This is a genomic window from Thermostichus sp. OS-CIW-20, assembly GCF_054061455.1.
This window is the reverse complement of sequence record NZ_JBSSEF010000021.1, coordinates 1-45,950: the sequence shown is the minus strand read 5'-3', so window position 1 is coordinate 45,950 and position 45,950 is coordinate 1. Positions and strand designations below refer to the sequence as shown.

General features: G+C 61.1%; 43 protein-coding genes and 3 pseudogenes. 27 read left to right on the top strand and 19 right to left on the bottom strand.

Annotated features, from left to right (window positions below; translation table 11 throughout):
• From ACVWXC_RS08740 to ACVWXC_RS08730, 3 genes are all read left to right on the top strand, one after another.
• On the top strand, positions 1-179 hold a 179-nt coding region (locus tag ACVWXC_RS08740; RefSeq protein ID WP_206336879.1), incomplete at its 5' end, for a transposase.
• A gap of 321 nt (positions 180-500) precedes the next feature.
• On the top strand, positions 501-1,142 hold the full coding sequence (locus tag ACVWXC_RS08735) for a DUF3038 domain-containing protein (protein WP_011428992.1): 642 nt from the start codon (positions 501-503) through the stop codon (positions 1,140-1,142).
• A gap of 39 nt (positions 1,143-1,181) precedes the next feature.
• On the top strand, positions 1,182-2,072 hold the full coding sequence (locus ACVWXC_RS08730; protein ID WP_011428993.1) for a DUF4335 domain-containing protein: 891 nt from the start codon (positions 1,182-1,184) through the stop codon (positions 2,070-2,072).
• Positions 2,073-2,092: 20 nt separating this feature from the next.
• On the opposite strand, the gene ACVWXC_RS08725 is transcribed toward ACVWXC_RS08730, so the two are convergent.
• Positions 2,093-2,233: a hypothetical protein gene (locus ACVWXC_RS08725; protein WP_168173324.1), complete on the bottom strand. Its 141-nt coding sequence runs from the start codon at positions 2,231-2,233 to the stop codon at positions 2,093-2,095.
• Between the two features lie 184 nt (positions 2,234-2,417).
• Positions 2,418-2,779 (bottom strand): annotated as a pseudogene (locus ACVWXC_RS08720) (YccF domain-containing protein).
• Between the two features lie 228 nt (positions 2,780-3,007).
• Between ACVWXC_RS08720 and chlP the strand changes: the two are divergent.
• Positions 3,008-4,228, top strand: coding sequence for a geranylgeranyl reductase (chlP, locus tag ACVWXC_RS08715; protein ID WP_099884389.1), 1,221 nt, complete (start codon positions 3,008-3,010; stop codon positions 4,226-4,228).
• Between the two features lie 6 nt (positions 4,229-4,234).
• On the opposite strand, the gene ACVWXC_RS08710 is transcribed toward chlP, so the two are convergent.
• The gene (locus tag ACVWXC_RS08710; RefSeq protein WP_457392166.1) at positions 4,235-5,080 is read right to left on the bottom strand and encodes a hypothetical protein; all 846 of its coding nucleotides are present in this window, start codon (positions 5,078-5,080) and stop codon (positions 4,235-4,237) included.
• 360 nt (positions 5,081-5,440) lie between these two features.
• Here ACVWXC_RS08710 and secD point away from each other — a divergent pair, with 360 nt between their 5' ends.
• Positions 5,441-6,787 (top strand): protein translocase subunit SecD, encoded by a 1,347-nt coding sequence (gene secD / locus ACVWXC_RS08705; RefSeq protein WP_457392163.1) that lies wholly within the window; start codon positions 5,441-5,443, stop codon positions 6,785-6,787.
• Positions 6,784-7,779 (top strand): protein translocase subunit SecF, encoded by a 996-nt coding sequence (gene secF / locus ACVWXC_RS08700; RefSeq protein WP_011428997.1) that lies wholly within the window; start codon positions 6,784-6,786, stop codon positions 7,777-7,779. The genes secD and secF overlap by 4 nt, the downstream gene beginning before the upstream one ends.
• A 38-nt stretch (positions 7,780-7,817) precedes the next feature.
• On the opposite strand, the gene ACVWXC_RS08695 is transcribed toward secF, so the two are convergent.
• A complete protein-coding gene (locus ACVWXC_RS08695) occupies positions 7,818-9,650 on the bottom strand; it encodes an FAD-dependent oxidoreductase (protein WP_457392176.1) in 1,833 nt (610 codons plus the stop codon).
• Between the two features lie 672 nt (positions 9,651-10,322).
• Between ACVWXC_RS08695 and ACVWXC_RS08690 the strand changes: the two genes are divergently transcribed.
• The 3 genes and pseudogenes from ACVWXC_RS08690 (at position 10,323) to ACVWXC_RS08680 (ending at position 12,805) form a co-directional block, all read left to right on the top strand.
• The gene (locus ACVWXC_RS08690) at positions 10,323-11,660 is read left to right on the top strand and encodes a UDP-N-acetylmuramoyl-tripeptide--D-alanyl-D-alanine ligase (RefSeq protein WP_457392160.1); all 1,338 of its coding nucleotides are present in this window, start codon (positions 10,323-10,325) and stop codon (positions 11,658-11,660) included.
• Between the two features lie 97 nt (positions 11,661-11,757).
• Entirely contained in the window at positions 11,758-11,979 is a 222-nt protein-coding gene (locus ACVWXC_RS08685) for a DUF3134 family protein (protein WP_011429000.1), read from the top strand.
• 353 nt (positions 11,980-12,332) lie between these two features.
• A pseudogene (locus ACVWXC_RS08680) lies at positions 12,333-12,805 on the top strand (fasciclin domain-containing protein).
• Positions 12,806-12,912: 107 nt separating this feature from the next.
• Here ACVWXC_RS08680 and ACVWXC_RS08675 read toward each other — a convergent pair.
• Positions 12,913-13,155: a hypothetical protein gene (locus tag ACVWXC_RS08675; RefSeq protein ID WP_041438020.1), complete on the bottom strand. Its 243-nt coding sequence runs from the start codon at positions 13,153-13,155 to the stop codon at positions 12,913-12,915.
• Positions 13,156-13,467: 312 nt separating this feature from the next.
• Here ACVWXC_RS08675 and menD point away from each other — a divergent pair, with 312 nt between their 5' ends.
• Positions 13,468-15,261 carry a 2-succinyl-5-enolpyruvyl-6-hydroxy-3-cyclohexene-1-carboxylic-acid synthase gene (menD, locus tag ACVWXC_RS08670; protein WP_457392157.1) on the top strand — a complete coding sequence of 598 codons (1,794 nt, stop codon included), beginning with the start codon at positions 13,468-13,470 and terminating at the stop codon, positions 15,259-15,261.
• On the opposite strand, the gene miaA is transcribed toward menD, so the two are convergent.
• A complete protein-coding gene (gene miaA / locus ACVWXC_RS08665) occupies positions 15,185-16,207 on the bottom strand; it encodes a tRNA (adenosine(37)-N6)-dimethylallyltransferase MiaA (protein WP_011429004.1) in 1,023 nt (340 codons plus the stop codon). The genes menD and miaA overlap by 77 nt on opposite strands.
• Before the next feature lie 118 nt (positions 16,208-16,325).
• Between miaA and ACVWXC_RS08660 the strand changes: the two genes are divergently transcribed.
• Positions 16,326-17,180 carry a hypothetical protein gene (locus ACVWXC_RS08660; protein ID WP_457392153.1) on the top strand — a complete coding sequence of 285 codons (855 nt, stop codon included), beginning with the start codon at positions 16,326-16,328 and terminating at the stop codon, positions 17,178-17,180.
• A gap of 157 nt (positions 17,181-17,337) precedes the next feature.
• On the opposite strand, the gene rpe is transcribed toward ACVWXC_RS08660, so the two are convergent.
• Both rpe and ACVWXC_RS08650 read right to left on the bottom strand, forming a co-directional pair.
• Positions 17,338-18,048 carry a ribulose-phosphate 3-epimerase gene (gene rpe / locus ACVWXC_RS08655; protein ID WP_011429006.1) on the bottom strand — a complete coding sequence of 237 codons (711 nt, stop codon included), beginning with the start codon at positions 18,046-18,048 and terminating at the stop codon, positions 17,338-17,340.
• A gap of 159 nt (positions 18,049-18,207) precedes the next feature.
• The gene (locus ACVWXC_RS08650; RefSeq protein WP_011429007.1) at positions 18,208-18,393 is read right to left on the bottom strand and encodes a hypothetical protein; all 186 of its coding nucleotides are present in this window, start codon (positions 18,391-18,393) and stop codon (positions 18,208-18,210) included.
• Between the two features lie 147 nt (positions 18,394-18,540).
• Here ACVWXC_RS08650 and ACVWXC_RS08645 point away from each other — a divergent pair, with 147 nt between their 5' ends.
• The gene (locus ACVWXC_RS08645) at positions 18,541-18,951 is read left to right on the top strand and encodes a VOC family protein (RefSeq protein WP_011429008.1); all 411 of its coding nucleotides are present in this window, start codon (positions 18,541-18,543) and stop codon (positions 18,949-18,951) included.
• The gene (locus tag ACVWXC_RS08640; RefSeq protein WP_099812615.1) at positions 18,948-20,534 is read left to right on the top strand and encodes an NAD(P)H-hydrate dehydratase; all 1,587 of its coding nucleotides are present in this window, start codon (positions 18,948-18,950) and stop codon (positions 20,532-20,534) included. Before ACVWXC_RS08645 ends, ACVWXC_RS08640 begins: the two co-directional genes overlap by 4 nt.
• Here ACVWXC_RS08640 and ACVWXC_RS08635 read toward each other — a convergent pair.
• From ACVWXC_RS08635 to ACVWXC_RS08610, 6 genes and pseudogenes are all read right to left on the bottom strand, one after another.
• Positions 20,531-21,361, bottom strand: coding sequence for an undecaprenyl-diphosphate phosphatase (locus ACVWXC_RS08635; RefSeq protein WP_457392173.1), 831 nt, complete (start codon positions 21,359-21,361; stop codon positions 20,531-20,533). The genes ACVWXC_RS08640 and ACVWXC_RS08635 overlap by 4 nt on opposite strands.
• 203 nt (positions 21,362-21,564) lie before the next feature.
• On the bottom strand, positions 21,565-22,107 hold the full coding sequence (locus ACVWXC_RS08630) for a DUF2808 domain-containing protein (protein ID WP_414390185.1): 543 nt from the start codon (positions 22,105-22,107) through the stop codon (positions 21,565-21,567).
• Positions 22,108-22,357: 250 nt separating this feature from the next.
• Complete coding sequence (gene psbZ / locus ACVWXC_RS08625) at positions 22,358-22,543, bottom strand: photosystem II reaction center protein PsbZ (protein WP_011429012.1); 186 nt, start codon at positions 22,541-22,543, stop codon at positions 22,358-22,360.
• A gap of 118 nt (positions 22,544-22,661) precedes the next feature.
• A pseudogene (locus ACVWXC_RS08620) lies at positions 22,662-23,928 on the bottom strand (RNA-guided endonuclease InsQ/TnpB family protein).
• Positions 23,929-24,115: 187 nt separating this feature from the next.
• Positions 24,116-24,808: a queuosine precursor transporter gene (locus tag ACVWXC_RS08615; protein ID WP_011429014.1), complete on the bottom strand. Its 693-nt coding sequence runs from the start codon at positions 24,806-24,808 to the stop codon at positions 24,116-24,118.
• The gene (locus ACVWXC_RS08610; protein WP_011429015.1) at positions 24,808-25,464 is read right to left on the bottom strand and encodes a response regulator; all 657 of its coding nucleotides are present in this window, start codon (positions 25,462-25,464) and stop codon (positions 24,808-24,810) included. Before ACVWXC_RS08610 ends, ACVWXC_RS08615 begins: the two co-directional genes overlap by 1 nt.
• A gap of 238 nt (positions 25,465-25,702) precedes the next feature.
• On the opposite strand from ACVWXC_RS08610, the gene ACVWXC_RS08605 reads away from it, so the two are divergent.
• From ACVWXC_RS08605 to ACVWXC_RS08545, 13 genes are all read left to right on the top strand, one after another.
• Complete coding sequence (locus tag ACVWXC_RS08605; protein ID WP_011429016.1) at positions 25,703-26,821, top strand: class I SAM-dependent methyltransferase; 1,119 nt, start codon at positions 25,703-25,705, stop codon at positions 26,819-26,821.
• A gap of 152 nt (positions 26,822-26,973) precedes the next feature.
• Positions 26,974-27,432 (top strand): hypothetical protein, encoded by a 459-nt coding sequence (locus tag ACVWXC_RS08600; RefSeq protein WP_049749696.1) that lies wholly within the window; start codon positions 26,974-26,976, stop codon positions 27,430-27,432.
• A gap of 113 nt (positions 27,433-27,545) precedes the next feature.
• Complete coding sequence (locus tag ACVWXC_RS08595) at positions 27,546-27,890, top strand: MgPME-cyclase complex family protein (RefSeq protein WP_011429018.1); 345 nt, start codon at positions 27,546-27,548, stop codon at positions 27,888-27,890.
• A 376-nt stretch (positions 27,891-28,266) separates the two neighbouring features.
• Positions 28,267-29,640 carry an MFS transporter gene (locus ACVWXC_RS08590; RefSeq protein WP_240527765.1) on the top strand — a complete coding sequence of 458 codons (1,374 nt, stop codon included), beginning with the start codon at positions 28,267-28,269 and terminating at the stop codon, positions 29,638-29,640.
• A gap of 182 nt (positions 29,641-29,822) precedes the next feature.
• Positions 29,823-31,013, top strand: coding sequence for a glycosyltransferase family 4 protein (locus tag ACVWXC_RS08585; protein WP_011429021.1), 1,191 nt, complete (start codon positions 29,823-29,825; stop codon positions 31,011-31,013).
• A 101-nt stretch (positions 31,014-31,114) separates the two neighbouring features.
• Positions 31,115-32,854: a PP2C family protein-serine/threonine phosphatase gene (locus ACVWXC_RS08580; protein WP_228375389.1), complete on the top strand. Its 1,740-nt coding sequence runs from the start codon at positions 31,115-31,117 to the stop codon at positions 32,852-32,854.
• A gap of 93 nt (positions 32,855-32,947) precedes the next feature.
• Positions 32,948-33,166, top strand: a complete 219-nt coding sequence (locus ACVWXC_RS08575) for a hypothetical protein (RefSeq protein ID WP_099812611.1) — start codon at positions 32,948-32,950, stop codon at positions 33,164-33,166.
• A gap of 131 nt (positions 33,167-33,297) precedes the next feature.
• Positions 33,298-34,767 carry an argininosuccinate lyase gene (argH, locus tag ACVWXC_RS08570; RefSeq protein WP_011429025.1) on the top strand — a complete coding sequence of 490 codons (1,470 nt, stop codon included), beginning with the start codon at positions 33,298-33,300 and terminating at the stop codon, positions 34,765-34,767.
• Positions 34,768-34,858: 91 nt separating this feature from the next.
• Entirely contained in the window at positions 34,859-35,479 is a 621-nt protein-coding gene (locus ACVWXC_RS08565; RefSeq protein ID WP_011429026.1) for a hypothetical protein, read from the top strand.
• Positions 35,480-36,362: 883 nt separating this feature from the next.
• Positions 36,363-37,490 (top strand): non-hydrolyzing UDP-N-acetylglucosamine 2-epimerase, encoded by a 1,128-nt coding sequence (gene wecB / locus ACVWXC_RS08560; RefSeq protein ID WP_011429028.1) that lies wholly within the window; start codon positions 36,363-36,365, stop codon positions 37,488-37,490.
• Between the two features lie 206 nt (positions 37,491-37,696).
• Positions 37,697-37,921, top strand: a complete 225-nt coding sequence (locus ACVWXC_RS08555; protein WP_206336818.1) for an ureidoglycolate lyase — start codon at positions 37,697-37,699, stop codon at positions 37,919-37,921.
• A 738-nt stretch (positions 37,922-38,659) separates the two neighbouring features.
• On the top strand, positions 38,660-39,781 hold the full coding sequence (gene ftsZ / locus ACVWXC_RS08550) for a cell division protein FtsZ (RefSeq protein WP_011429031.1): 1,122 nt from the start codon (positions 38,660-38,662) through the stop codon (positions 39,779-39,781).
• A gap of 69 nt (positions 39,782-39,850) precedes the next feature.
• Positions 39,851-40,822, top strand: a complete 972-nt coding sequence (locus ACVWXC_RS08545; protein WP_011429032.1) for a D-alanine--D-alanine ligase — start codon at positions 39,851-39,853, stop codon at positions 40,820-40,822.
• Between the two features lie 19 nt (positions 40,823-40,841).
• Here the strand turns inward: ACVWXC_RS08545 and ACVWXC_RS08540 are convergent, their stop codons facing one another.
• A complete protein-coding gene (locus ACVWXC_RS08540) occupies positions 40,842-41,339 on the bottom strand; it encodes a hypothetical protein (protein WP_041438022.1) in 498 nt (165 codons plus the stop codon).
• A 140-nt stretch (positions 41,340-41,479) separates the two neighbouring features.
• Here ACVWXC_RS08540 and bchM point away from each other — a divergent pair, with 140 nt between their 5' ends.
• Positions 41,480-42,145, top strand: a complete 666-nt coding sequence (gene bchM / locus ACVWXC_RS08535) for a magnesium protoporphyrin IX methyltransferase (RefSeq protein ID WP_011429034.1) — start codon at positions 41,480-41,482, stop codon at positions 42,143-42,145.
• Between the two features lie 51 nt (positions 42,146-42,196).
• On the opposite strand, the gene ACVWXC_RS08530 is transcribed toward bchM, so the two are convergent.
• The 4 genes from ACVWXC_RS08530 to ACVWXC_RS08515 form a co-directional block, all read right to left on the bottom strand.
• Positions 42,197-42,916 carry a HEAT repeat domain-containing protein gene (locus ACVWXC_RS08530; protein WP_011429035.1) on the bottom strand — a complete coding sequence of 240 codons (720 nt, stop codon included), beginning with the start codon at positions 42,914-42,916 and terminating at the stop codon, positions 42,197-42,199.
• A gap of 147 nt (positions 42,917-43,063) precedes the next feature.
• The gene (locus ACVWXC_RS08525) at positions 43,064-43,810 is read right to left on the bottom strand and encodes a peptidylprolyl isomerase (RefSeq protein ID WP_457392135.1); all 747 of its coding nucleotides are present in this window, start codon (positions 43,808-43,810) and stop codon (positions 43,064-43,066) included.
• A gap of 72 nt (positions 43,811-43,882) precedes the next feature.
• Complete coding sequence (locus tag ACVWXC_RS08520; protein ID WP_011429037.1) at positions 43,883-44,677, bottom strand: hypothetical protein; 795 nt, start codon at positions 44,675-44,677, stop codon at positions 43,883-43,885.
• A gap of 61 nt (positions 44,678-44,738) precedes the next feature.
• Complete coding sequence (locus ACVWXC_RS08515; protein WP_041438024.1) at positions 44,739-45,656, bottom strand: DUF1517 domain-containing protein; 918 nt, start codon at positions 45,654-45,656, stop codon at positions 44,739-44,741.
• Between the last annotated feature and the right edge of the window lie 294 nt (positions 45,657-45,950).

Below are 45,950 nucleotides of genomic sequence, written 5' to 3'. Positions count from 1 at the left end.
TGAACAACCTGAAAACAGTCTCCAGCCGGTTGATTCGCAAAGAGTTCGCCACAGAGGTGGCACGGTTCTACAGCAAGCCTGTATTTTGGACAGGGGCCTATTTTGTTGCCTCTTGTGGTGGGGTCACCGTTGAGGAGTTGAAGAAGTATGTCGAGCAGCAGGCAACGCCCAGATTGTGAGACTCAGGGGCATTGAACCCCTTCGTCTCACCGCCTATCCCCCATCCCGCCAAGCTGCGCTGTGGCGGGAGTACCCCGGAGGTTCTGATGGGTTCGTTGCAAAAACAACAACTGACCCAGAACAACTCGGTCTGACTTCTAATCTGGTTGGGGAACTCTCAAGAAGCGAGAAAGAGCGGGACAATGCCCAGCGCCTGCCGGATGTCGTCATCCAAGCCCTTGGCAAGGGTCAGAATCAAGCGCAGGAGGGATCCGGTTGCAGGTTTGCCCCAGACAGGAGATCATAGAGTCCTATCAAAGCAAAAAGCTCCCATTGACAGCGTGACGGTGGAACCTAAGCAGACTCAGCTAGACCCTCGGCCCGCCGGCCTCACCACAGCTACCGGAACCATCAAAGCCCAGTTGGATTTGCTGTTGCTGGGGCTGGAGTCCCTGAGCGGAGAAATTTCCGAGGCGGTTCTGGCTGCAGCCAAAGCCCTGAACTTGGAAAAGCAGATCGGCGATCGGGTGGCTCTCTGGCGGCTGCGCAACGCCAACCCTCTGCGCCGCAGCAGCGGTGGGCGAAAAGAAGTCGATATCGAAGAGGCGCGCGCCCTGGTGCTGGTGATTGCTCATCTGGCTGCTCAGCAGCAGGCCCGTATCCGCAGCACCTTGGAGCAACTGGAAGCTGCTGTTGAACAGGAGCTCAGCCCTTTCCGTCAGCCACTGGTGGGCGACTATCTAGATGAGTTTATCTCCCACTACCGCAGCCGCATGGTGGATGGGGATGTGCGTGACGAGAACAGCCTCGCCGAGCTGGCTCTGCGCATCTTGATCGAGCTGATGTTTTACAGCAGCCCAAGAGGGGCCCAGCGTCTATGGAAAGCCCTGCTCAACCGCCCTGAGATGGATCTGCCCGCCGGCAGCGACGAAGAAGGGGAGGTAGCCCATAGCTCCGGATCGGATGCTTTGCCCTCTTCCTGAAATAGGCTCCTTGCTTGTGTTGTTTGCCCGCCAGTTGCCATGCCCAGTCTCACCCTTATCAGTCATACCTATCAACAGCCCACCTCGACCCTCACGGTGCGGGGAGAGGCACCTGGCCTGCCCGAAGCTGCCGAGGGTTCCTCAACGCCGCCCCTGCGAGCCATCCAGCAGAACTTCGAGTGTCAGTTGGAAATTCGCCAGGGGGAGACCACCAAAACTCTGCAGGGGGACAGTGTTTGGCTCAGCGATTTGATCGCGGTGATCGACCGCTACGTCGGATCCCAGCTCAGCGGCGCGCCCAAGGGAACCTTCAGCGGTACTGTGGCCATCCGTCCGCTGGATTTTATTTTTCATCGCCTCACGGTGCGCCAAGGGGAGAATCAGATTGCCCAAGTGGATCTGTCGATGACCCAGTTGTACGACCTGTTGGAGAACCTCTCTCAGGTGGCCGATGACATTCCCCAACTGGCCAGCCTGGGAACGCCGGTAACGCGGGCTTGGTATCGACAGCCTGCCGGGATCGCTGCCCTGCTGGTGGGAGGGATCGCCCTGGTGGCCGGGGTCGGGATCTGGGCCAGCCGCACCCCGGAGAAGAGGGCTCCCACTGCTTTCAACTCGGCCCAGGAGCAGCTCACCGCGCCGGAAGCCTCTGGAGATCCTCTGCTGCGGCTGCAAAACACCCTGGCCCAGCAATGGCAGTCTCCTCCCGATTTGCAGGAGAGCTTGATCTATCGAGTAACGGTGGATGCGGCGGGATCCCTGCTGGCTGCCGAGCCGGAGAATGAGCTGGCCCGGGAACGCCGCGCCGAAACTCCTCTTGCCGACCTGCCGGAGTTGCCGCCGGATCCCTTGCCGACGGGTGCCAAACAGTTCCGCATCAGCCTAGGGCCAGAGAGCCGGGTAGAAGTGACCCAGATAGAGCCCCTCTGAAATCCGGGCTGAGGAGAACGTCACTCCAGACAGATGACCGGCCCCTCTGTGCCACACTGCTCGCCGTGCAGCCACTCTTCCTGGGGATCCGATTGAGCCAAAGACATAGCCGCCAGGAGAGCCAAAGCAGCGACTACCCCCGCGAGCCAGATGCTGCGCATGGTTTTCTCCCCATCTGCGATGAGTTCAATCTCTCGCTTTTCCGCCCGTGTCTTGGTGACCGGATGAGAGGTTCGAAGGCGATCCAAATCACAGTCAACGGCTGGCCGCTCGCCCTCTCCCCTTGCCGTCGCGGTAGAGTTTGGCAGTGATCTTAATCTGCAGGGATCCCCACTTTGCCCTCTTTCAGCGCAGATCCCGGCCAAAAGGCAACAAAGACGGGATGACCAGCTTCAGGTGCTGTTTGGCAAAGGGGATCCCAACGACGGTGACGGCCAGGATCACAGCCCAGAAGAGGTGGTTGAGCACCAGGGGCCAGCCGAAGAGCAACAGCCAGATCACGTTGAAGATCAGCAGCAGCGGGCTGTTGGCAACTCCACCACTTCTTTGCCGAAGGGGGCAAGCACTGCAAACCCCAGTTTGATGCTCTGCCAGCCAAAAGGAATGCCGATGATGGTCAGGCAAAGGCTTAGCCCCCCCAAGATATAGCCCAGACTGGTCAGCAACCCCCCGAAGATCAGCCAAATGATGTTGCCAATTAAGCTCATGATTCAGAACCTCTAGCGCTGAGCCCGGACTGCAGGGCAGGTTTCCGCTCCCCGCCCCCTGGACAAGCAGACGGGGCGGACCCCTTTTTATTGTTCCCATCGCCAAAGCACGTTCCCTTGAGCCTCGCCCAACTGCAATACTTCGTCAAGGTTTGCAACGCTTTTGGGGAGCTGTGGTAGGATGCCTGCTGTCTGACGAGCCGATCTACTTGCAGCGAGGAGAGCGCCTTGAGCCTGAGAGTTGCTGTTGTTGGGGGTGGCCCAGCCGGAGCCTCTGCCGCCGAAGTTCTAGCCCAAGCCGGAATCGAGACCTTTTTGTTTGAGCGGAAGCTAGACAACGCCAAGCCCTGCGGGGGCGCTATTCCCCTCTGTATGGTCTCAGAGTTCGACCTCCCTGAGGAGATTATCGACCGCAAAGTGCGCAAGATGAAGATGATCTCCCCTTCCAACTACGAGGTGGATATCGCCCTCGAAAAGGAAAATGAGTATATCGGCATGTGCCGCCGCGAGATCCTGGATGCCTTCTTGCGCAACCGCGCTCGCCAAAAAGGGGCGGAGCTGATCCACGGCAAGGTGATGCATCTGGAAATCCCCCAAAATGGCCGGGATCCCTACATCCTGCACTACAGCGATTTTTCCGACGGCTCAAATCGGGGAGTACCCCGTTCGCTGGCGGTGGATCTGGTGATCGGGGCAGATGGCTTTCACTCCAAGGTGGCAGAAGCCATCGGTGCCGGCGACTACAACTATGCTCTGGCCTTTCAGGAGCGGATTCGGCTCCCGGACGACAAAATGGCCTACTACGAGGAGCGGGCAGAGATGTACGTGGGGGACGATGTTTCTCCGGACTTCTATGCCTGGGTGTTCCCCAAGTGCGACCACGTGGCGGTGGGCACCGGCACCATGAAGGCCAACCAAGCCCAGATCCAAAAGTTGCAGGCCGGGATCCGCGCCCGCGCTGCCGAGCGGATTCGGGGCGGCCAGGTGATCAAGGTGGAAGCCCATCCGATCCCAGAGCATCCGCGTCCGCGCCGTGTGGTGGGTCGGGCAGCCCTGGTGGGAGATGCGGCAGGCTATGTAACCAAGTCCAGCGGCGAGGGGATCTATTTTGCCGCCAAGTCGGGCCGCATGTGCGCCGAGACCATCGTCGAGACCTCCGAGGGCGGGAAGCGCATCCCCAGCGAAGAAGATCTCAAGCTGTACCTCAAGCGCTGGGATCGCCAATACGGCCTAACCTACAAGGTTTTGGACATTTTGCAACGGGTGTTCTACCGTTCCAACGCCACCCGCGAGGCCTTTGTGGAGATGTGCGCTGACCGGGATGTGCAGCGGATGACCTTTGACAGCTACCTCTACAAGACGGTGGTGCCCATGAACCCTTGGGTGCAGTTCAAGATCACGGTTAAGACTCTAGGCAGCCTGCTGCGAGGGAACGCCCTGGCACCTTAGGGATCCCTACTGCCACTGGAAGGTGACGGTGACCCGATCCCAATTGGCATCGGTTTTCAGAACCCTAGCAGAGGCGCGTTGTCCCGGCGGCACGTCGCTGGGTTCAAACGCGACCACCCGCGTCTCCACCACCTCCTCTCCCCGGTAGAACGTGAAGCGAGCACGAGCGTTGAGGACGGTGCGGGTGCTGCGGTTGATCGCCTCTACGCTCAGGCGGCTGCCAGCCCCCACCCGTTCTTCCTGAATCGAGCCCACGATCACGAAATCTCCCGGGTTGGGTGCAGATTCGGCGGCAGCAGTCGGCGTTGGGCTGGCCGTCGGTGGGGCCGTCTCGGCCTGGCCGGGATCGGGCTGCTTCAAGAGCGCCAAGACGCGGGCCAGCTCCTGCTGAAAGAAGACAAAGGCTTCCCGCGATTGGTTGGCCACCTGGGCCAAGATCAGCCGATCCGAGTCTTCCAGGGGGATCTCCAGGAGGGGGGCCGGCCCTTTGAGGGCGACCCGAATGCTGGCGACTTCTTGGTTGATGAATTTATCCAAGTAGGGAAAGATGTTGAGAATGCAGTCTTGAAAGGATCCCATTGGCATAACGCGATTGTTCGTCAGCACTAAGTCGGCTCGCTCACAGCTAGTTCGATCCTCCATATCGATTTCCAGCGGCACCCGAAAAGATCCCAGGCTGGTGTTGGTGATGGTGACGTTAATGCCGTCCACTTCCTGCCGCCAGCCGTGGATGATCTCCAGGCTAGGGCTGGTCACTTCCTCGGTGAAATACTCTCCGGCCCAGGCGGGGGATCCCCATAAAGCTAGGGCCGAGAGCAATCCAGGGAGATAGTAAGTCCGTCTCCAATTCACCTCAACTTTCCCTCCTTGAACTCGCAGATGTCGGGGTAGAGCCAAACCGCACCCAGATGTTGCCTGCTGCCCCGAGATGGCAATAGCCTAGCCCCAGGGCTAGCACAAACCAAGAGGAGACAGCGTTGGTTTAACGGCTTTCAACCTTCTCCTTACTCGGCTCGGCAGCCGAGCGCCCATCTTCTGAGAAACTCGCGGTTGTCTCTGCAGCAGCTCCCCAGAGACCCTACTTGGACGCTCCTGCCGCTGCCGTTTTCCGACTTGTCAGGTGAGGGATCCCGTGTGCGATAGGATCAAAAGGTGCCAAAATCCTGAAAGCCTCGGATCGAGTGCGCCCGTGTTCCTCACCCTTTCAGCAGTATGGCCAGATCTCCAGCTTTGTGGCTCAGTCGCCTCGCTGTTCTGCGAGGGCTGATCTTTATCTTGGCGGTGGTGGTTGCTCTCGTCTACTTGGGCTTCAGCCGCGAAGTTCGTCTTGGCCTTGACCTCAAAGGGGGGACGCAGCTCACCCTGCAGGCTTTGCCCACGGAAGAGGTGCCTGAGATTACCTCTGAGGTGATGCAGGGGGTAGAGGCGGTGATCCAGCAGCGGATCAACGGCCTGGGGGTGGCCGAGCCTCTGGTGCAGATCAGCGGCCAAGATCGCCTGTTCGTGCAGCTGCCGGGGGTGGCAGATCCCGATCGGGCCATTGCTCTTTTGGGCGATACGGCCCGGTTGGAGTTTCGCAAGGGCCTGGTGCCGGTCAGTGCCCTGCCCCGCAACGAGCGGGGAGAGATAACGGCGGGGGAGGATCCCGACGCCCTGTTTGAACGGGTCGGCCTCACCGGCGATCTGCTGCGCAACGCCTATCCCCAAGCCCCCCGCCGCGGATCCCAGACTTGGGAAGTGTTGCTGGAGTTTAAGCCGGCAGGGGCAGAGAAGTTTACTCAGCTCACCCGCGAGTTGGCCGGAACAGGGCGCCCGATTGGCATTTTTCTGGACGACGTGCTGATCAGCGCGCCAATTGTGGGGCCGGAGTTTGCCCGCACCGGCATTACCGGCGGGACGGCGGTGATCACGGGCAATTTCACAGTGGAAACCGCCACCGATCTGGCGGTGAAGCTCAAGGCGGGGGCGCTTCCCGTTCCCATTCGCGTCATTGAAAACCGCACCGTCGGGGCCACGTTGGGGGAAGAGAGCGTGCGCCGCAGCCTCTATGCTGGCATTGCCGGCCTGGTGCTGGTTTTCGTCTTCATGGTGGTCTACTACCGCCTGCCGGGGCTTGTTGCCGATATCGCCCTCCTCATCTACGCCCTCTGTACGTTTGCTCTGTTCCAACTGCTGGGGGTGACCATGACCCTGCCCGGGATCGCCGGCTTCATCCTCAGCATCGGCATGGCGGTGGATGCCAATGTGCTGATTTTCGAGCGCATCAAAGAGGAGCTGCGGGCCGGCAAGTCCATCTACAAGTCCATCTCGGAAGGGTTTAACCGCGCCTTCAGCAGCATCCTCGACAGCAATGTCACCACCCTTTTGGTCTGTGGCGTACTTTTCTGGCTGGGGATGGGGCTGGTGAAAGGCTTTGCGGTAACCCTGGCCATTGGCATTTTGGTGAGCTTTTTCACGGCCATCACCTGCACCCGCACGCTGCTTTTGGCGGCAATGGGGATCCCCGCCCTGCGCAAACCTGAGTTTTACGGCGTTCGCATGGAGGCGGCTCAATCATGACAGCTCAAGAGCTATCCCCCACCGATCCGGCGGTGGGATCCCGGCGGTCGCTTGACTACCGCTTCGACATCGTGGGTCGCAGCAGGCTGTGGTTTAGCTTGTCTCTGGCAGTGTTGCTGGTGGGGCTGGTCAGCATGGCTTTTTCCCTGGCCTCTCTGGGAACCCCCCTGCGGCTGGGGCTGGATTTTGCCGGCGGCACCTTGTTGGATCTGCGTTTTGAGCAGCCTGTCACCACCGACGAGCTGCGGCGGGCTCTGCAGGAACATGACCTGGGAACCAGCATCATCCAACTGGACACCCAGACGGGCCAAGAAGCCCTGATCCGCATGCCCCCTTTGACGGAGCAGGAGCGCCTGGCGGTAGAAGCCACGCTGCGGCAACAGATAGGCCCTTTTGAGCGCAAGCTGGTGGAGACGGTAGGCCCGACGGTGGGGCGTCTGCTCTTGCGCTCCGGCCTTGTGGCGGTGCTCATCTCCTTTGGGCTCATTGTGGTGTATCTGGCCCTGCGCTTCCAGTGGGATTACGCAGTGTTTGCCATTGTGGCCTTGCTGCACGATGTGGTGCTGACAACAGGTCTGTTTGCCCTTTTGGGCCTGACGGTGGGCATGGAGGTGGACAGCCTGTTTTTGGTGGCGCTGCTAACCATCATTGGCTTTTCCGTCAACGACACAGTGGTTATCTACGACCGCATCCGGGAAAATCTGCGTCTGGTCAGCCGCAAGGTCAGCTTTGCCGAGGTGGTGAACCTGTCGTTGAACCAGACTTTTGCCCGCTCTTTGAACACCACCCTGACGACGATGCTGCCCCTGGTGGCCATTGCCATTTTTGGGGGAGCCACCCTGAAGGGGTTTGCCATTGCTTTGCTCATCGGCTTCAGCTTGGGGGTTTATTCCAGCATCTTCATCGCCAGCCCCCTGCTGGTGTGGTGGCGGCAGCGGCGCTATGGCGCCAACAGGGATCCCAATCCCCTGCCTTCCGGCGCAGAGGGGTAGGATCTTCCCTAGCCCAGGGGTAAAGCGGCGGCAACGGCCTACCAGTGCAGTCGCTGGCCGTAGGCAACCAGGTAGCGCTGCAAATCGGCCATTTTGCCCTGGGGCACGATCTGGGCTGGGGTCAAGCCGGGATCCTGGCTGCGGAGCCAAGCCACGGTCAGCCCCGCTGCCGAGCCAATGGTCCACTCGCCGTAATGGGTGCGGGTGGCGGCGTTGACAATGTGGCTGGCGGCGATCCCCTTGCCGCCGATGAGCAGGTTATCCACCTTCTGGGGGATCAGGGCCTCTAGGGGGATGACGATGGGGCGGACGGAAAACTCGTTGACCGGCGCCGAGCTGGCCGACAGGGAAGGCTCCCAGTTGCGGTAGCGACAGCCGTGCATGTCGATGGCGTAGTGGGTGATCCCAACTGCTGTGGGGCTAAAGTCCCGTCCCCCGCTGGCGCCGACGCGAATATCCTGCTCCAGCATCAGGAATTCCGCCTGGCCGTAGGCGGCCCGCCCCAGGATACGCCGCCCCTCCCGGATGTAGGGGTAGAGGCTGAGGCCGGAGCGGGTGCCCAGCAAAGACTCTTCGCCAAACAGCAAGGAGAGGGGATAGCCGGCGCGGGACTGGGTTTCCATCAGCCATTCGGCAAACAGCAGGGCGTGGTTCTCCCCATCTTTGATGGCCGAGACATCCAGCCCCCCCAGCCAGTTGTGGCGCTGCCCTGAGGCCAGCAGCCGCTCTTCCGTTAGGATTAGGGGTGGGTTCATGATCCCCCAGTCGTTGCCGCGGTTCCAGTTCACCAGGGTGAGATCGCCGGGAAGCGGGGTGCCGTAAAAGGGATCCGTGCGGCCTTTGCTGACGATGCGGCGGTAGTTGAAAAAGCTCTGGCCGCTGAAGGTGGGAAACCCCTCCAGGTCGAACTGGCGGCGGTGCTCGGCGCGGGAGTAGCCCGGCTGCAACTGGGCCAGCTCGGCGCGGGAGCGCCCGCCGTCGTCGTGGATGGCCAGCACGAAGGGAAAAGTGAAAGCCTGGGTGCACTCCGGGTTGCTGGCCGGGGCGGCGTTGGGCTCCCCGGTTAGATCTCGCCCTTCTGAGCCCAGCCGGTAGGGGATCCCGGCCCAGCCCACCAGCTCGCCGGTGTCGGTGGCGTCGATCACGAACAAGGGGCGGCCCGGCGGCGCCTGCAGCCGCAGCACCCGCTTGGCAAAGACTTCCGTCTCCTGCCAGCTATACCAGCTCACCAATTCCCGCCACAGCCGCCCCGGCGGCACAAAATCGGGATCCCGCGGCTGCCGCTGCACCGCGTAGATGCTCTCGAGGCGGGAGCCGTCGGCGCTGAAGGTGGCCCCCTTAAAAGCGGTCTGGGTGGCCCAGCGACTGTGGGAGGCGCTGCGGGCGGCCTGTTGCAGCCAGGTTTCCACCGCCTGCAAACCAGCCTGGGGCGGAAAACACAGCCCCCCTACCCAGCAACTGTTGATTTCGGAGACACGGGTTCCCGGCGGGATCCCTGTCCAGGCGGGCAGATGCACCGGCTGGCTTTCGATGAGGGCCTTAAACTCCAGCCAGTGGCGGGAAAAATTGCCCCGCTGCCGCATGGGGAGCGACTCGTCGATGGCTGATACCCCCTGGGAGGTGATCTGGCCCCCCAGCCAAGGGGTGAGCTCGATGAGACAGGTTTGCACGCCCCCCCGCATGGCCTGGCCTGCCGCCGCCACGCCCCCCAGGGATCCGCCCACCACCACCAGCTCGCACTCCCAGATCTCGTCCGGCTGGGGCAGGGGATCCAGCAGCGGCCAGCCGTGGGCCGTAAAACGGGGCACCTCCGGCTCTGGAGCGGCGACGGGCGATCCCCCTTCCGGCTGGGAGAGGGCGGCAAACCCCATCCCCGCCACAAAGCCCAGCAGCGACAGGATCCCCAGCCCCAGAGCTTGTTTGCGCCTGAGTTGCTGCCGCGCCGCTGGGATCCCCTTACCGGCCGTCTTCACCTTAGTTTTGCCTCACACCCCAAGCTTTCTTCCGCAATGCTAGCGGGAGAACCCCTCTTGAGAATAGCTGATGAATAAGGCCCCCTTGAATGGCTGCGGGTGGCTCCGGATCCCCCAGATGGAAGTGCCGGACAAGGGGATCCAAGCAGGTGAAATCGGGCATAGGCAACCGTTGAGCCCTGGATGGCAAGGGCTGGGTCGTTGCCTGGCGTTGGATTGGGCTTTTGTTGGTATCCTACGCGATAGCCGGTCTGATACATTTACGCTGAACACTGCTGAACATCACTGTTCAACTATGCAGCGATAGCATTCTGCTTGTTTCCATTCGCGTTAGCGGGACGGAGTCCAAACAGAATGGCGGTATCCCGCAAAGCTTTGAGTAGAATACCCAAAGCGCAGTTTCCGTGTCGTCTTACTACCAATTTTCTGCTTTGCTTTGGCTACCATGTTGGCAGACTCGAAAGTAAACAGAAAGATCAACTGGTAGTAATCCGTACTGAACATATTATACATCATTTTCAGTATAGTTGAGCTTATTATTGACTAGAGTCATGCTCCGACTGCTGCTCCATGCTGACCTTGCAAACTGTGGCCGACCTGCTGCAAGCCCCTTTGCAGGGAGATCCCCACCTCTTGGGGTTGCCGGTTCAGGCCCTCTGCACCGACAGCCGCCGGTTGCAGCCAGGATCCGTTTTTGTGGCGCTGCGGGGAGAACGCTTCGACGGGCACGATTTTATTCCGCAAGCCCTGAGCAAGGGGGCCGTTGCTGTCATCAGCCAGCGGCCGGTGGAGAGTCCCCACTTCCAGGTTCCCGATACCTTGACTGCCTATCAGCGCATTGCCAGAGCCTGGCGGGAGCAATTTTCCATCCCGGTAGTGGCCATCACCGGCTCAGCAGGCAAAACCACCACCAAGGAAATGCTGGCGGCTGCTCTTTCGCGCTACGGCAGCGTTCTCAAAAGCGAGGCCAACCACAACAACGACATTGGGGTGGCGCAAACGCTGCTGCGGCTACAACCAGAACACCAGTTTGCCGTTCTGGAGATGGCCATGCGCGGCCCTGGTGAGATTCGCCGCCTTGCACAGATGGCTCGCCCCACCCATGCCTTGATTACCCACATCGGCACCGCCCACATCGGCAGGCTGGGATCCCGCGAGGCCATTGCTGCTGCCAAGTGTGAGCTGCTGCAGGAGTTGGGGCAGGGGATAGCTGTGCTCAATGGTGAGGATCCCTTGCTGTTGGCCACTGCCGCCAGCCTGTGGTCGGGAAAAACCCTCACCTATGGCCTCGCCCAAGGGGACTTGCGAGGAGAATGGGATCCCCAAGCCCAAACCGTAACCGTGGAGGGCTTGACCTTGCCGGTGCCCCTGCCAGGAAGGCATCACGCCCTTAACTGGATGGGGGTGCTGGCGGCTGTGCGCAGCTTGGGTCTGAATTGGGAGCGCCTGCAAGAGCCCCTTGACCTACCGCTGCCTCTGGAGGGGCGCAATCGCCATCTCAAGCTGGCTGGGGACGTGGAGATTTGGGATGAGACCTACAACGCCTCGCCGGAAGCGATGATCGCGGCTTTGCACCTGCTGGCTCAGACTGCGGGAAAACGGCGCTGGGCCATCCTCGGCCCAATGCGGGAACTGGGAGAGCATGCCCCACAGCTCTACGCAGAGGTGGGTCGGGCGGCTGCCTCCTTGAGACTGGAGCGGGTCTGGCTTTTGGATCCCGACGGGGAGATGCAGCCACTGGTTGACGAAAAGCCAGCCGCCGAGGTTGAACGCTTTGAGGAAGCTTCTGCCTTAGTGGAGGGTTTGCAGCAGCAGGTGCGGGCAGGGGATCGACTGCTGTTTAAGGCGGCGCGAGCCGTCGAGCTGGAGCGGGTGCTGCACCGCTTTTTGCAGGCTTGGCAGGGATAAGCTAAGCTAAAGGACAGTCGATAAGTGGCGCCCTATCGAGGCCATCGACCCGAAGCTTGCCCACACCTTCTTCACAGCTGCACTTCTTCTGGACAGCATGTACCACAACCCTTCTCTGCGGGAAGAACCTCGCGATCAGCCTCCAGTAGTGCTGCCCCTGCCCGGTAGCATTTCTATCCTCGACTGGTTGCGCCAGGAAGGCCGGCTGATCGAGCAGCCTCTTGAAGTCCCTGAAGCTGTTTTGGAAGAAGACATCGACGACATCGACGATTTGATCGGGGACGACTACGACGAAGACTTCGAGGCGGAAGAAGAGTAGGCATGCCTGCTGAGATCGCCAACTCGTTTACCCCTCTGCCCAGCACCGCAGAGGTGCCCACTTTGGCGATGCCAATGGAACGCTAACTTGAACAAACAATGTAAACAAACGTAACGATCCCTCAGCCTCAAGGGATCCTCATCGGGCGTGTTTTGGATGGTTCACCGCCATCCCGCGATGATTGTTGCAAATCTAACCTCAGCGGAGAGTAGCCTTGTAAGCCTTGTCAAAAAGGTATTTTGGGGTAGTAGAAATATCTTTTTCGGGGACTTTTTGCGATTTTGAGGAACCCGAGCTCTATCCCGTCCGTCACATAGAAATGTGAACCTACTCTTCACGGAGGGTTACATTGCATGATTCGCAATCTCTTCGCTCTCTCCTTGGCTGTTGCCTCGGCCACCACGTTGGTTGCAGCCCCTGCGGTCATTGCCGGCAGCCACGGCGCGACTTCTGAAAGCGTGAAAACCGCTGCCCCTGCCAGCAAAACCATAGTAGATGTTGCTGCCGAGGCCGGCTCTTTCACCACCTTGATCCAAGCCTTGGAAGCTGCCGACTTGGTGAAGGTGCTCTCCGGGGAAGGCCCCTTCACCGTTTTCGCTCCCACCGATGAAGCTTTTGCGGCGCTGCCGCAAGGCACTCTAGAGGAGCTGCTGCAGCCGGAAAACCGCGAGAAATTGACCCGGATTCTCACCTACCATGTGGTGCCCGGCAAAGTCCTCTCCACGGAGTCAAGGTCAACGATGCCAAAGTGACGCAAGCAGACATTGAGGCCTCTAACGGCGTCATCCACGTCATCGACAAGGTGATCCTGCCCCCGCAAAGCTAACTTGTCGGTGCTAAGGCTCTAGATCCCAGGGGGGTCTAGTCCGGCCCCTGCCCTCAGGGGTGGGGGCTTTGCGTTGCAACCCAGCCCGGCGACCCTGGCCTTGAGCTCTACAGGTCGATGCCGACGCTGGAAGTGTAGATCGCCTCCACCGACACGCCGGACACCCGCTGCGGACGCACGATCATGTACTCGTTGTCCATTTGCTTGGGCAATGTGATGAACTCGTCCCCACCCACCATCAGTTGGTTGATCAGCTCTGTGTATTCTCTAGCTTCCTTGACCCGTACCTGCATGGTTTGTCCACCTTCGAGCATGATGTGGACAAGGTATCCATCGGGTTTTCTGGCCATGGGTGCTCCTATTGGGTGCAGCGAAGGTCGATAAGGGGCGTTCTCATGAACATTATTCCCCCATCGGAGAGGCCTGGCCAACCCTTGCCCCCGCCAGGAAATCTGGAGTTGCGGCGCGACCAACCGACTTGAGGCAGTTTCCCGGGCGCCTCCCCGGCCCACAGCTCCCCTCCCAAAAAGAGAGGAAAGGCGAAGGAAGGCCAAAGCAAGTGGTTCCCCTGCGATTGGGGATGGCTATAGATTACTAGGATGTGCCTATTTTGGGCTTCCTACCCAACTTGCTCGATCTCCCCGCTGGCTGGGATAGCTGGAGTGACTGGCGCAAACTCCCTTCAACGGCTGGACTGGCGCAACCTCAACACCCTCTGGGGATCCGTTTTGGCCGAGACCTTGAGCCGGCTGGGTTGTCGGGTGGCCGTGGTCTGTCCAGGATCCCGTTCTGCCCCCCTCACCTATGCCTTAGCCCAGCACCCTGAGATCGAGGCCATTCCGGTGCTGGATGAGCGGTCGGCGGCCTTTTTTGCCCTCGGCTTGGCCCAGCAAACTCGGCAGCCCATCCCTCTGGTGTGTACTTCCGGCAGCGCCGGCGCCCATTTTTTCCCTGCTCTCATCGAGGCGGCAGAAAGTGGTTGGCCCCTTTTGGTGTTGACGGCGGATCGGCCGCCGGAGCTGCGCCACTGCCGCGCCGGGCAGACCATTGACCAGGTGAAGCTCTACGGCCACTACCCCAACTGGCAGGCGGAGCTGGCCCTGCCCAGCGCCGACCTGGAAGCTCTGGCCTACCTGCGCCAAATGATCATCCACGCCTGGGAGCGTGCTCTCTACCCTTTCCCGGGTCCGGTGCATCTCAACGTGCCTTTGCGGGATCCCCTAGCTCCCGTTGCCGATGGCAGCACGGCGCCGCTGGTTCATTTGCAGGAAGATCCGGAGTTTGAGAAGACCTTTTTCCGCGGGGTTATCTCCCCATCTGGCCTGGTCACCCCGGCTGGCGGTTCTGCATTCGCGTCAACAGCTTCCTTTTGGCGGGAGTGGTGCAGCTGTGAGCGGGGGGTGATCTTGGCAGGGCCGGCCCAACCGGCAGACCCCCAGCGTTATGCAGAGGCGGTGGCCCGCTTGGCGCTGGCCCTGGGCTGGCCGGTGTTGGCGGAGGGACTCTCCCCTTTGCGCAACTACGCTTCCCTCAACCCCTACCTCATCACCACCTACGATTTTCTCCTCCAGGGAGAGCAGCCCCATCTTTGGCCAGAGCAGGTGATCCAACTGGGACCCTTGCCCACCAGCAAGGCCCTGCGGCAAGCCCTGGCCCAAGCCCGACCCCGCACCTGGCTGCTCGATCCCCGGGCCCAGAACGCCGATCCCCTCCACAACCCCACCACCCACTTGCCCTTTGTCGTGGAGGAGGTGGCGGCAGGGATCCCGGCAGGCAAGGCCAAAGCAACCGCTTTTCTACAAACCTGGCTGCGGGCGGAAGCCAAAGCTCGGGCTGAGCTGGATCGGCTGCTGGCTGACCTGCCGGAGTGGTTTGAGGGCAAGCTTGCCTGGTGGCTGGCCCACCACCTGCCGCCGGAGACGCCGCTATTTATTGCCAACAGCACGCCGGTGCGGGATGTGGAGTGGTTTTGGCCACCCAACGACCGCCATATCCGGCCTTATTTTAACCGCGGCACCAACGGCATCGACGGCATCCTCTCGACCGCCTTTGGGGTGGCCCATCGCCAGCGCCCGACGGTGGTGCTGACCGGGGATCTGGCCTTTTTGCACGACTGCGGTGGCCTGCGTCTTGCCCAATGCCTTCAGGGATCCCTGACGATTCTTCTCATCAACAACCAGGGGGGCGGCATCTTCGAGCTGCTGCCCATTGCCGAGGCGGGCCCACCCTTTGAGCCCTACTTTGCGACTCCCCAGGCGGTGGATTTTGCCCTCCTCTGCCAGGCCCATGGCATCCCCCACCGGCGGATAGAGACCTGGGAAGAGCTGGCCCAGGCTTTGGATCCCTTGCCCGCCCAAGGGGTGCGGGTGTTGGAGATCCTTACGGATCGGCGGGCGGACGCGCGGCGACGGCAGGAGTGGTTCCGGCGCTGGTCTGAGCTGCCATCCACGCCGTAACCCGCTTCCAGATCTGTTCGGGCAGATCCTCGGCCTCGCAGTCCAGCCACTGGATCCCTGGCATGGCCCGAAACCAGGTCATCTGCCGCTTGGCAAACTGGCGGGTGCGCCGCACAATCAGAGGCTGCAGCTCGGCTGCCGGGATCCGCCCTTCCAGGTAAGCGCCGATCTCCGCATAGCCCAAGGTCTGCAAGAGGGGCAGGTCTGGGCCGTAGCGCTGCCGCAGCGTTTTTACCTCCTCAATCCAGCCTGCCGCCAGCATTTCTGCTGTGCGCCGGGCAATGCGTTGTTCCAGACGGGGCATTGGGCAGTGCAACCCCAAGAGCAAAATGGGGTAGTCAGGAGGATGGGCCTGCCGCAGGTAGGAAGCCGGCTTCCCAGTGGTGTAGATGATCTCCAAAGCCCGCAGGGTGCGCACTTCATCATGAGGGTGAATCTGCCCCGCTGCCACAGGATCCAACTGCTGCAGCCAGGCGTAGCGGATCTCGGGCGGCCACGTCTCCAGTTGAGCGCGCAACTGAGGCTGGGGGGGAACTGCCGGGATCCCTAAGCCTGCCGTGATCGACTGAATGTAGAGCCCTGTGCCCCCCACCAGAATAGGAGTCTGTCCCTGCCGATGGGCTGCGGCAATGCGCGCCTGGGCCGCCTGCTGAAACTCGGCCACTGTATAGGTGTGGCGGGGATCCACAAAGTCAATCAACTCGTGGGGCCAGAGGGCCCGCTCGGCGGGAGTGGGCTTGGCAGTGCCGATGTCGAACTCCCGGTACACCTGACGAGAGTCGGCGTTCAACAGGGGGGATCCCAGCCGCTGGGCCAACAGCAGCGCCTGGCGCGACTTGCCGGTGGCCGTGGGGCCAGCGATGACGACAAGCCCCGGCCTTGCAGTCGAGGAGGGGGAGGGAGGTTCTCGACAGTCGCGCCCATTTGGAGACCGGTTTTGATCCATCCGCCGGCAAGAAAGTTCACCCAGGGCAGCAGATTAAAATTTTCAAAGAACCTTAGCGCTGTGGCTAGAATAGAACATCCATAGTCTCTATCGTCTTCCCAGCTCTTCGAATTTCCCCGTGATCTCATCTTATGTCCCTGCTTCCGTTGCCATGTGGGGCGGGGCACGGCCTCGGTTTAAACTGCCCCTTGTCAAACTGCTTTTCCTGTTGCTGCGGGCCTCGGCACGGCTAGGTCTGGCCGGCCTTGGCAGAGCCCTCGGAGCAGGAATCCTGGCGGCGTTGCTGGCGTGGGAACCGCGCCCTGCCTTGGCAGAGGTTTTGGTGCTCAAGCAGGGAGAAGTGCGAACTTTGCCCCTATTGCAAACAAGTGCCCGGCTGCCCCTGCAGATGGAAATGCTCTATTTGGGCATGGTGGAGGAGCGCTTCTTGAGCTACGCCCGCGCCAACAATTGGGAGACTATTTCCAGCGACCGGGAGGATCCCCGCTGGAGCCGCTGGCAACTGCGCCCGGGCGGTGAGGCCCTTTACCTGCCGGATGCCCCTTCGTCGCGGGATCCCTTAGAGCCCCCCCTCTATGCCCGTGGGTTTTATGTGGAGGCCTACTTCATGGGCGGGCGGCTGGCGGGGATGCACCTAATTGACAATCCAGAAGAGCCGGGCTTCAATTTAAGGCAACTGCAAAGGCTTGTTCGCGCCTGGTTCCCCGATAATCGCCTGATGGTGTACTACCAGGTGCTGCCGGAGGATCCGGACCAGCAGGTGCTGGGCGCCTACTGGGGCACTGTCCCTCCCCCTTACCTTGCCACCATTCAGCGCAACAGCCGCCTGCCCTTCTGCCAGACCTTTTTCAGCCCCACTTCGCCCCAGCCCATCACGCCTCCTTCCACACCTCCCCATTGCCTAGTCCAGGCCGCCGGTGAGGACGGTACCGTGCCTTTGGCTGCCCAGAAGAAGACCAACGCTCTGCGCTAGAATTTCGAGCCCATCCTCCCACCAGAAGGGATCCCTGCCGCTGAGCCGTGGCCCTTCCCAATGGGCTGAGGGTGAGGAGCGCCAGGCCTTCTCCCCTCTCTTTTGCGCCTTGGCCTGAGAGGAGTCCAAGGGCAGGGTTTTCCCAGATCAGCTCAAATCAAACCGTTACCAGCTCGGGGCGGCGGCTGTGGCGAATGGCACGAATGGCTTCCCCGTAGTCCTTGGCCTTGAACACGGCTGAGCCAGCCACGATGGCGTTGGCCCCCGCCTCGATCACCTGCCAGGCGTTGCTGGCCTTGATGCCGCCATCTACTTCAATCCAGGGATCCAAGCCGCGCTCGTCGCACAGGGCTCGCAACTGGCGAATCTTGGGCACCACCGCCGGGATGAAGCTCTGCCCGCCAAAGCCAGGGTTGACACTCATGATCAACACCAGATCCACCAGATCCAGCACGTACTGGATCAGCTCCAGGGGGCTGGCGGGGTTGAGCACCACGCCTGCTTGCTTGCCCAGATCCTTGATTTGGCCGAGGGTGCGGTGCAGGTGAATGGTGGAGCTGGACTCGGCGTGAACGGAGATGATATCGGCCCCCGCCTTGGCAAAGTCGGCCACATACTTCTCCGGCTCCACGATCATCAGGTGCACGTCCAGGGGCTTGGCCGTAACCGGGCGCAGGGCTTCTACCACCAGCGGGCCGATGGTGATGTTGGGCACAAAGCGGCCATCCATCACATCCACGTGGATCCAGTCGGCCCCTGCCTCGTCCACCGCCCGCACTTCTTCCCCCAAGCGGCTAAAATCGGCTGAAAGGATGGAGGGGGCGACGACGATCGGCTTTTGCCCAGAAGCTGCTGACGGCTGAGTCATGGTGAGTATCCAAGTTGTAAACCGCAAAATAGGGGAGCTCGCTCCTCTATGGTACGGAGTTTGATCCCCTTTGCAAACTGCCTCTTGGCTCGGAGCCTAGGGTTGCAGGGGAGAGGTGGAGCCAGCACTGGCCTCGACCCACCGCCATCCCCGGAAAACTTAGGCCAGATGTCCCCAGAGATCCGGTGGCTGCGCGTTGCTCTGAGGCTCTGGAGCAGCCTGCTCTGATGGAGCCGGGTTCACCTCTTCTTCCAGCCGCAGGGCCAGCTGCTGCAACTGCATATAGATGCTGTTGACAGCCAGCATGGCCAAGACGGTGCCGAAAAACTTGGTGCGGGATCCCATAGACCAACTCCTGGGTAAGAACCAAGATAGGACAAAGGTACGTTCCTCGCCGCTGCCCTAGCTCCAACTTAGCGCACAGGCGGAGCAGGCTCTTGGAGAAAATATGGTTTCCCTCGACAGATGCAAGAACTTTCCCGGAGCAATGTCATGACCGCCTCCCCAAAGCCCGCCTACCAGCACCTGCACACCGCCCTTTGGGTCAGCGATCTGGCCAGGGCCGAGCATTTCTACGGCACGGTGCTCGGGATCCCCAAGGCAGAACGGTTTCCCTTTGACTTTCCCGGCGCCTGGTACCAGGTGGGGTCTTCGCAGATTCACTTGATCGTCACTGAGGAGCCGCTTGACCAGGGGCAGCAAGCCAGTCGTGGCAGCAGGGCGAAGTGGGGGCGCCTTCCCCACGTGGCGCTGGGAGTGGAAGATCTGGAGGCGGTGAAAGCCCGCCTGCTGCAGGCAGGCTATGAGGTGCAGCCCAGCGCTTCCGGGCGGGCGGCTGTGTTTGTCCGCGATCCGGATGGGAATGTAATCGAGCTAAGCGCCATTGGCGCAACTGAGCCATGAACCCTCTCCCCCCAGCGATACCGCCTGTAACACCAGCGCGGCGTGGCGATAGGGATCCCCGCTGCCAGTTCGACCCGGCCACCGCCCTGGTCAGCGCGGCGCAGATGCAGCGCCTTGAGGAGGAGATCTTCGCTGCCGGCATGCCCGTGGCCGCCCTGATGGAAAAGGTAGGGCTGGCCGCTTTTGCCCAGTTGCGGCAGGATTTCCCCCATGCGCAGCGCATCGGCATCCTCTGCGGGACAGGGCACAACGGCGGCGACGGCTTGGTGGTCGGACGAGAGCTGCGGCTGGCCCAAAAGGGGGTGAAGGTTTGGCTGGGCAAGCCAGATCTCAAACCCCTGACCGCCGAGCACGCCCGCTACCTCAGGGCCCTGGGGGCGGAGTTTGTGGAGCGGGTGGAGGCGTTGGCCGACTGCGACCTGCTCATCGACGCCCTCTTTGGCATTGGCCTAAACCGGCCCCTGGGGGATCCCTGGGCGGAGGCGGTGGAGTGGGCCAACGGCAGCGGCATTCCCATCCTCAGCCTGGACCTGCCCTCCGGCCTCAACGACCAGACAGGCGAGATCTGGGGCTGCTGCATCCGCGCCAGCTACACCTATGCCCTGGGCCTCTGGAAGCGGGGCCTGTGGCAGGAGGCGGCTCTGCCTTGGGTGGGACGTCTGCGCCGCCTCGATTTCGGCATTCCCCCTTGGGCCTGGCCGGAGGTGGAAGTTCCCCAGGTGTTGCTGCACCCCTGGCCCCATTTCCCCCCCGATCCGCCTTTGGATACCCACAAATACCGCCAGGGATCCCTGTTGCTGGTGGCGGGATCGACAACCTATGCCGGGGCGGCGGTGTTGGCCGGGCTGGGATCCCGCGCCAGCGGCGTGGGCATGGTAACCCTGGCGGTGCCGGCAGAATTGAAAGGGCTCGTCCACAGCGCTTTGCCGGAAGTCTTGGTTCACGCCTGGGAAGGGATCCCCTCCCTGCTGGCCGAGAAACCCTTTCAGGCGGTGGCGGTGGGGCCGGGCGTGGGAGAAACCCGCCGTCTGCTGCTGGAGATCCTGCTGCAGGATTGGGCCGGGATCCCTTGGGTGATCGACGCCGATGGCCTCAACGCCTTGGCGGAAATAGGGGTGGAGCGCTTGCCAGAACACAGGATCCAAGCCATCCTCACCCCGCACCTGGGGGAGTTTCGCCGGCTTTTTCCGCACCTCCCGCTTTCAGATCGCATGGAGGCAGCCCAGAGAGCAGCAGCCCAGAGCGGGGCAGTAGTGGTCTTGAAGGGGGCGCGGACGGTCATCGCCTCTCCTACGGGGGAATGCTGGGTCAACCCGGAAAGCACACCGGCTTTGGCCCGCGGCGGCAGCGGCGATGTTCTGACCGGCCTGATCGGCGGCCTGGTGGCGCGCAGAAGGGCTCAACTGGGTCAGTCGATGGGGATCGCGGAGCTGCTCAGTTGCGCCTGTGCGGGGGTGTGGTGGCATGCTCAAGCAGCCATCCATTTGGCGGGGGAACGGGGTCTAACGGGCGTGGATCCGGCCCACCTGGCGGAGCACCTGCCGAAAGCGCTGCGGATTCTGCGGCAACAAAAGCCCACTTAAGGTTGCAAAAACCCCAGGGCCAGCCCCAGGAAAATGAACAGGCCAAAACCAATCCGATAGACAATGAACACCCAGGTGCTGCTGCGCTGCAAAAATCGAATTAGCCAGTCGATGGACCCGTAGGAGAAGACAAAGGCCGAGAGCGTCCCCAGCCCCTGCGACAGCAGCGCCTCTGTCCTGAACTCGGAGACGAACTCCTCTACCCCGGCCAAAAAGAGGGCCGGGATCCCCAGCAAGAAGGAGTAGCGGGCGGCAGCCGAGCGCTGCAAATCGAGCAACAGAGCCGCCGTCAGCGTCACACCAGAGCGGGATACCCCTGGGATCAGGGCCAAAGCCTGGGCCAGCCCCACCCAGAGCCCATCCCCAATGCCCAGGCTGTGCAGATCGCGCCGGCGCTTCCCCACCCGTTCTGCCCAGCCCAAAGCCAGGGCCAAGCCGATGGCGGCGGCGGCAACCACCCACAACTGCCGGGGCGGGGATCCCCAGATGGCCTTGACGGCCCAGCCCGCTATGACAATCGGCAGCGTTCCCACCAGGATCCCCATGAGCAGCCGCCAAGACTCCTCCTGGAAATCTCGCTTCTGCCAAGCCTTCCAGGAGCCGAGGAGCAACTGGCGCAGGTCAGAAGCAAAGTAGATCAACACCGCTCCCAGGCTGCCCAATTGGATCACCGCCGCAAAGGAAGCCCCCGCATCCGGCCAGCCCAGCAAAGCTGGAAACACCCGCAGGTGCGCCGTGCTGCTGATGGGCAGAAATTCCGTGATCCCTTGCACCATGCCCAAGACCAGGGCCTGCCACCAGTTGGGATACCAGATATCGGCCAGCACCAAAGAAAGCCTCTCCCAGTACGCCAGGCTACTGTCTGGAGGGGAGTTTCCCTCACCCCCAACCCCTCTCCCTTAGGGAGAGGGGAGATAGAGATGCCGCAGTACCTCACCAGCCTTGCCCTGTCTCTGAAAAGGGCTACGCCCGAAACCCCCTGTTCAGGGATCCACTCTCAAAACTCTCCCCCGCTCGAAGGGAGCTGCCCTTAGAAAGTGAGCCGCTCCGGATCGTCGATGGTGATGAGCCAGTTGCCCACATTGCGGAAGAGGGGGTTGGGCTCTGTCCCCCGTACCCGCGCCTCTACCCGGTAGATGCCGGCAGCGGAAGGATTGCGCACATTGGAGAGCACCAAGCGGATCTCCTGGCCGGCGGCAATGGGCTGACGGGCCACCACCTCCAAAGAGCGAAACTCCTCGTTCCAGTACACTTCCGCCAGCTCCACCGGCTTGCCCTCCACCTCTAGGCGCACGTTCTCCGGGTCGATGACGGCATCGAAATTTCTATCCCCGTTGATCTGCACCTCTGCCACCGCCACGTTCTGAGGCGGGATCGTCAGGCGATAGCGATCCAACCGACCGCGAATGCCGCGAAAATCCAGCCGGTAGCTGAGGACAGGTACCCCTTCGCTGCCGGTGATCACCAGGCCCGACTGCGCCGCTGCCGAAGGGGACAGCACCCCTACCAACAAGCCTGCCAAAATCAGCCTCGTCCCCAGCCGGGCCAAGCGGAGGCTCCACGAACGCTTCACTGCTCTCAACACCCAAACCTCCCAAAAGACATCAGTGTAGGCACAACTTGCCGCTGACCTAGGGAGCAGCAAGGCCATGAGATTAAATTAAATTGCTATCCATCGTAAGGGGTGGGATCCCTTCTACCGAGAGCGCTCAAGGCCCACGCGGGTGCGGAGATGCGCAGTTTTCCCCGCCCCCAGAACCTTGCAGTCGCAACCCTGATGCTCTGCAACGTCCAGGAGCCTGGGGGATGGGCGTCGAAGGATATCACTTAAAGAAACTAAGTACCCCCACCCCGATCACCATCAGCACCCAGAGCAGGGATCCCACCAAAATCACATTCTTGGCCCGGCTCCAGTCGCTGGCCGAGCTGAAGAGCACCGGCACCGCCACCACCAACAGCAAGCTGTAAAGCACCAACACCAACAAAGCAATTTGGAAAATGAGCATCATGGTCTGGATCCCTCACAAAAGTCTTGTCTTGGATAAAAGCTCCCGACAACACCGGGCTGCCCAACCTGATCCGGCTCGCTGCGCACCGGCGGCAGGGTAGATAGGATAACGCTGTAAACTACCCGGCTCCGACCGCCCCCCCTTCCAGCCCCCCAACCCCCCGTATACGGGGGGCAGGGGGGCGGGGGGATTGAGGGGGGTACGGAGCGGGCTTTTGGTAGCCCTGCAGCTGGCAAGCCAACCACGAACCCCCCTCTTGTCCCCCCGCATGCGGGGGGATGCAGGGGGGCTGGTTTACAGCGACCCCCAAAAGTGCAATCCCGTTGGCACCGTTCAAATCTGCATCCTCTTCCCAACCACAAGCCGGGTTCACACAGCGAAAATGCTTCCCTTCCCGTTGCCCAATCCACAGGCAGGCAGGTCTGCGAGCTGTAGGCCGGCGAAACCACCACAACCTTCACCCCTGCCCGCATCGCCTTGTAGTGCACAAACTGCCGCAACTGGTAGAACGCCCAACTGTTTGCCCGCCGCCGCTCCGTCTTGCTGCGCGGCTGCCGGTTGACCCGCTCCCGGATCCCGGTCAGGTCTTCCAAGGCAATAAAACGGTGAGTGGCCAGTGCCCTAGCAACAATCGACTTGGAGATGCAGTGGTTCACCCAAGTTTGAAAGCGTCTCTCCCGACCAGACAGCCGTTGCAGCAGTTGCTGACACCGACGTCGTGTACTGCGTGTGCCCTTGCTGGCCTTGCGTTGGAGAACCCCTCTCAAACGGGAGTAGTGGTCTCTGACCTGGTTCAACTGCTGTCCATTCCAGTTATCTCCCTCAGAGGTGTGGGCAATATCTCTCCTACCCAAGTCCACACCAATGGCCTTGACGGCGTGCTCCGGCTCCGGCACCTCAGACTCCACGCCAATCTGGATGGAGTAGGAGCCGCCTTGGCGCTTGACCAACGTGGCTGCTTTGGGATTTGAACCCGCTAGCAGGCCGCGCTGGTAGTGACCTATATCCAGTTCAAAGCGTTCCCGTCCCTCAACGGTGGTCAGCGACACCGTCCAGTCCTTCTCACGGAACGAGAAGATGCGGGCATCGTAGGTAACAAAGCCAGACTTGAACGCCTTGACTGGACGGTTTTTCTGCTGGGCAACCTTGCGGGCACCGGCTAACCTTCTGCACACCTGTTGTGCCAGGTTGCTGGATAGTCCGAAGCGGGTACGAATCTCGCGGTAGCAGAGAGATTGGAGCTTGACGGCGTTGACTATCTTCTCTGGTGTGTTCTCATTCACGCAGTTCAGTGCCTTTGCGAAGGCATCCAGGGTCGCATCCAGCTTGGCGGCTTGCGACACAGACACCTTGAGTTTGCAGGAGATAGTCAGGACTTGGGCCATGTCACGATTATACGTCGTCCGCATTCCTCCCGACCCTGACCGGCACGGCCCCCGGCCCCCCAGTCCCCCCGTATACGGGGGGATATAGGGGGGTACAGGGCGGGGCTCCTGCGGTTTCTAGCTGACTATACCAAAACTGGGATCCCTCTTTTGGCCATATCCGTCGGGGCAGCCATGGACGAATGAACTACCCAGATACGGACTGCATTCGGAAAGGGTTGAAGTCGGTTGCCACGTCAAAGTAGTCTTCCTGTTCTTGCTGCTTCAGCCAGCCGGTGATGACATAGGTCAGGGGCGTACAGACCGCCTCAACGGCACACTTGAACACGTAGTTGGAGACAATGAGGCTCATCAGACCGGGAAACACCCCCCAGAAGGCGATGAGAATAAACAGGCCCGTATCCACCGCCTGGCCCACCAGGGTGGAGCTGATGGTGCGTGTCCACAGCCAGCGTCCCCGCGTCCACACCTTCAGGCGGGCCAGCACATAGGCATTGGCAAAGCTGCCGCTCCAGTAGGCAATTAGGCTGGCCAGTACAATGCGCGGGGTAAGGCCGAGAATCTGTTTGTAGGCTTCCTGGTAGGGCCAGTCGGGGGCTGCCGGCAGGGATCCCACGATCATCAAGGTCGCCGACATCAGGGCCGCCGAGATAAATCCCAGCCAGATCACCCGCCGCGAGCGGGCATAGCCGTAGACCTCCGTGAGGATGTCGCCGAAAATGTAGCTGAGGGGAAAAAGGACGGTGCCGCCATCGAACGTAAACGGCCCCAAGAGCACGATCTTGGTGGAGGCGATGTTGGAGATCAGCAGCACAGCCACAAACAGGGCCGTCACCGCATCCAGGTGCCGATAGGCGCGCTCAAAAACCCTCTCAGACATCAGGATCCCCCCAACAGCTTGCGGATGTGCTTTAGCTCCTTGACGATCAAGGCCAAGCCCTGGCTGTGCCGTTCCACCTCGCTGGTGAGCTTACGGATCTGCTCTTCCAGGTTAGCGCTGTGGGATTCCTGACGCTCCAGGCGCTGGTTGAGATCAGAAAGCCGCGTCACCACTTCCCGCTGGATAAGGTTTTCCGTGCCTTGGATAAGCAGCGTCTCGATGGCGGTGAGCTTGTTCAAGAGCAACTGGGTGTTGGTTTCCGATCCCGGCTCTGCTGCCGCCGCAGGGGCTACTTGCAGGGCCTTTTGAATGCGAGCCAGAAGAGCCTCCGCCTCAAACGGCTTTTCAATAAAATCGAAATCGACAAAAGGCTCAGGGACGCGGGCTGTTACCTGCTCTTTCATCCCCGACATGATGATGACAGGGGTATTCTTCAGGCTCTCTTCCTGCCGGATGGCCTGCAATGTGTCATAGCCGTCCATCTTGGGCATGACAAAATCCAGCAAGATCAGGTCGGGGTGATGTTTTTTGGCAGCCTCCAGGCCCGCTAGGCCGTCTTTGGCCTCCAGCACCTGAAACTGGTCAGCCAAGATGCTGGCCACCATCTTGCGGATCATGATGCTATCGTCAATGACCAACACCGTCTTGGCTGTCATGCTCGGGCGCCCCCTTTTCCCAATCTACTCGACCTGCTCAGCCTCTTCCTCCAGCGCATGAAGCATCAGAGGCGTCCTTCCTGGGACACCAATAGAGTACTCTCCCTCTCAGGGAAGTGGAGTGTTTACAGCTCCAATTTCGCCGACTCTCCCAAGGCCCAGAACTTGCCGGTTTCGCATCGCTGCCTTGCTATAATCTAACGTAAACAAACATTAAGCATTCGCACCTTGCAGGGTTATGAGCTTACAGTTGAGCTCCGAGCTGTCGCTGCCGATCCCATCTCCAGTCGGAGAAGCTGCTTACCGCGCTTTTCAGTGGGGCAAAAATCTCTTTGGCTTTGCCCACAAGGCTCTCTCCACCCAGGCTTTGGAGCTGATGCTCTCTGTGCTCAGGGAGCTGCAAAGTTTTTCCTCTGGGAAGCCCCTACCGCCGCGGGAGCGGGTGAAGGTCAGCCCAGCTACTTTGCAAGAGTTGCGGGCTCGTTACGAACGGCTGCTACAGGTCGATTGGCAAGACGCTGAGGCAGGTTACTACCCTCACGCCCTTCTTTTCGATAACCCCTGGCTGGACTTTGCCCGCTACTACCCGCAGGTATGGCTGGATCTGCCGCAGATCACTCAGCGGGTACACAGCCGGCGCTACCAAGAGTTTTCTCCAGACATCTCCACCGAGGGCTATCCAAAATACTACCTGCAAAATTTTCATTACCAAACCAACGGTTACCTGAGCGACAGCTCGGCTGAGCTCTACGACCTGCAGGTGGAACTGCTGTTTGGTGGCGCGGCAGATGCGATGCGGCGACGGGTGATCCGCCTGCTCAAGGATGGTCTCGATCCTGCTCTATCCGACCCCCACATCCTCGACGTAGCTTGTGGCACCGGGCGCACGCTGCGCCTGCTGCGGGGATCCCTGCCCAAAGCGGCGTTGTACGGCCTGGATCTTTCCCCTGCCTATCTGCGCAAGGCCAACCGGCTGTTGCAGGAGTTGCCCGGGGAGCTGCCCCAGCTCATCCGCGCCAATGCCGAGGCCATGCCCTACGCCGACGCCACCTTTGATGCGGTTGTCAGCGTGTTTCTCTTCCACGAGCTGCCCGGCCCGGCCCGCCAAAATGTCATCAACGAGATGAGCCGGGTGGTGAAGCCGGGGGGCGCCATTGTCATCTGCGACTCGGTGCAACTGCTGGACTCGCCCGAGCTGGAGGAGACGATGGAAGCTTTTGTGCAAACCTTCCACGAACCCTACTACCGGGACTACATCCGCGACGACCTGGGGGTGCGCCTGCAGCAGGCAGGCTGTGAGGTGTTGCGCCGAGAAACCCACTACGTCAGCACTTATATCTTGGCCCGTAAGAGTTGAGCGCCCTTGCCAAAAGCTTAAGAGGGTAAGGAGATTCGCGGTCGCCTGGCCAAAGGCTGTATAGTAGTATCAGACACGAAACCTCGGATAAAAAGCTAGGTCATCAACGCCCTTAAGTGCAAGGCGTCAGAATCTTTTCTATACTTAGGCTCATGTCCCCTCCGTATGGATCCCTTCGTGCCGGCATCACTGCTCTCAAGCAGGAGCGCTACTTAGAGGCGATCAACCTCCTTGAGTCTTTCTGCTACTGCTGCTCGATTCACGAGAGCTCGCCCCGCCAGAAGGAGCGCAACGGTTCCAGGATAAACCCTGAGGAATGCGCTTTGGCGCGGGTAGCCCTGGTCATGGCCTATCAGGGCAGCGGCGACTTGGAGCGCTCGACCGCGCTCTGTCAGGAGCTGTTGGAGCAGGGGGAACCCTCCTCAACAACACCCCTCTGGGCGCAGGAATGGGCAGCTCAAGCTCTGCCCACCCTCAGGCAGGCTTCAGAGCAGTCTATGCCGCCTGAGGAGGTGATGGCGCGGCTGCCCGTCCCCCGGCAGTTGGAAGACTGTCAGACCCTGTGTAGCTCCCGCGATCCCGCCCCGCATTTACTCAAGTCTGCCAACTAATCCTGCCAGTAGGCTGAAGTTGGCAACTCTGGGTGAAGAGCCGACAGGAGAAGTTGTGTTTTCGCCAGGAGCGCGCCTCTAGGTGTTCGAGTCTCACATGTTAATCGTAGAGTATGCCTGCTGCTGAGCCCACCACCTACCACTTTATTGTTGCCAGTCTGTCTTTTTTGCGCTCTGAACCTCTGGAGGAAGTGCTGGAGGAGCGTCGCCGACACTACGAGGAGCACCATCGCTCCATCGATTTCTTTTGGGTGCCCCAGCCGGCTTTCATGGAAGCTCCAGAGCTGCGTCCCCTGCGCCACAAGTTAAAGGAGCCGCTGGGGGCAGTGGTCTCGACCAATGAGGATTTCATCCGTTGGCTGGCGGTGCGCCTCACTTTTGTGGAAAAGGGCAGCTTCGTGGCCCCCAGCGAGTCGATCCCGGATCCCTTGCGCTCCCTGTCCTTGGCAGAGGGTTGATGAGATCCTGCCGGCGCGACCGATGGGAGGTGTCGCCCCCTCCTCGAGACGGGCGCGCAAGTTTGATTGCGGGATGGGCCAAGATTAAGATCAGGGCACCTCTCTCCGTCCAGCAGCAGTGGCGGCACGAGCCGGCATGAAAAGCACCTGTCAGGGCCAAGGCGGGGGAGGGAGAAAGGTTACACGGGGCACTATGACTTTGGAGCGACGAGGGGATTGGCCGGAAGGGGAGGCGGAGGTCTGCCAGCGGACTCCTCATCTTCGGGATCTTCCTCCCACATTTCCTTCAACTGAGGTGCTAAAGTCGGAGGCCCCCCCACTTGAGCCGCCGGCAAGTCCTCCCTCCGGCTCGCTGGCGTGTTCGTCCGGGAATCCCTTGCCGGAGCCGCTCCCTGAGGATCCCAAAGACGACGGCCCAACCGAGAAGCTGAAGCAGGAGGATGCTGCTCTGGCCGGGCCAGGCCTGAGAAATTTCCTGGCCGTGCTGCGCCGACGCAATTTCCTGCTGCTGTGGATAGGGCAGGTGTTTTCCCAGTTGGCCGACAAGGTGTTGTTGGTGCTGCTGATTGGGTTGATCTCGAGGCAGTTTCAGCCGGAAGGGGCCTCCATCAGCGGCTGGGTGGCGGCGATCATGCTGGCTTTTACGCTGCCGGCGGTGTTGTTGGGCAGCCTGGCGGGGGTATTTGTGGATCGCTGGCCCAAGAAGGGGGTGCTGGTGCTCTCCAACGTGGTGCGCGGGATCCTGGTGCTGCTGTTGCCGCCGCTGCTCTGGCTGACGGCGGGGCGCAACCTTTGGCCAGGGATCCCTTTGGGCTTTGGCGGGCTGCTGTTGATTAGCTTTGCCGTGTCTGTTTTGACCCAGTTTTTTGCCCCTGCCGAACAGGCCACTCTGCCCCTGATCCTGCCCAGGCGGGAGCTGTTAGCGGCCAACTCCCTCTACACCACGACGATGATGGCTTCGCTGATCGCCGGCTTTGCCATCGGCGAGCCGCTGCTAACGCTGGCGGATCGTTGGGGGCGTGCGTGGTTGCCCGGCTGGGAGGTGGGGCCAGAGCTGTTGGTGGGGGGAGCCTACCTGTCGGCGGGAGCCCTGCTGCTGCTGTTGCAACCCCACGAGAAGCTGGAGCCCAGACCTTGGGAGGCTCCCCATCTCTGGGAAGATCTCAAGCTGGGCCTGGAATACATCGGGCAAATGCCCTTGATCCGCGCGGCCCTGCTGCAAATGGTGGTGCTCTACTCGCTGTTTGCGGCGCTGGCGGTCTTGGCGGTGCGCATGGCCGAGGTGACGGCGGAGCTGGAGGCAGATCAGTTTGGGGTGTTGCTGGCGGCTGCCGGCCTGGGCATGGCCATTGGGGCCTTTTGGGTGGGGCATACGGGCCGGCAGGTGAGCCGTCGCGCCTGGAGTGGGCTGGGATCCCTGTTGCTGTGTCTGTCCTTGGCGGCCTTGTCCTGGACGGAGGGGAAGCTGTTTCCCAGCTTGGCTTGGATTGCCCTGCTGGGCTGTGGAGGGGCGTTGGTGGCGGTGCCCATGCAAACCCTGCTCCAGGAGGAGACCCCCGAACATCTGCGCGGCAAGGTTTTTGGACTGCAGAACAATGCGGTCAACATTGCTCTCAGTTTGCCGCTGGTTTTGGCGGGGGTGGCGGAAACCTATTTCGGCCTTGCCTGGACGTTTCTCGGCCTGGCGGCCCTGACCGGGTCGGCGGGGCTGTACCTCTGGGGTCTGCTGGGCAGAGAGGGGCACAGATAAGTTTTTCTGCTGGATAGCTGCGACGTAGGGCTGGGTATCTGTCAATGCCTTGTCGGTCTGGGTTTCTCCCCTGAGAGGGGAGGAGCGGGCCGAGGTGGGATGCGAGTCTGCTACCCTTATAGAGGCTTTGGAATCGCACATCCCCTTGTAGATCAGCGTTCTGGCGCCGTAGGGATCCGCCCATGCACATCGCCTGGATAGGCAAGAAGGCACCTTTCTGTGGCAACGTCACCTATGGCCGTGAGGTGACCAACGGCCTCTTGGAGCGGGGACATCAGGTGAGCTTTTTCCATTTCACCAACGAAAGCCCCTCCCCCAGCCTGGAGGCGCCTGCTGTAGAGGGATCCCGTCCGGGGAGCCGTTGGCGTGCTGAGCTGGCGGGGCGGGATGTCTCCCTGCCCTGTCTGTACAAGTCGCAGATTTATACGATCCCAGCTCCCAACGCCAGGCGGCTGCTCACCCAGGCGCTGCGGGAGTTGCAGCCGGATCTGGTGCATGCCTCGCTGACGATTTCTCCCATCGACTTTGTCTTGCCGGAGATCTGTGCGGAGCTCAACCAGCCGCTGGTGGCCACCTTCCACCCGGCCTTCGACCGGCGGCGGCGCAACATTGCCTCCCGCACCCAATACCTGGCCTACCAGCTCTATGCTCCTTGTTTGGCCCACTACGACCGCACCATCGTCTTCTCGGAAACACAGCGGCAGATCTTGGTCAGGCTAGGGGTGAGCCGCGAGCAGGTGGTGGTCATTCCCAACGGCGTCGACGTGGATAAGTATTCGCCGGGGCCCTCCACCCTTAAGCAACGGTTGGGGCTGGAGCGGATCTTCGTTTACCAAGGGCGGATCTCGCCGGAAAAAAATGTGGAGGCCTTGCTCAAAGCCTGGAAGCAAGCTCAAATGGGCGAGAAGTGCGGCCTGCTCATTGTGGGGGATGGGCCGCTGCTCAATACCCTCAAGCCCTTCTACACCCGCCAGCACGGGATCCACTGGCTGGGCTACGTTGCCGACGAGCAGCAGCGCATCGAGATCCTGCGCGGATCCGACGTGTTTATCCTGCCCTCTTTAATCGAGGGGCTCTCTTTGTCGTTGCTGGAGGCGATGGCCTGTGGGGTGGCGGCGGTGGCCACCGACGTCGGGGCCGACGGCGAGGTTTTGGCCGATGGAGCCGGGATCCTGTTGGATCCGGCTCGGGTGACGGTGGAGCTGCAAACGCTGCTGCCCCTGCTGCGGGATCAACGGGAATTTACGCAACTGCTGGGGATGAAAGCCCGCCAGCGGGTGCTGGAGCGCTACACCCTCAGCCACAACCTCAGCCGGTTGGAGCAGCTCTACCAGGAGCTGTGCCGGGGATCCCGTCAGCGCCGCCGCGCCTAAGGAAGACTATTGGGATTGGGCTGAAACTTTTGCGACAAAGCTTTTGATATTTTTGCTAAACTGCATCGTTATGTTTCCAAGGGATTGCCTCTAAGTTCCCGATGGATGAGTACGGCCCGCAAAAAGCCTTTCCGGCGCAGCCCCCTGCCGGGCTGTCGGGTTCGTCCTGGACGGAGTCTTTGCTTGCCCAAGGCGCGGACAGAAACTCCTTTCCCGCCAACGTTCCGGCTGCGTCGCTGCCGCCCACCGACGAGCAGGGCGATCTGCGCTCGGCCCAAGCTGGCCCAGATGGGGATCCCGCCGGTGCGCCCAAGGCGGCCTCGGAGGAGAGAAAGCTGACGGAAGTGAAACCGGCCATCTTGCCCGCCCCGCCGAAGCCGGAGCCGGTGGCAGAGCTGGGGACAGACCAGCAGCCGATGCTGTATTTGCTGGGGGGATTGGCCTTTGCCCTGCGCTCCTTCAACAACCTGAACCAGATCCTAGAGCTCACGGCTTTTGTGGCCAGCCAACTCACCGCTGCCGACGGCGGCGCGCTGGTGTTGTTCAACCCCAACGGCACCATCCAGCTAGATCAACTGCATTGTTCGGACCTCGACCGCCGCGAGCAGATTCGCGCCGAGATGGAGCAGATCGCCCAAGCTCTGTCTGCGCAGGAGCCCATTTTAAAAACCGAGGGATCCCTGTCTGTGAAGATCCCAGCCCTGGAACATCTCTTGGACGAGCGCCTGCGCCAGAGTCTGGGGCCAGATGTCCGCCTGTTCGGGACGCCGCTGTTGATTCGCAGCTCCGTCCAGGGGCGCCTGTACGTCTTCAGCCGTCAGCCCGGCTACCAGTGGAATGAACGTCGCCAACAACTGCTGCGGTTGGTGGCTGACCAAGCGGGCGTGGCCATCGAGAACGAGCGCTTGACGGCGGCCTTGCGCCGCAAAATGGCCCTGGAAAAAGAAATGGAGATCGGCTCCTACATCCAGACCCAACTGTTGCCCCGCCAGTACCCCCAGGTTCCGGGCATTCGGCTGGCAGCCCGCTGCCGTGTGGCCAGCAAGGTGGGGGGCGATTACTACGATTTCATTAAGATCCCCAGCGAGCGACCGGAAAACTCTAGGGCCGCCGCCGATGAGCCGGTTGGATCCCTGGCCCCTTCCCCTGAGCCATCCGAAGACTTTCGCCTGGCCATCGTAATTGGGGACGTGATGGGCAAAGGTGTCCCTGCCGGCATGTTGATGAGCATGACCCGCGCCATGGTACGGGCAGAAGCCCTCAACCGCCACTCGCCGGCCCGCGTTCTCCAACATCTCAACCGGGCCATGTACAGCGATCTGGAGAACTCCAATCGCTTTATCAGCCTGTTCTACTCAGAGTACGATCCCCGCTCCCGTCGCCTCTGTTTCAGCAACGCCGCCCACAACCCCACCCTCTGGTGGCGGGCCCGCAGCCGCGACATCCAGCCCCTCGACACAGAGGGAGCGCTGATCGGCTTGGAGGAACACAGCCAATACTCGGAAAGCTGCGTGCACCTGCAGCCGGGAGATGTTGTAGTTTATTATACCGATGGCTATGTCGAGGCCGCCAATACCCGCGGGGAGCGGCTGGAGACTTCAGGTCTGATGGAGGCCATCCAGCGGGCTGCCAGTCGCTACGAGTCGCCCGAGGAGATCCTGGAGAACCTTTTTGAGCAGATGGACGCCTTCCGGGGCCGCCAGGGATCCCACCCTGTTGTCCCAGGGCCGCCAGTGGATGCAGGGCTCTTGTTTCAGGATGAGATTTCCCTGCGGCCTGAGCCGGTGGACGATACGACGCTGGTGGTGTTGAAAGTACTGCCCGATTCTGAGCCAACCTAGCTACGAAGGTTCAAACTAAGGGTACCCTCTAGCTAGGGAGGCCACTTAGGTGGCGGCCCGCTTTCCCAGTTGACCTTTGCCTGAGGTACATGCATGCACTCCACTGCTTCTGGCTCTGAGCCCTCCTTAGTTTACTTGCCGGCCTCGCCGGCCTTGCAGACGGAAGCGATCGTCGCCCAGGTGTTCCGGCAGGACGTGCTGGGCGATATCCGCAAGGGCTGGAACAACTTCGTGGAATCGGGCCAAATTTGGGCCCTTTTGATAGGGATCGTGGCAGGCTACATGCTCAAGAGCATCACCAGCTCTCACTAAAGGCGGTGGCGCCCGGATTCCCTGGCCCCAAGGTGGCGGCGTTTTGGCTGTCGTTGCCTTGCTTGCTCTTTTCCGCCTCAACTGCAACCAAGTCTTTCTGTGGTGGTCATCTCTCTCCCCGTTCCAAGCCCATGGCTAAGCCGACGGCACCTTCCACCCCGCGCCCCTGGAGCGGACGCTTTGCGGGATCCCTCCACCCTAGGATTGCCCGCTTCAACGCCAGCATTGGCTTCGACATTCGCCTTTTGCCCTACGATGTGGCCGGATCCCTGGCCCATGTGCAGATGCTGGGGGCCTGCGGCATCTTGAGCCGCGAAGAGGCAGAGCAAATTCGGCAGGGGCTGGAGCAGATCGAGAAGGAAGTTGCCGAGGGCATCTTCCAGCCTGACCCTGAGGCGGAAGATGTCCACTACGCCGTCGAGCGCCGTCTGGTGGCCTTGGTGGGGGAAGTGGGCAAAAAACTGCACACGGGGCGCTCCCGCAACGACCAAGTGGCCACCGACCTGCGCCTCTACCTGCGGGATGAAATCGACACCATCCGGCAGGCTCTCTGGGAGCTGCGGGGGGTTTTGTTGGACTTGGCCAGCCAGCATGTGGAGACAATCCTGCCCGGCTACACCCACCTGCAGCGGGCCCAGCCCATCAGCTTGGCCCACCACCTTTTGGCCTATGAAGAAATGCTCTGGCGGGACTGGCAACGGTTGGGACGGGTGCGGGAAGAGGTCAACGTCTGTCCCCTGGGCTCCGGGGCCTTGGCCGGCACTTCCTTGCCCATCGACCGGCAACTGGTTGCTCATCTGCTGGGCTTTGAGCGCATCAGTGCCAACAGCCTAGACGCCGTCAGCGACCGGGACTACCTGGTGGAGTTCCACGCTGCCGCCAGCCTGATCTTGGTGCATCTCAGCCGTCTCTCGGAAGAGCTCATCCTCTGGGCCACCCAGGAGTTTGGCTTTGTCGCCCTCACCGATGCCTGTGCCACGGGCTCCAGCCTCATGCCCCAGAAGAAGAATCCCGATGTGCTGGAATTGGTGCGGGGCAAGACAGGGCGGGTGTTCGGCCATCTCCAAGCTCTGCTGGTCACCTTGAAGGGGCTACCCCTGGCCTACAACAAAGATTTGCAAGAGGACAAAGAGGGGCTCTTCGATACCGTCGATACTGTGAAGGCTTGCTTGGAGGCGATGACCATCCTGCTGCGGGAAGGGATCCAATTCCAAACCCAACGCATGGAGGCCGCGGTGCAGGAAGACTTCTCCAACGCCACCGACGTGGCCGACTATCTGGTGCGAAAAGGGATCCCCTTTCGCGCCGCCCACGATCTGGTGGGTCAGATCGTGCGTACCTGTGTGGCAGAGGGAATTCTGCTCAAAGATCTGCCCCTGGAGCGGTGGAAAAGCTTTCATCGAGCCTTTGAGGAGGATATCTTTGCGGCCATCGATCCCCGCCAGGTGGTGGCCGCGCGGCTCAGCGCTGGAGGCACTGGCTTTGCGGTGGTGCGGGAAGCCTTGCAACGGGCCCAGGCCCGCTACCAACAGACAGAGCCGGCAGAAGAACCCCCGCTGCCCCCCTCCTCACCTGGCTCTGGGCTGCCCTTGGAGAGCTGAGCAGCGGCCCTGCCTCCATTCCCGCTTGCCCCCTCTGTCCGCGACCCCAGAGCGACCTCCCAGCCATTGGCCTTGAGAAAGCGGAGGAAGGATGCGATCCCAAGCCATCTCCCCACCCCCCTCTGCCCTGGGAGAAGTGGTGGAGGCCAACACCACCACCCTTGTGGCCCAGTGCCTAGAGCCAGAACGCCTGAGCTTCCCGCCCCTGCCCGCCCTCGGCAGTTGGATCCGCTCGCAAGACGAGGAGACCGGCAACTGGATCTATGGAGTGGTCTGCTATGCCGCCATCACTCCCATCGACACCGTTCACCGTCCCAGGGCCTTGGGCCTCTCCCCCCGGGAACTGCGGGAGCAGCAACCCCAGATTTTCGCCATGTTGCGCAGCGATTTCCGCGCTGCCATTGTCGGCTTCGTTGGCGGGGGGCGGGTTTATCAGTATCTGCCGCCGCGTCCGCCCCAGATCCACCAGCCAGTTTACCCCTGCTCTGAAAGCGAGGTAAGGGAGTTTTGCCGCTCTTTTGAGTTTTTGCGCACCCTGCTGCGTGTCAACGGGATCCCCAGCGACGAGTTGGTGGCCGCTGTCATCCGTCAGACTTACCGAATCTTGAACCGGGATCGCCACTGGTTGGTGCAAGCAGGGCGGCAGTTGAGCTCGCTGTTGCGGGACGACTACGAATACCTTAGCGCAATTTTACGAAAGATTGAAGCCTAAGCGAAGAAGTATTGAGAATAGTCCTGAATCCCGCCGAAATTTCATCTGAGAGTGATAGCCTGAGGCGAAATCCTTGTGAATCATCCCTTTTGTACCCCATTGCTTGCGTCAAAATGTTTAACAAATTTAATCCCTCTGACAAACCCTCCAAAGGCAACTGGGCAGGTCGCACTTTTTCTGCTGCTGTGGGCGCTTCGCTGGCAGCGGCTGTTTGCATGGCTCATGGCCAGCCGCCCTTTATATCGCTGCTAGTGGCCAGTTGTGCAACGGTGTTTACCCTCGTTTGTGATGAGATGGGCTGGATATAGGCTCGGGGTCAGCTTTGGGCTCTCAGCCCCTCTGAGGCAACCATCGAACGACATGCAAGATACCCACGGATCAAACGCCGCTAAGAGTCTCTCCGCCCCTGCGCAATTTGTTTCGGCGAGCCATAGCCCTCGGCAAGCTATTGGAGGGCAGTAGAAGAGGGCGGATACGGATTCCTGTCTCTCCAGGCTTTTGGCTGGATCTAGAGGCCCTGGTAACTGTCCCCGGCCCGGCAGCCTCTGGGCCCACTTGGGCGAGGTGGGCAGGGAGCGAGCAGCGCTGTTTGGTTTTGATGTTTTTTGCCGGATCCCTGCCCAGGGCTGGCTTCGGCGAAGCAAAAGGTAGAGCAATCGGGGGTTAAGATCGGGGGGAGCGCCCTCTGCTGGTTTCTCTTTGCCTATAGTTGGCCCCGGAAACATCCCCATCTACAGAGGCTGTGCTGCCGTAACTTGAGAACCAGGCAGGCGGGAGCCTCCGATCCCAGTCAGGGCCTTTCCAAAACCCGATTTGACGGCCGATCTGTCTGGAGCGGGGCCAGAGTTGCTCGCTTCCCCCAGGCGCCGATGCCCTTGAGCCTATGACCTCCCTTCCTCTGGTTTCTGTGATCTTGGGCACGCGGCCCGAAGCCATTAAGCTGGCTCCGGTAATCCAGGCCCTGCGGGCCAGTCCCCACCTGCGCACCGAGGTGATCCTGACAGGGCAACACCGGGAGATGGTGGATCAGGTGATGCGGCTCTTCGGCCTACGGGCGGATCGGGATCTGGAGATCATGCGTCCCCGCCAAAGCCTGACCGACATCACCGAAGCCACCCTGCGGGGTCTAGAACCCTACTTGCAGGCGCAGCGGCCCCAACTGGTTTTGGTGCAGGGCGATACCACCACCGCCTTTGCCGCTGCCCTGGCTGCTTTTTACCAACGCATTCCAGTAGGCCATGTGGAAGCCGGCCTGCGCACCGACGATCTCTACCACCCTTTTCCCGAAGAGGCCAATCGCCGTCTCATTTCTCAGTTGGCCAGCCTGCACTTTGCTCCCACGCCGCAAGCGGTGGATAACCTGAAGCAAAGCCGCGTGATCGGCTCTATCTATTGCACGGGCAACACCGTCATCGATGCCCTGCTACAGGTAGCTGCGCTTGGGATCCCCTGCCCCATCCCTGGCTTGGACTGGGGGCGCTATCGGGTTTTGTTGGTTACTGTGCACCGGCGGGAAAACTGGGGGGATCCCTTAATAGCCATCGGCCAGGCTCTGCTGCAGATTTTGGCGGAGTTCCCCGACACGGCCCTCCTCTTGCCTCTCCACCCCAACCCCGCGGTGCGAGAGCCCCTGCAGGCCCTGTTGGGATCCCGGGAGCGAGTTTTTCTTACCGAGCCCTTGGACTATCCCTGCTGGGTCAGCGCCATGCAGCGCTGCACTCTCATCCTCAGCGATTCCGGCGGCATTCAAGAAGAGGCGCCAGCTTTGGGCAAACCGGTGCTGGTGCTGCGGCAGACCACCGAGCGCCCTGAGGCGATTGCTGCCGGCACCGCCCGCCTGGTGGGCGCCCATCCCGAAAAGATCCTGGAGGCGGCCCGAGAATTGCTCACGGATCCCCAGGCCTACGCCCGCATGGCCCAGGCTCAAAACCCCTTCGGCGACGGCACCGCTGCCAGGCAAATTTGCCACATCATCGAGAGGCAGTTTAACTCGCCCAGCTCACCAGAATAAGGCCCGCAGAGACTCAGACTGGGGTGAGAAAACCGTTGCCTGCTCCTCCCTTTCTTCGGCTGCCCCGAAAAAAACTAGGATCGACTGCTGGTACACCGGCAAAGCCGTCATCCGCACCGCCAAGATCCTGCCCGGCTACCCGGCCGTGCTCTGCCGGAGCGCCACCTGCGTATGTGTTTATAGCCTTGGGACAGGAGCCATTCATCATGGTCATGGCTCCCCCCAAAACCCTCCCCGACCTAGACAAAGTGCAAGCCCTGCGCTTCCCCCCTGGGCACGGGCTGCTGCTGCACCGCGGCACCTGGCACGCTTTCCCTCTCGCCTGCGAGCGCCCCGTTGTGGTGCTGACTGCCAACTCCGACGAAGTGGTAGAGGCCCTGGCCAGCAGGACGACGGCGCAGGATCAGGGGGATCCCTGTGCCAGCGGCTGAACGCCGAGATCCATTTGCAGCCGCTCTAAGCCCATGGCGCGGATCCCCGACGGCACCCCCCCACCGGCTCTTTCGGCGCAGAAGCCTTCGGCTTTAGCCGTGGGGTAGTTTGCAGAATACCCAAACCTCAGCATTAAAAATCGGCAAAAATTGGCGGTTGGTCTGCCAGGCTCGAATTGGGAGGGGTGAGTATTCTCGAATACTCCGAAAAGAAAACGCAAAGTTAGCTTTTAGGCAAGCGCAAGCTCAGCTCCGACCGAAGCGCGCTGGGGGCAACAGTTCGTCCTAATTTGGGCTCTATCTACTAGGTGTTCGGGAATACGTACCCTTCGATAGGAACCTCGCTTGTACAAAAGAGGAAGCTTAACTGCGAGAGAAGATTCATAGGCAAAGTACGAAACATGAAAGCGCCCAGATTATCCGGATGAGGCTCTTTTTGGGGGCCGCATCCGCCTAGCTAGAAGATCCGCAAACGTCTTCACCGTTGGCATCTGAAGAGAGTTGCCTTATATTAAATCAGCTAGCATGTTCGATATTTGCCAGAATTAAGCTATCTTGAGGGCTGACATGCCATCTAACCATTGGTCAGACTTCCATCCTCCCAGTCCTGGGCAAGGCTTGGAGCAAACTCAGTCAACGCCTTCCCATTGGAGTGAGCGCTACACGGGGGAGGACTCTCAGGTCGAGTATGAAAGAAACGGAGCCCAGACCAAGGCAGCGGCTCATCCAGAGGAGAACATGCTGAGCAATGCCGCGAAAATTAAGGTGGTGGGCGTGGGGGGTGGAGGTGGCAACGCGGTCAGTCGGATGGCGGCCAGCAACCTCAAGGGTGTTGAGTTTTGGAGTATCAACACGGATGCTCAGGCCCTTGCGCAGTGCTCGACATCAACGGTGAACCGCCTGCAAATCGGGCAAAAGTTAACCCGCGGGCTGGGGGCAGGCGGCAACCCGGCCATTGGTCAGAAAGCCGCCGAAGAGTCCAGCGAAGAAATTGCAGCGGCTCTCAAAGGGGCAGATTTGGTCTTTATTGCCGCCGGCATGGGAGGGGGCACGGGCACCGGTGGAGCCCCTATCGTCGCCCAGATTGCCAAGGCCAGCGGTGCCCTGACGGTGGGGGTGGTGACGCGGCCTTTTTCCTTTGAGGGCAAGCGGCGCACCAAGCAGGCCGAAGAAGGGATCCAAGCGCTGCAGGAGGCGGTCGATACCCTGATCGTGATCCCCAACGACAAGCTGCTCTCGGTGATCTCTGAGCAAACTCCTGTGCACGAGGCTTTTCGCGTCGCGGACGATGTCTTGCGTCAGGGGGTGCAGGGCATTTCGGATATCATCCTCATCCCCGGCATGATCAACGTGGATTTTGCCGACGTGCGCAGCGTGATGGCCGATGCCGGCACTGCCTTGATGGGCATTGGCATGGGATCCGGCAAGTCCCGCGCCCGCGAAGCTGCCATTACCGCCGTCTCCTCTCCCCTTTTGGAAACTTCCATCGAAGGGGCCAAGGGCGTGCTCTTCAACATCACCGGCGGGCTGGATCTGTCGTTGCACGAGGTCACGGTAGCCGCTGAGATTATCGCTGAGGCAGTGGATCCAGAAGCCAACATCATCTTCGGCACCGTCCAGGACGAGCGCATGCAAGGGGAGGTGCGCATCACCGTCATCGCCACCGGTTTTGACGGATCGCGGTCGGCTGCCGCTTCTGGATCCAAAGCCTCGGTCGCCAACAAGGGGGGGGTGGGGACGCGTAGGACCACTGCCTCTGGCTCTGAGCCACCGCCTCGACAGCCCCCTGAGCCTGAGCCCCCTGCATCCGGGGGCTTGGACATTCCCGAGTTTTTGCGCCGCCGCCGTCCTCCTTCGTAGGTTAGAGTGAGGGAATGCGGCTATCCTGGTGCCGGTTGCTGGGAGTGGGGAGTGCTTTGGGGTTAAGCCATGAACATTGTTATCTTGGCAGGGGGTCGTTCGGCAGAACGTCAGGTTTCTTTGGTAACGGGCAAAGCCTGTAAGCGGGCGCTGGAGGATCTGGGGCATCGGGCGAAGTTGATCGACCCCGAGGAGGATCTGCCGCTGCGCCTTTGGCAGGAACGGCAGGCAGGCTGCGACTTCGTCTGGATTGCCCTGCATGGCCCCGGCGGTGAGGATGGGGTGGTGCAGGGGATGCTGGAGTGGCTGGGCTTGCCCTATCAGGGATCCGGGCCGTTGGCCAGCGCTCTGGCCATGGACAAGCTGGTCTCCAAGCAGATCTTTCGGGCCGAAGGGATTCCCACTCCTGAGTGGCTGGTCTGGGATGAAGCGCAGCCGCTCTCCTGGGCCGAGTGTGTGGCGCGTTTGGGATCCCCGCTGGTGGTGAAGCCCAGCAACAGCGGCTCGACGGTGGGGATTAGCCTTGCGCGGGATGAGGTGTCGTTGGCTCAGGGGCTGGCGTTGGCCAGCTCGGTCTCCTCGCGGGTCTTCCTGGAGCGCTACATTCCCGGCAAGGAGATCACCCTCTCCATTCTCTCAGGCCAGGTTCTCCCGGCCATTGAGATCATCCCTGCCCAGGGAGATTTTTACGATTACGAAGCCAAGTACGCCCCCGGCGGCTCACGGCATTTGATCCCCTGTTCCCTCAGCGCGGCAGGGCTGGCCCGCTGCGAGGCGGCAGGGCTAAGGGCCTATCGGGTGTTGGGATGTGAAGGTCTGGCGCGGGTGGATCTGCGGGTGGATGCCGACGAGAACCCTTGGGTGCTGGAGGTGAACACCCTGCCCGGGATGACCCCCACTTCGCTTTGCCCAGAGGCGGCGGCAGCTCTGGGCTGGACGTTTACGGAGCTGGTGGAGCGGATGCTGCAGGATGCCCTGCAGAGGGCGGCATTGACTCGCTCGGCCCCGTCTGGATCCCGGCCTTCGCCACAGCCGGCCTGATCCCCAGCCAGACTGCTTTCTAGAGAAAGAAAAGAAGCAAAACCGCCACCGCCATCCCGACCATCAGCACTGCTCCTGCCGGCCACAGCCAGGCAATAGGGGATCCGCCTTTGCCAGCAGCTTTTTGGCCGGGACCCTTTTCTTTGGGCTCAGGCTGGGGGCCGGCGGAATCGGGAGCAACCAGCGTTAGATCCTGCAGCAGCCGGTTGCCTTGCTTTTCCAGCACGAGCGTGGTCTCCTCAGCGCTCAAGAGAGGATCCCGCAGCGGCTGGGTTTGCTGCCACTCGTATTCGGAATGTCCTGACGCTCGCCCATAGACCGTCACCTGCTCCAGGCCGGATAGGCCCAACGCCTCCAGCGCGGCTCGCACCTGTTGGGTGAGATGGGGATAGTCGAGCTGGGTTTGCGGGGAGCGGTTGAGGAGAACGTGCAGGTGAGCCTGGCGACGCTTGACGGCGATCTTGACAGGGACGGCCAAGCGAGCCTGCAACGCCTGGGCAATCTCAGCTTCCGTCATTGAGTTTTATTCCAGTGAAGGCAAGTTAATTCTAATACAGCCATGGGACAGGCGCTGGGAGTGGCGGCAGCGGCTTCGGGGTAGAATGTATCCGCATCGGCAAGGAAGGCCCCTGAGGAGGTCGTGTAGCTGGAAGTTCTATGCAAGAAAAAGCCATTGTCCGCAATTACTTCAACACCGTCGGTTTCGAGCGCTGGCGGCGCATCTACGGCAACGAGGAAGTCAATTTTGTCCAGAAAGATATTCGACTGGGCCATGCCCGCACAGTCGAGACGGTGTTGCAATGGCTGGGGGATCCCTCCGGTCTGCGCATTTGCGATGCCGGCTGCGGAGTGGGCAGCCTTAGCTTGCCTTTGGCCGCCCGAGGGGCGCAGGTGTTTGCCAGCGACATTTCCGAGCAAATGGTCAACGAAGCGCGTCGCCGCCAACAGATGGAGCTGGGATCCACAGACAACCCCCAGTTTCAGGTTTTGGATTTGGAGGAACTGACGGGGGAGTACGATGTCGTCGTCTGCCTGGATGTGATGATCCACTATCCCGAAGCCGACGCCCTGCGCATGCTCAACCACCTAACTTGCCTGGCCCGCTCTCGCCTGATCTTCAGTTTTGCTCCCAAAACCCCCTGGCTGACGCTGCTGAAGAAAGTAGGGGAGTTCTTCCCTGGCCCCAGCAAAACCACCCGCGCCTATCAACACCGCGAGGCGACGTTGGTGGGCCACCTGGCCGAGTGGGGCTGGAAAGTGCAACAACGCCGAACCATTCGAAGCCGCTTCTACTTTGCCTGGCTGCTTGACCTGGTTCGCTGAAGCCGTCGCTCCTAGCTTGCTCTGGGGCCGAGCTGCCTGGGCTCGACCAGGTCAGTCGAAGTTACCCAGTTTTTCCAGCAAATCCGGATCTGCCAGCTTTTGCAGGGCAAGTCGCGCATCATCCTGGACTCCCCAGTCAGGGTCGCCGCTGGCGCTGGCCAGCAACTGCTTGGTGAGCATTTGATAGAGAGCTGTATAGGGCGTCGCCGGCTTCAGATGTTGCCCTAGGATCCCTAGGCTCCAGGCGCAGTTGCCGCGGACTGCCGCCACCGGATCGTGGGCCAAGCCCCGACAGAGGGCTGCCGCCACCTCTTGCAAGGCCGGGCCGGGCAACACCTGAGCTTGGGCCAATTGTCCGAGGGCGCTGGCCGCCCACAGTCGCACGGCTGTGATATCTCCGGCCAATACTTCCAGCAACACCGGATAGGCCCGCGGATCCTTGGCATTGCCCAGGGCCCACACCAACCCTTTGCGCACATAGCCATTCCAATCCCGGCGCAAGCTGTCGATCAGCAGCTCCACCTCACAGGGATCCGAATTTCGACCTAGGGCATAGGCCGCCCCTACCCGCACCAATGGGCAGGGATCCCTGAGCAGAGCCAACAGGGACGGCACGGCACGGGGCTCTTCGATCTCACAGAAGGCGCGGGCCGCCTGCATCCGCAAACGGGGATCCGGATCCTGCAACTGCTGCAGCATCCGCTCCACATCTACCTCCGGCGGCGAGTGAGGTGGCAGCTCGTCTAGGGGAGAAAAGGCATCTTGGTACATGAAGGGGCGCGGGCAGATTGGTGCCGTTGGCGGGGAGGGCAGGAGCACGAAAATCTCTTCTCCCCAGGCAAAAGGCCAGAATGAAGGCGGAAAAAGCAGCCAAGCAAGCAAATCCTGGCTGCAGCCCATCATAAGCCGCCGAGGTCCCTAGTTTGCAGTTGAATCTGGAGATCCGGGAACCTGCAGCAAGTCCGCTCCTTCCAGCACCCGCGCCGAGCGGATCACATCCCCCACCTGCAGGCGCTCCACCCACTCCATGCCACTGGTGACATAGCCGAACACCGCATAGCGCCCATCCAGGATCGGCAGAGCAGAGAGGGCGATGTAAAACTGGGAAGAGGCCGAATCCAGCGGGCTAGAACGGGCCATGGCCACCGCGCCCAAGCGATGGGGCAAGGCCAGCTTGCTCAGGGCGATGGGATCCTCAATCAAGGTGTTGTAGCGGGGGTGAGGCTCCCCACGCACCTGAATCTCCAAAGGGATGGTGCGCAGGCGGTTGCTGCCCGGCTCGGTAGCGCCACCGGTGCCATCTCCCCGCGGATCCCCTCCTTGCACCACAAAAGGTTGGGGATTTTTCTCCACTCGATGGAAGGTGAGACCGTTGTAAAAGCCCCGCTGCACCAAATCCACAAACTGGCCAGCCGTGAGGGGCGCCTCCTCCCCGTGAATCTCCAAGATCACCTTGCCCGCTCCCTCAGCAGTTTGCACCTCTAGCTCCACCAGCGCCTTGCCCTGCAGTTGCGGGCGATGGGCGTAGGCCGGTGGGATCCCCGATGGAGAGCCAGAGGAGGGGAGCGCACGGCGACAAGCGAACAGACCAAGACAGAGGTACCCCAAAGCCAAGCCCAACCCCACTCTACAGCGGCTCATTCGCCCCAGCTTGGTAAATTGCATCTGCCCCTTCTCCCTTTTTCGATTTGATCCAACTTTCCACAGGGATCCCTCTCCAGATGTCAAGAGAGATATCTAGAGCCGTTGCGACAACCCCAATTGCAAGGTGACGCTTTGAGCGCCATTGCTTACCCTCACCCCGTAGGGGCTGATGGAGGTGACCCGCCACTCTGCTTTCACCGCCTGGCCAACCGGCACCTGTCGCACCACGTTGTCGATCAGAATCAGAGCCTTGGGATCGCCCGGATCGTGGATCAACCCCACCAGCTTCATCTGCGGCGGCGGTTGAGGCGGGATCCGCACCGGCGCAGACCTGAGGGAGGGAGGAGAAGCGCTGGTTGCCGCTGCAGGGGTAGGAGCGGTGGCCGCTGGCGGCCTTACGGGGGTTGTTTTCGCCTCTGGCTCGGCTAAGGTGATCCTAGGTGGCTCCTGAGACGAAACTTCCTCAGAGGGATCTCGAGGAGTTTTACCTCCCGCCTCTGGGGGCCGAGATGGTTCCTGTTCCTGGGCCAGCCGGAAATCCGAGTTGGGAGAATCGGAGGCCTCAGTCACAGGATCCCTCAGCCAAGGAGAATTGGCCTGAGAAAAGACTCCCGCCCGGCGGCGCAGGGTCGTCCAGAAGGCTAGCCCTGCTACCAGAGTGGCCGCCAAGGCCAAACCCAGTAGGATCCCTGAGGCCATAGAAGAGCGCCGCAAAGGCAGCGGCGGGCGCGTGCCCCAATAGGGGTACTCTTCCACCAGCCCTTCTTCAAGGCTGTGCTCCAAATCCTCAAGCAGCTCATCCAGCAGGGAATCTGCTTGACTCTTGTAACGCAATACAGCCCAAGGAGAACGACGGCTCCTGTCTGCCGAAGCATCAAACCCGGACATAGAACCTCCCTTGGCGGCGAGACCCCTAGCCGACAGCAGCCGTCTCCTCACTCCAGCGCTCTCACAGGAGCCGCATTTCCGGGTACTCGGTCAACAGCGCCTCTGCCGACAGGGTGTCTCCTTCCAACTGCGGCGTCCACAGCACTTCGATCGCCACAATTCGCTCCGCCGGAATGGAGGCCAACTGCAGCAGGCACTGCCGCAGATCCGCCGCAGATTTAACTACAGGTAGTGTACCTAAGTTGCCGCGATACGCAACTAGTAGAGTAACGACCAGATACTCGCCGACATCCGGGATCCCGGCAGCAGCGCGTTTAAGGACCGCTTGGGGAACCTGTTGGATTTGGTTGTTGCGGTTGCTGAGGGTTTCGGCGCTAAACTTGCTGCGCTCTTGCAAAGAGGCTTGGTAGAACAGAGACTCGGCGCGGGAGAGAGGCAGCTTCTCTGCTTGGGCATGGCCATAGGCCCAGTAGTCGCTGTAGCGCATCAAGCCGAGGGTGACCTCTTGCAGGAGTTGGCTCAGCCCTTCCGGCGATTGGGTATCCGCTTCCAGAGCCAGGGCGTTCATGTCTTTTTGCAGTTGCCGGGCGCTGGCCAGCAGGCCCACTTTCACCTGAGCCAGGGTTACTGGCGGGTCAGCAACCCCCTCGTCGCCATCTTCGGAAACAGCCGAGCGCAGGCTGCGCACCAGAAAGCTACCTGCCCCGATGAGCAGCAGCAGTGTCAGCAGGCCGCCACCACCACCCCAGAAAAAGGGCACCACCAGGGGAAAGCCGAACCCCCCTCCATAGCTGGGGTACACCGGAGCCGAGCGGGGGCCAACGGAGCGGGGGGCAGAGAAGGTCGGAGAGCGGAAAGAGCCACCGCCAATGCGACCACCACTGCGCGCCCAGACGGCACTGACGGGGGCCAAGGCCAAGATCAAAGCCAGGGCAATGGCCAGCAGGGGCCGGCAGCTTCGACTGATTCGTTTCAGCATGTTCACGTGTCCATCACGGGGCTAGTCTTCCTCAATTGTATGCTCTTTCCTTAGACAGCAGAGGGCAGGGATCCGAACCTTTTAGCGGGCTATTTGAGCCATTGCTTGTGAATCCCCACCGATTTACTCCTCAGCATCCAACTCAGGATTACTTCAATCTGGCCCATCGAGACTATCGACGGAGGCGACCGCAGTCTTGACACTCCCACCGCCTGAAGGCGGGGGATTCTTACGCAGTCCACAAAAGAACCCGTAACGGCGTTGTCAAAGCGCCTCTAGACAGTTCCTTCACGC

Excerpts from the sequence above, each read along its gene's own strand:
- ACVWXC_RS08730 (WP_011428993.1), top strand. The coding sequence starts at position 1,182 with ATGCCCAGTCTCACCCTTATCAGTCATACCTATCAACAGCCCACCTCG.
- ACVWXC_RS08725 (WP_168173324.1), bottom strand. The coding sequence starts at position 2,233 with ATGCGCAGCATCTGGCTCGCGGGGGTAGTCGCTGCTTTGGCTCTCCTG.
- secD (WP_457392163.1), top strand. The coding sequence starts at position 5,441 with ATGGCCAGATCTCCAGCTTTGTGGCTCAGTCGCCTCGCTGTTCTGCGA.
- secF (WP_011428997.1), top strand. The coding sequence starts at position 6,784 with ATGACAGCTCAAGAGCTATCCCCCACCGATCCGGCGGTGGGATCCCGG.
- ACVWXC_RS08695 (WP_457392176.1), bottom strand. The coding sequence starts at position 9,650 with ATGGGGTTTGCCGCCCTCTCCCAGCCGGAAGGGGGATCGCCCGTCGCC.
- ACVWXC_RS08690 (WP_457392160.1), top strand. The coding sequence starts at position 10,323 with ATGCTGACCTTGCAAACTGTGGCCGACCTGCTGCAAGCCCCTTTGCAG.
- ACVWXC_RS08685 (WP_011429000.1), top strand. The coding sequence starts at position 11,758 with ATGTACCACAACCCTTCTCTGCGGGAAGAACCTCGCGATCAGCCTCCA.
- ACVWXC_RS08675 (WP_041438020.1), bottom strand. The coding sequence starts at position 13,155 with ATGGCCAGAAAACCCGATGGATACCTTGTCCACATCATGCTCGAAGGT.
- miaA (WP_011429004.1), bottom strand. The coding sequence starts at position 16,207 with ATGGATCAAAACCGGTCTCCAAATGGGCGCGACTGTCGAGAACCTCCC.
- rpe (WP_011429006.1), bottom strand. The coding sequence starts at position 18,048 with ATGACTCAGCCGTCAGCAGCTTCTGGGCAAAAGCCGATCGTCGTCGCC.
- ACVWXC_RS08650 (WP_011429007.1), bottom strand. The coding sequence starts at position 18,393 with ATGGGATCCCGCACCAAGTTTTTCGGCACCGTCTTGGCCATGCTGGCT.
- ACVWXC_RS08645 (WP_011429008.1), top strand. The coding sequence starts at position 18,541 with ATGACCGCCTCCCCAAAGCCCGCCTACCAGCACCTGCACACCGCCCTT.
- ACVWXC_RS08640 (WP_099812615.1), top strand. The coding sequence starts at position 18,948 with ATGAACCCTCTCCCCCCAGCGATACCGCCTGTAACACCAGCGCGGCGT.
- psbZ (WP_011429012.1), bottom strand. The coding sequence starts at position 22,543 with ATGATGCTCATTTTCCAAATTGCTTTGTTGGTGTTGGTGCTTTACAGC.
- ACVWXC_RS08615 (WP_011429014.1), bottom strand. The coding sequence starts at position 24,808 with ATGTCTGAGAGGGTTTTTGAGCGCGCCTATCGGCACCTGGATGCGGTG.
- ACVWXC_RS08610 (WP_011429015.1), bottom strand. The coding sequence starts at position 25,464 with ATGACAGCCAAGACGGTGTTGGTCATTGACGATAGCATCATGATCCGC.
- ACVWXC_RS08605 (WP_011429016.1), top strand. The coding sequence starts at position 25,703 with ATGAGCTTACAGTTGAGCTCCGAGCTGTCGCTGCCGATCCCATCTCCA.
- ACVWXC_RS08600 (WP_049749696.1), top strand. The coding sequence starts at position 26,974 with ATGTCCCCTCCGTATGGATCCCTTCGTGCCGGCATCACTGCTCTCAAG.
- ACVWXC_RS08595 (WP_011429018.1), top strand. The coding sequence starts at position 27,546 with ATGCCTGCTGCTGAGCCCACCACCTACCACTTTATTGTTGCCAGTCTG.
- ACVWXC_RS08585 (WP_011429021.1), top strand. The coding sequence starts at position 29,823 with ATGCACATCGCCTGGATAGGCAAGAAGGCACCTTTCTGTGGCAACGTC.
- ACVWXC_RS08580 (WP_228375389.1), top strand. The coding sequence starts at position 31,115 with ATGGATGAGTACGGCCCGCAAAAAGCCTTTCCGGCGCAGCCCCCTGCC.
- ACVWXC_RS08575 (WP_099812611.1), top strand. The coding sequence starts at position 32,948 with ATGCACTCCACTGCTTCTGGCTCTGAGCCCTCCTTAGTTTACTTGCCG.
- argH (WP_011429025.1), top strand. The coding sequence starts at position 33,298 with ATGGCTAAGCCGACGGCACCTTCCACCCCGCGCCCCTGGAGCGGACGC.
- ACVWXC_RS08565 (WP_011429026.1), top strand. The coding sequence starts at position 34,859 with ATGCGATCCCAAGCCATCTCCCCACCCCCCTCTGCCCTGGGAGAAGTG.
- wecB (WP_011429028.1), top strand. The coding sequence starts at position 36,363 with ATGACCTCCCTTCCTCTGGTTTCTGTGATCTTGGGCACGCGGCCCGAA.
- ACVWXC_RS08555 (WP_206336818.1), top strand. The coding sequence starts at position 37,697 with ATGGTCATGGCTCCCCCCAAAACCCTCCCCGACCTAGACAAAGTGCAA.
- ftsZ (WP_011429031.1), top strand. The coding sequence starts at position 38,660 with ATGCTGAGCAATGCCGCGAAAATTAAGGTGGTGGGCGTGGGGGGTGGA.
- ACVWXC_RS08545 (WP_011429032.1), top strand. The coding sequence starts at position 39,851 with ATGAACATTGTTATCTTGGCAGGGGGTCGTTCGGCAGAACGTCAGGTT.
- ACVWXC_RS08540 (WP_041438022.1), bottom strand. The coding sequence starts at position 41,339 with ATGACGGAAGCTGAGATTGCCCAGGCGTTGCAGGCTCGCTTGGCCGTC.
- bchM (WP_011429034.1), top strand. The coding sequence starts at position 41,480 with ATGCAAGAAAAAGCCATTGTCCGCAATTACTTCAACACCGTCGGTTTC.
- ACVWXC_RS08530 (WP_011429035.1), bottom strand. The coding sequence starts at position 42,916 with ATGTACCAAGATGCCTTTTCTCCCCTAGACGAGCTGCCACCTCACTCG.
- ACVWXC_RS08525 (WP_457392135.1), bottom strand. The coding sequence starts at position 43,810 with ATGCAATTTACCAAGCTGGGGCGAATGAGCCGCTGTAGAGTGGGGTTG.
- ACVWXC_RS08520 (WP_011429037.1), bottom strand. The coding sequence starts at position 44,677 with ATGTCCGGGTTTGATGCTTCGGCAGACAGGAGCCGTCGTTCTCCTTGG.
- ACVWXC_RS08515 (WP_041438024.1), bottom strand. The coding sequence starts at position 45,656 with ATGCTGAAACGAATCAGTCGAAGCTGCCGGCCCCTGCTGGCCATTGCC.